Source organism: Halovenus aranensis (genome assembly GCF_900100385.1).
GTDB classification, from domain to species: Archaea; Halobacteriota; Halobacteria; order Halobacteriales; family Haloarculaceae; genus Halovenus; species Halovenus aranensis.
This window is the reverse complement of sequence record NZ_FNFC01000007.1, coordinates 54,731-110,372: the sequence shown is the minus strand read 5'-3', so window position 1 is coordinate 110,372 and position 55,642 is coordinate 54,731. Positions and strand designations below refer to the sequence as shown.

At 62.7% G+C, this 55,642-nt stretch carries 56 protein-coding genes and 2 pseudogenes (2 of these 58 cut by a window edge); 31 read left to right on the top strand and 27 right to left on the bottom strand.

What is annotated here, in order from left to right; translation table 11 throughout:
- The 3 genes in view from BLR34_RS08650 to BLR34_RS08640 are tightly spaced (at most 5 nt apart) and all read left to right on the top strand, a layout consistent with a single transcriptional unit that may run on beyond the window.
- A protein-coding gene (locus BLR34_RS08650) for an SCO family protein (protein ID WP_092702035.1) crosses the window boundary here: on the top strand, window positions 1-56 show its 3' portion. Its footprint begins 661 nt before the window's first position; only the last 56 of its 717 coding nucleotides appear in the window; its start codon lies beyond the left edge, outside the window; its stop codon occupies window positions 54-56.
- A gap of 2 nt (window positions 57-58) precedes the next feature.
- Window positions 59-586 carry a TlpA family protein disulfide reductase gene (locus BLR34_RS08645; RefSeq protein ID WP_092702033.1) on the top strand — a complete coding sequence of 176 codons (528 nt, stop codon included), beginning with the start codon at window positions 59-61 and terminating at the stop codon, window positions 584-586.
- Window positions 587-591: 5 nt separating this feature from the next.
- Window positions 592-1,257, top strand: a complete 666-nt coding sequence (locus tag BLR34_RS08640) for a cytochrome c biogenesis CcdA family protein (RefSeq protein ID WP_092702031.1) — start codon at window positions 592-594, stop codon at window positions 1,255-1,257.
- Here the strand turns inward: BLR34_RS08640 and BLR34_RS08635 are convergent.
- Complete coding sequence (locus tag BLR34_RS08635; protein WP_092702029.1) at window positions 1,254-2,360, bottom strand: TIGR04053 family radical SAM/SPASM domain-containing protein; 1,107 nt, start codon at window positions 2,358-2,360, stop codon at window positions 1,254-1,256. The two genes, BLR34_RS08640 and BLR34_RS08635, sit on opposite strands and share 4 nt — an antisense overlap.
- Before the next feature lie 82 nt (window positions 2,361-2,442).
- Window positions 2,443-2,748, bottom strand: a complete 306-nt coding sequence (locus BLR34_RS08630; RefSeq protein ID WP_092702027.1) for a cupin domain-containing protein — start codon at window positions 2,746-2,748, stop codon at window positions 2,443-2,445.
- 117 nt (window positions 2,749-2,865) lie between these two features.
- On the opposite strand from BLR34_RS08630, the gene BLR34_RS08625 reads away from it, so the two are divergent.
- Window positions 2,866-3,309 carry a hypothetical protein gene (locus tag BLR34_RS08625; protein ID WP_092702025.1) on the top strand — a complete coding sequence of 148 codons (444 nt, stop codon included), beginning with the start codon at window positions 2,866-2,868 and terminating at the stop codon, window positions 3,307-3,309.
- 3 nt (window positions 3,310-3,312) lie between these two features.
- Here BLR34_RS08625 and BLR34_RS17590 read toward each other — a convergent pair whose 3' ends face one another.
- From BLR34_RS17590 to BLR34_RS08605, 4 genes are all read right to left on the bottom strand, one after another.
- Window positions 3,313-3,912, bottom strand: coding sequence for a sensor histidine kinase (locus BLR34_RS17590; RefSeq protein ID WP_092702023.1), 600 nt, complete (start codon window positions 3,910-3,912; stop codon window positions 3,313-3,315).
- Between the two features lie 4 nt (window positions 3,913-3,916).
- Window positions 3,917-4,333: a PAS domain S-box protein gene (locus BLR34_RS17585; RefSeq protein WP_176765274.1), complete on the bottom strand. Its 417-nt coding sequence runs from the start codon at window positions 4,331-4,333 to the stop codon at window positions 3,917-3,919.
- Window positions 4,334-4,448: 115 nt separating this feature from the next.
- The gene (locus BLR34_RS08610) at window positions 4,449-5,228 is read right to left on the bottom strand and encodes an enoyl-CoA hydratase/isomerase family protein (protein WP_092702019.1); all 780 of its coding nucleotides are present in this window, start codon (window positions 5,226-5,228) and stop codon (window positions 4,449-4,451) included.
- A gap of 25 nt (window positions 5,229-5,253) precedes the next feature.
- Window positions 5,254-5,604 carry a VOC family protein gene (locus BLR34_RS08605; protein ID WP_092702017.1) on the bottom strand — a complete coding sequence of 117 codons (351 nt, stop codon included), beginning with the start codon at window positions 5,602-5,604 and terminating at the stop codon, window positions 5,254-5,256.
- A 92-nt stretch (window positions 5,605-5,696) separates the two neighbouring features.
- Between BLR34_RS08605 and BLR34_RS08600 the strand changes: the two genes are divergently transcribed.
- From BLR34_RS08600 to BLR34_RS08580, 5 genes are read left to right on the top strand one after another with little or no spacing between them, the layout of a single operon-like run.
- On the top strand, window positions 5,697-6,047 hold the full coding sequence (locus tag BLR34_RS08600; RefSeq protein ID WP_092702015.1) for an ArsR/SmtB family transcription factor: 351 nt from the start codon (window positions 5,697-5,699) through the stop codon (window positions 6,045-6,047).
- A gap of 56 nt (window positions 6,048-6,103) precedes the next feature.
- Window positions 6,104-6,400: a DUF7521 family protein gene (locus BLR34_RS08595; RefSeq protein WP_092702013.1), complete on the top strand. Its 297-nt coding sequence runs from the start codon at window positions 6,104-6,106 to the stop codon at window positions 6,398-6,400.
- A 53-nt stretch (window positions 6,401-6,453) separates the two neighbouring features.
- Window positions 6,454-8,304: a UvrD-helicase domain-containing protein gene (locus BLR34_RS08590; protein WP_092702011.1), complete on the top strand. Its 1,851-nt coding sequence runs from the start codon at window positions 6,454-6,456 to the stop codon at window positions 8,302-8,304.
- A gap of 40 nt (window positions 8,305-8,344) precedes the next feature.
- Window positions 8,345-9,205: a serine/threonine-protein kinase Rio1 gene (rio1, locus tag BLR34_RS08585; RefSeq protein WP_092702009.1), complete on the top strand. Its 861-nt coding sequence runs from the start codon at window positions 8,345-8,347 to the stop codon at window positions 9,203-9,205.
- Window positions 9,202-10,122, top strand: a complete 921-nt coding sequence (locus BLR34_RS08580; RefSeq protein ID WP_092702007.1) for an ROK family protein — start codon at window positions 9,202-9,204, stop codon at window positions 10,120-10,122. Before rio1 ends, BLR34_RS08580 begins: the two co-directional genes overlap by 4 nt.
- 1 nt (window position 10,123) lies before the next feature.
- Here the strand turns inward: BLR34_RS08580 and BLR34_RS08575 are convergent, their stop codons facing one another.
- Complete coding sequence (locus BLR34_RS08575) at window positions 10,124-11,452, bottom strand: metallophosphoesterase (RefSeq protein WP_092702005.1); 1,329 nt, start codon at window positions 11,450-11,452, stop codon at window positions 10,124-10,126.
- A 114-nt stretch (window positions 11,453-11,566) separates the two neighbouring features.
- Between BLR34_RS08575 and BLR34_RS08570 the strand changes: the two genes are divergently transcribed.
- Window positions 11,567-12,754 carry a redox-regulated ATPase YchF gene (locus BLR34_RS08570; protein ID WP_092702003.1) on the top strand — a complete coding sequence of 396 codons (1,188 nt, stop codon included), beginning with the start codon at window positions 11,567-11,569 and terminating at the stop codon, window positions 12,752-12,754.
- A 5-nt stretch (window positions 12,755-12,759) separates the two neighbouring features.
- On the opposite strand, the gene BLR34_RS08565 is transcribed toward BLR34_RS08570, so the two are convergent.
- The 8 genes and pseudogenes from BLR34_RS08565 to lipA form a co-directional block, all read right to left on the bottom strand.
- Entirely contained in the window at window positions 12,760-13,182 is a 423-nt protein-coding gene (locus BLR34_RS08565) for a hypothetical protein (RefSeq protein WP_143414143.1), read from the bottom strand.
- A 119-nt stretch (window positions 13,183-13,301) separates the two neighbouring features.
- Complete coding sequence (lpdA, locus tag BLR34_RS08560) at window positions 13,302-14,717, bottom strand: dihydrolipoyl dehydrogenase (RefSeq protein WP_092701999.1); 1,416 nt, start codon at window positions 14,715-14,717, stop codon at window positions 13,302-13,304.
- A 2-nt stretch (window positions 14,718-14,719) separates the two neighbouring features.
- Window positions 14,720-16,243 (bottom strand): 2-oxo acid dehydrogenase subunit E2, encoded by a 1,524-nt coding sequence (locus BLR34_RS08555; RefSeq protein ID WP_092701997.1) that lies wholly within the window; start codon window positions 16,241-16,243, stop codon window positions 14,720-14,722.
- A 2-nt stretch (window positions 16,244-16,245) separates the two neighbouring features.
- Complete coding sequence (locus BLR34_RS08550; RefSeq protein ID WP_092701995.1) at window positions 16,246-17,256, bottom strand: alpha-ketoacid dehydrogenase subunit beta; 1,011 nt, start codon at window positions 17,254-17,256, stop codon at window positions 16,246-16,248.
- A complete protein-coding gene (pdhA, locus tag BLR34_RS08545) occupies window positions 17,253-18,377 on the bottom strand; it encodes a pyruvate dehydrogenase (acetyl-transferring) E1 component subunit alpha (RefSeq protein ID WP_092702192.1) in 1,125 nt (374 codons plus the stop codon). Before pdhA ends, BLR34_RS08550 begins: the two co-directional genes overlap by 4 nt.
- 355 nt (window positions 18,378-18,732) lie before the next feature.
- Window positions 18,733-19,329 (bottom strand): LURP-one-related family protein, encoded by a 597-nt coding sequence (locus BLR34_RS08540; RefSeq protein ID WP_092701993.1) that lies wholly within the window; start codon window positions 19,327-19,329, stop codon window positions 18,733-18,735.
- Window positions 19,330-19,395: 66 nt separating this feature from the next.
- Complete coding sequence (locus BLR34_RS08535; protein ID WP_092701991.1) at window positions 19,396-20,769, bottom strand: UDP-N-acetylglucosamine 2-epimerase; 1,374 nt, start codon at window positions 20,767-20,769, stop codon at window positions 19,396-19,398.
- Between the two features lie 42 nt (window positions 20,770-20,811).
- Window positions 20,812-21,747 (bottom strand): annotated as a pseudogene (gene lipA, locus BLR34_RS08530) (lipoyl synthase); the annotation flags it as partial.
- A 157-nt stretch (window positions 21,748-21,904) separates the two neighbouring features.
- Here lipA and BLR34_RS08525 point away from each other — a divergent pair.
- The 3 genes and pseudogenes from BLR34_RS08525 to BLR34_RS17380 form a co-directional block, all read left to right on the top strand.
- Window positions 21,905-24,280 (top strand): DEAD/DEAH box helicase, encoded by a 2,376-nt coding sequence (locus tag BLR34_RS08525; protein WP_092702190.1) that lies wholly within the window; start codon window positions 21,905-21,907, stop codon window positions 24,278-24,280.
- A 244-nt stretch (window positions 24,281-24,524) separates the two neighbouring features.
- Window positions 24,525-24,758 carry a DUF8028 family protein gene (locus tag BLR34_RS08520; RefSeq protein WP_092701987.1) on the top strand — a complete coding sequence of 78 codons (234 nt, stop codon included), beginning with the start codon at window positions 24,525-24,527 and terminating at the stop codon, window positions 24,756-24,758.
- Window positions 24,759-24,936: 178 nt separating this feature from the next.
- A pseudogene (locus BLR34_RS17380) lies at window positions 24,937-25,134 on the top strand (DUF91 domain-containing protein); the annotation flags it as partial.
- 154 nt (window positions 25,135-25,288) lie between these two features.
- Here BLR34_RS17380 and BLR34_RS08510 read toward each other — a convergent pair.
- Window positions 25,289-25,816, bottom strand: a complete 528-nt coding sequence (locus BLR34_RS08510) for a hypothetical protein (RefSeq protein WP_092701983.1) — start codon at window positions 25,814-25,816, stop codon at window positions 25,289-25,291.
- A 205-nt stretch (window positions 25,817-26,021) separates the two neighbouring features.
- Here BLR34_RS08510 and BLR34_RS08505 point away from each other — a divergent pair, with 205 nt between their 5' ends.
- The 6 genes from BLR34_RS08505 (at window position 26,022) to BLR34_RS08480 (ending at window position 32,729) form a co-directional block, all read left to right on the top strand.
- Entirely contained in the window at window positions 26,022-26,711 is a 690-nt protein-coding gene (locus BLR34_RS08505) for a YqjF family protein (protein ID WP_245683198.1), read from the top strand.
- 45 nt (window positions 26,712-26,756) lie between these two features.
- Complete coding sequence (locus BLR34_RS08500) at window positions 26,757-27,677, top strand: cobalamin-binding protein (RefSeq protein ID WP_092701981.1); 921 nt, start codon at window positions 26,757-26,759, stop codon at window positions 27,675-27,677.
- A gap of 48 nt (window positions 27,678-27,725) precedes the next feature.
- A complete protein-coding gene (htpX, locus tag BLR34_RS08495) occupies window positions 27,726-28,592 on the top strand; it encodes a zinc metalloprotease HtpX (RefSeq protein WP_092701979.1) in 867 nt (288 codons plus the stop codon).
- Window positions 28,593-28,680: 88 nt separating this feature from the next.
- The gene (locus tag BLR34_RS08490; RefSeq protein ID WP_092701977.1) at window positions 28,681-30,510 is read left to right on the top strand and encodes a PAS domain S-box protein; all 1,830 of its coding nucleotides are present in this window, start codon (window positions 28,681-28,683) and stop codon (window positions 30,508-30,510) included.
- Between the two features lie 52 nt (window positions 30,511-30,562).
- Window positions 30,563-32,182, top strand: coding sequence for a tryptophan--tRNA ligase (locus BLR34_RS08485; protein ID WP_092701975.1), 1,620 nt, complete (start codon window positions 30,563-30,565; stop codon window positions 32,180-32,182).
- 43 nt (window positions 32,183-32,225) lie between these two features.
- A complete protein-coding gene (locus BLR34_RS08480) occupies window positions 32,226-32,729 on the top strand; it encodes a GNAT family N-acetyltransferase (RefSeq protein WP_092701973.1) in 504 nt (167 codons plus the stop codon).
- Window position 32,730: 1 nt separating this feature from the next.
- Here the strand turns inward: BLR34_RS08480 and endA are convergent, their stop codons facing one another.
- Genes endA through BLR34_RS08465 form a run of 3 tightly spaced genes read right to left on the bottom strand, consistent with a single transcriptional unit; the run spans window position 32,731 to window position 35,268 of the window.
- Entirely contained in the window at window positions 32,731-33,798 is a 1,068-nt protein-coding gene (gene endA / locus BLR34_RS08475) for a tRNA-intron lyase (RefSeq protein ID WP_092701971.1), read from the bottom strand.
- A 45-nt stretch (window positions 33,799-33,843) separates the two neighbouring features.
- Window positions 33,844-34,803, bottom strand: a complete 960-nt coding sequence (locus BLR34_RS08470; protein ID WP_092701969.1) for a nucleotidyltransferase family protein — start codon at window positions 34,801-34,803, stop codon at window positions 33,844-33,846.
- Between the two features lie 48 nt (window positions 34,804-34,851).
- Complete coding sequence (locus tag BLR34_RS08465; RefSeq protein WP_218120872.1) at window positions 34,852-35,268, bottom strand: UPF0146 family protein; 417 nt, start codon at window positions 35,266-35,268, stop codon at window positions 34,852-34,854.
- Between the two features lie 36 nt (window positions 35,269-35,304).
- Here BLR34_RS08465 and BLR34_RS08460 point away from each other — a divergent pair, with 36 nt between their 5' ends.
- The 5 genes from BLR34_RS08460 to BLR34_RS08445 all read left to right on the top strand — a co-directional run bounded on the left by BLR34_RS08460 (window position 35,305) and on the right by BLR34_RS08445 (window position 38,178).
- On the top strand, window positions 35,305-35,826 hold the full coding sequence (locus tag BLR34_RS08460) for an archaemetzincin family Zn-dependent metalloprotease (RefSeq protein ID WP_092701967.1): 522 nt from the start codon (window positions 35,305-35,307) through the stop codon (window positions 35,824-35,826).
- A 143-nt stretch (window positions 35,827-35,969) separates the two neighbouring features.
- Window positions 35,970-36,176 (top strand): hypothetical protein, encoded by a 207-nt coding sequence (locus BLR34_RS08455; protein WP_092701965.1) that lies wholly within the window; start codon window positions 35,970-35,972, stop codon window positions 36,174-36,176.
- 62 nt (window positions 36,177-36,238) lie between these two features.
- Window positions 36,239-37,291: a M42 family metallopeptidase gene (locus BLR34_RS08450; protein WP_092701963.1), complete on the top strand. Its 1,053-nt coding sequence runs from the start codon at window positions 36,239-36,241 to the stop codon at window positions 37,289-37,291.
- Between the two features lie 55 nt (window positions 37,292-37,346).
- Entirely contained in the window at window positions 37,347-37,487 is a 141-nt protein-coding gene (locus BLR34_RS16935) for a hypothetical protein (protein WP_176765273.1), read from the top strand.
- Between the two features lie 157 nt (window positions 37,488-37,644).
- A complete protein-coding gene (locus BLR34_RS08445; protein ID WP_092701961.1) occupies window positions 37,645-38,178 on the top strand; it encodes a hypothetical protein in 534 nt (177 codons plus the stop codon).
- An 80-nt stretch (window positions 38,179-38,258) separates the two neighbouring features.
- Here BLR34_RS08445 and BLR34_RS08440 read toward each other — a convergent pair whose 3' ends face one another.
- On the bottom strand, window positions 38,259-39,824 hold the full coding sequence (locus BLR34_RS08440) for a Cdc6/Cdc18 family protein (RefSeq protein WP_092701959.1): 1,566 nt from the start codon (window positions 39,822-39,824) through the stop codon (window positions 38,259-38,261).
- A gap of 956 nt (window positions 39,825-40,780) precedes the next feature.
- Between BLR34_RS08440 and BLR34_RS08435 the strand changes: the two genes are divergently transcribed.
- The 4 genes from BLR34_RS08435 to BLR34_RS08420 all read left to right on the top strand — a co-directional run bounded on the left by BLR34_RS08435 (window position 40,781) and on the right by BLR34_RS08420 (window position 43,403).
- Window positions 40,781-41,428, top strand: a complete 648-nt coding sequence (locus tag BLR34_RS08435; RefSeq protein WP_092701957.1) for an Era-like GTP-binding protein — start codon at window positions 40,781-40,783, stop codon at window positions 41,426-41,428.
- Between the two features lie 4 nt (window positions 41,429-41,432).
- Entirely contained in the window at window positions 41,433-41,813 is a 381-nt protein-coding gene (locus BLR34_RS08430; protein WP_092701955.1) for a DUF2073 domain-containing protein, read from the top strand.
- A gap of 1 nt (window position 41,814) precedes the next feature.
- The gene (locus tag BLR34_RS08425) at window positions 41,815-42,474 is read left to right on the top strand and encodes an OapC/ArvC family zinc-ribbon domain-containing protein (protein WP_092701953.1); all 660 of its coding nucleotides are present in this window, start codon (window positions 41,815-41,817) and stop codon (window positions 42,472-42,474) included.
- Window positions 42,475-42,578: 104 nt separating this feature from the next.
- Window positions 42,579-43,403, top strand: a complete 825-nt coding sequence (locus tag BLR34_RS08420; protein ID WP_092701951.1) for a hypothetical protein — start codon at window positions 42,579-42,581, stop codon at window positions 43,401-43,403.
- A 57-nt stretch (window positions 43,404-43,460) separates the two neighbouring features.
- Here the strand turns inward: BLR34_RS08420 and mdh are convergent, their stop codons facing one another.
- On the bottom strand, window positions 43,461-44,375 hold the full coding sequence (gene mdh, locus BLR34_RS08415; protein WP_092701949.1) for a malate dehydrogenase: 915 nt from the start codon (window positions 44,373-44,375) through the stop codon (window positions 43,461-43,463).
- A 91-nt stretch (window positions 44,376-44,466) separates the two neighbouring features.
- Here mdh and BLR34_RS08410 point away from each other — a divergent pair, with 91 nt between their 5' ends.
- Window positions 44,467-45,162: an Sjogren's syndrome/scleroderma autoantigen 1 family protein gene (locus BLR34_RS08410; protein WP_092701947.1), complete on the top strand. Its 696-nt coding sequence runs from the start codon at window positions 44,467-44,469 to the stop codon at window positions 45,160-45,162.
- Between the two features lies 1 nt (window position 45,163).
- Here BLR34_RS08410 and BLR34_RS08405 read toward each other — a convergent pair whose 3' ends face one another.
- Window positions 45,164-46,939 (bottom strand): M3 family oligoendopeptidase, encoded by a 1,776-nt coding sequence (locus BLR34_RS08405; protein ID WP_092701945.1) that lies wholly within the window; start codon window positions 46,937-46,939, stop codon window positions 45,164-45,166.
- A 197-nt stretch (window positions 46,940-47,136) separates the two neighbouring features.
- Window positions 47,137-49,584, bottom strand: coding sequence for a DEAD/DEAH box helicase (locus tag BLR34_RS08400; RefSeq protein ID WP_092701943.1), 2,448 nt, complete (start codon window positions 49,582-49,584; stop codon window positions 47,137-47,139).
- Between the two features lie 138 nt (window positions 49,585-49,722).
- Between BLR34_RS08400 and BLR34_RS08395 the strand changes: the two genes are divergently transcribed.
- Window positions 49,723-50,313, top strand: coding sequence for a DJ-1/PfpI family protein (locus BLR34_RS08395; RefSeq protein ID WP_092701941.1), 591 nt, complete (start codon window positions 49,723-49,725; stop codon window positions 50,311-50,313).
- Window positions 50,314-50,414: 101 nt separating this feature from the next.
- On the opposite strand, the gene BLR34_RS08390 is transcribed toward BLR34_RS08395, so the two are convergent.
- Window positions 50,415-51,995 (bottom strand): long-chain-fatty-acid--CoA ligase, encoded by a 1,581-nt coding sequence (locus BLR34_RS08390; protein ID WP_092701939.1) that lies wholly within the window; start codon window positions 51,993-51,995, stop codon window positions 50,415-50,417.
- A 218-nt stretch (window positions 51,996-52,213) separates the two neighbouring features.
- Between BLR34_RS08390 and BLR34_RS08385 the strand changes: the two genes are divergently transcribed.
- The gene (locus BLR34_RS08385) at window positions 52,214-52,501 is read left to right on the top strand and encodes an amphi-Trp domain-containing protein (protein ID WP_092701937.1); all 288 of its coding nucleotides are present in this window, start codon (window positions 52,214-52,216) and stop codon (window positions 52,499-52,501) included.
- Window positions 52,502-52,548: 47 nt separating this feature from the next.
- Here the strand turns inward: BLR34_RS08385 and BLR34_RS08380 are convergent, their stop codons facing one another.
- From BLR34_RS08380 to BLR34_RS08370, 3 genes are all read right to left on the bottom strand, one after another.
- Complete coding sequence (locus BLR34_RS08380) at window positions 52,549-53,343, bottom strand: M14 family metallopeptidase (RefSeq protein ID WP_092701935.1); 795 nt, start codon at window positions 53,341-53,343, stop codon at window positions 52,549-52,551.
- A gap of 172 nt (window positions 53,344-53,515) precedes the next feature.
- Entirely contained in the window at window positions 53,516-54,442 is a 927-nt protein-coding gene (locus BLR34_RS08375; RefSeq protein WP_092701933.1) for a metal-dependent hydrolase, read from the bottom strand.
- A 69-nt stretch (window positions 54,443-54,511) separates the two neighbouring features.
- On the bottom strand, window positions 54,512-55,642 hold the 3' portion of the coding sequence (locus BLR34_RS08370; protein ID WP_092701931.1) for an alkaline phosphatase family protein. The gene runs 243 nt beyond the window's last position; the window shows 1,131 of its 1,374 coding nt (coding positions 244-1,374); the start codon falls outside the window, past its right edge — the gene reads right to left on this strand; it ends in the stop codon at window positions 54,512-54,514.

Genomic DNA, 55,642 nt, shown 5'->3' with positions numbered 1-55,642 from the left:
CGCCCGGGGCCAGCGAGGCTAGAACAGACGCCAGAGCGGTCATCGAGGGGTGGTAGCGATGAAGCGGCGCGAAGTCATCGCCGGCGTCGGCAGTCTCGCGGTCCTCGGCGGAGGTGCGGCGCTCGCGTTCAACAACACCGGGTCGGACGGGTCTAGTTTCGAGTCACTACAGCTGGAGACCATCGACGCCCCCGGTAGCAGTGACGGAGCTGTCACGGTGCCAGAACGCGGTCGGGTCACGGTCCTCGAACTATTCGCCACGTGGTGTGGCGTCTGTGAGTCGATGATGTCCGAGATGGCGACGGCCCACCAGCGCCTCGGCAGGGAGGTCCAGTTCGTCTCAGTGACCAACGAACCCCTTGGCGAGACCGTTACCCGGGAAGACGTGTCGGCGTGGTGGGCCGACCACCAGGGAGCCTGGACGCTCGGGGCTGATACCGACCTCACCCTCACACAGCGCCTCGATGCCAAAGGCGTCCCCTACACGGTGGTCTTCGACGCCGAGAACCGTATCGCGTGGCGCCACCGCGGTCGAACAGACGCGGCGACACTGACGACGGCCATCGGGAACGCACGCACGGAGTGAGTCCAATGTCTGGCACGCTGTACGGCACGGCGACGTTCGCACTGGGCGCGGGAGTCGTGACGTTTTTTTCGCCGTGTGTCTACGCGCTGTTGCCCGGGTACGTCGGCTACTACGTCGCGAATGTCGACGCCGAGTCGGCCCCGCTCTCGGGTGCACTCGCCCGCGGTGGTACGGCCAGTCTCGGCGCGCTCGGGACCTTCACAGTCCTGTCGGCGGTCGCGTTCGCGGCCGGCGAGGTGCTCGAACGATTCCTCCCGGTGTTCGAGTACCTCGTCGGCGCGTTGCTCGTCGTCTTCGGCGTCCTCGTCGTCTACAAGGGCGCGTTCTCGTTGACCGTCACCCTCCCCGAGCGCCAGGAGACGCTGCTCGGCTTCGGGGTCTTTGGCGCGATGTACGCACTCGCGGCGACGGCCTGTGTGTTGCCGCTGTTTCTCTCGGTCAGCCTCGTCTCCGTCGATTTCTCACCGGTCGGCACTGCGCTGGTGTTGGGGGCCTACGCCGGGAGTTTCGCGGCTCTGATGGTCGCGACGACGGTCATGACCGCACTCGGGCAAGAACGCGTCCTCTCGCGGTTTTCGGGACATGCGGGGACGCTGTCGAAAGCGGCGGGCGTGTTGCTCGTCTGTGCCGGCCTCTTGCAGGTCGCTATCGTCGCCGGCGTCGGCCTCTAGTCGCCGACAGCGCTGTTCTCCCACGACGCCGGAAGCGGGCCATCGTATCCGTCGGGAACGAACGCACAGAGCGGGTCGCTTTCGAGCGGGTCGTTCGTGTTGGCATACGCCCGCGAGCGGCTGCCGCCACAGACGTTCCGGTACGGACAGGCCCCGCATTTCCCCTGGAGCGCGTCGGGGTCACGAAGCCCCTCGAAGAGCGCGGAGTTCCGGTAGAGGTCGACGAGACTCTCCTGGCGGACGCTGCCGGCCGATTCGGGGAGAAAGCCAGACGGGAACAGCTCTCCGGTGTGGCTGACAAAGGCGAACCCGTCGCCGGCGGTGATACCCGTCCGCCGACCGATACCGTCGGAGGCTGGCCCGGGCGACTCGCTGTCTGTCTGCTCCTGAAGTGCCACCCGTCGGTAGTGTGGTGCTTCGGTCGTCTTGATGCCGAAGGGGGCGTCGGACTGGACCGAACACAGCCACGCCATCACGCGCTCGGCGTGCTCGGGCGAAATCGGGTCCAGAACCGCCCCACGCCCGACTGGGACCAGAAAGAACACCGACCAGAGGACCGCACCCAGGTCCGCGACCAGGTCGCGAATCGCCGGCAGCTCCTCGACGGTGTCCCGGCAGACTGTCGTGTTTATCTGGAGCGGAAGCCCCGCTCTCTTGGCGTGTCGCGCGGCCTCGATTGTCTGCTGGAAGCTCCCGGTTTCCTGTCGGAACTCGTCGTGGGAGACCGCCGACGCCCCGTCGATGCTGACGGCCATCCGCCGGAGGCCGGCATCAGCGAGTGCCTGAATCCGGTCTGCGGTGAGCGAGTTCGTCCCGCTGGGTGTCATCGTCATCCGTAGCCCCAGGTCGGTGCCGTACTCGACGAGTTCGGGAACGTCCCCGCGAGCAAGCGGGTCGCCTCCCGAGAGAACGACAAGCTGGCCGTCCCCGAACGCCGCGGCCTCCTCCAAGAGCGCCTTGCCTTCCGCGGTCGTTAGCTCGTCGGGATGGCGCCGTGGCTCTGCCTCCGCACGACAGTGTTTACAGGCCAGGTCACACGCCTGTGTCACCTCCCAGATGAGAACGAACGGCCGCTCGTCGGTGTCGATAGTATCGGCGTACATTGGTTCTCTGTGGGCTGTCGTTGTGGCCGGCGTTCCCTCAGAGCTACCCCGAATACGTTCGGCGGTATCGGCCGCCTGGCAGTTACTCCTCGACAGCAGGTGCCAGGACGATGAGCGCGGTGCTCTCGGACGTGGCCGTCGGCGAAATGTCCTGGTCGCCAGCAAACCGCGCAACCTCACCGCCGGTCAGTTCGTGTGTGTCTTCCTCGAGCGCGAGTTCGATCTCGCCGTCGACGACGTACAGGACGATATCGCGGCCGGGATGTGTGTGTTCGGGGACCGTTTCGCCTGCTTCGAGCGACAGTCGGACCGTCTTCGGTTCGGCGCCCGGAAACACGTTCACGTGGGGCTGTCCGTCGAGGTCGTCGAGAGCTGTGATGTCGGTCATAGATAGGGGTCTCGCCGCGTCGGACGTTTCGCCCGGAGGCTCTTGAGGGTTGACTCGAACATCTCCAGTGGCCGCGAACGGAAACCCTCTTTCACGCTCGTTTCTTACACTGTAGCAATGAGAATCGAGCTTCGGGTCTGTAAACACTGTTTCGAAGGGGAACACGAAAACGAGCACAAGACGGCGGTGACGAGAGACCTCGTCGCCTGTGCGCGGGTCATCCGCGACCACCTCGAACGGACGGATTTCGACGACGTGCACATCCGGATGGTCTCGGAAGACCAGAGCGACGACGGCCGCCCGGCAGCACTTCCCGCGGTCGCGGCCACAATACAGGGCGACCAGGTCGCCGTCTCAGACACCCAACTCATCACGATGGGTGAGAACGGCTACATGATGGTCTATCCGAACCCACAGGACGCGTTGAAGGTTCTGGCGGGCAATATCGACGAAATCAGCCGTGTCGAGGACGAGAACATCCTTCCCGACCTCTCCGAGGAGAGCGCCGACATCATCTTCGGCGGTCCCGATGAAGAGACCGACGCCGAGATGTACCAGTAGCCGTTACTCCTGTAGCCTGTCGAACGCGAGCGTGACGACGTTGCCGGCCTCGTCGGCCCGACGGTCGAAGGAGAGGGCCCCACCGACGGGCTCGACAATCCAGCGCACCAGCCACAGTCCGAGCCCGTCACTGTGCTGGAGTGGCTGTTCGCTCCCAGCCGTTATCGTCTCGCGGACCTGTTCTGGAATCGGCTCGCACTCGTCTTCGACAGCCACGACGACCTGTGACTCGTCTGTCTCGATGCGGACAGTGACCGGGCCGTTGCCGGAGGGGTGGTGGACGACGCCGTTCTCGACCAGTTCGGTCAGCGCAACGGTGTACGACGGCGGCGCAACCGCACGAGCACGCTCGGGCAAGGCCGTCTCGACGGTCGCGTCGGGGTAGGTGATTGCAGTTCGCTGGCGGACGAGCTCTGTCTCCGTGACGAGGTCCTGATTGCAGTCCTCGTCGGCCGGGATATCGAGGTGTTGCTGGGCTTTCCGTGCCTTGTCGCTGAGGTTGATGACGCTTTTTCCGCTCTCGACGACTTTCGTTGCCGCGGTGCGACAGGCCTCGTCCTCGGTGTTCTGGAGTGTCTCCGCCCGGGCGATGATGACGTTCATCTTGTTACGGATGTTGTGCCTGAGCGCCCGGTTCAGGATACGGAGCCGCTGTTGGAGTTGTTCGCCGCCCCGGAGGTCGCTGGCGGCGCCGACGACGCGGTCGCCTGCGACGACCGAACACCGCCACTCTACGTCGACGGCCGTCCGGTTTCGCGTCCGCAGACGGCTCTCCCAGCTCTCGGTGGCCGTCGTCTCGTCGTTGCGGAGAATCTCCAGCCGACGCTCCCACTCCCCCCCTGTCGTCCTCGTGGACGAACGTGGCCAGTTTGTCGCCGCGAAGCGTCTCGCGTTCGTATCCCGACAGGTCGACGAACGCGTCGTTGACGACGTCGATGGCGCCGGATTCGTCGAGCGCGAACAACGGCTCTGTGGCCTCCTCGACGAGCGCTTCGTACAGTGTAGGGCGGTGATTCTCGTCCACGGCTGTCCTCGTCCCGGCCACGCGGCGCGGTGAAGATATGTCGACTCCCGGACCGGTTGAACAACGTAGTATAACACACCAATTCTATTATATGTGCCGATAGCCAGCGAGGGACTCACTGGCCGGTAAACTCGGGGTCGTCGTCGCCGAAAAAGGCCGCGTGACCGCGCTCGTAGTCGTCGGTTCGAGTCGCCCTGCCGATTGTGTCGGTTTCAGCGGCCAGTTGGGCCTCGATACCGCGGTCGAAGCTCTCGGTCAGCAACCGGGAGGCCTCACCGAGCGCGGCCGTCGGCCCCTCGGCGAGTTGTGTGGCGAGGTCGTCGAGACGCTCCTCGAACGCTTCTGTCGGCACAGCTTCGGTAGCCAGTCCGAGGTCGACGGCGCGCTCGGGCGTGATAGGTTCATCGAGCAGGACGATTTCCTTGGCCGTCCGCAGGCCGACGAGCCGCGGGAGGAAAAACGTCGAGCCGCCGTCGCCGGTCAGCCCGATGCGGGGATAGGCAAACTCGAGGCGGGCATCCTCGCTGAGTACGAGCAAGTCGGGGACGAGCGCGAGGCCGAAGCTCGCGCCGGCCGCGACGCCGTCGATGCCGCCCAGCACAGGCGTCGGTGCCTGATGGAACTGGACGATAGCCTCGTGGAGACGGCCCGCGAGTTTCCGGATGTCCGGCTCGTCGCCCGCGTCGCCGTCGAGTCGCGTGAGGTCGGCACCCGTGCCATAGAAGTCGCCGGTGTGTGTGAGAACGATACAGCGCACGTCGGGGTCGCTCCCGAGGGTCGCCGCCGCGTCGACAAGCTCGTTTGCGACCGCGAGGTCCAACGCGTTACGCTGGCTCGGGTTGTCGAAGGTGACCGTTGCGATACCATCGGTTCGCTCTATCGTCAGCGCACTCATGGGCGTGGTATCCCGCCGACGGTTCTTAACTCTCGGGGAGGTCGTGGAGGAACGTCTGGAACTCGGCGGTCCGTCCGTCGGGGTCTTCGGCGAAAAATTGGTAAATCTCGTAGGTCTCGTTTTCGTGGGGCGTTTCGGTCGCGGCGTCGCCGACAGCTTCGTGGGCCTCGTCAACGCCGGCTTTGTCGTCGAAGACGAAGGTGAGGATGCCACAATCGTCGGTCGTTTCGCGTTGACAGAAGCCAAACCGGAAGCCGTCGTAGTCGAGAATCGTACAGTCGGGCTGTTCGAGCCAGACCGACGCACCGACAGTCTCGGTGTAGAATTCGACGACGGCCTCGCGCTGTTCCGTACTGAAAAAGACGATGCCTGACATCAGGCGTGGCTACGAGAGCGCGTACCTTAGCTTCCGGTGGTTCGACCGTTCTTACCAAAATACATTCATGCGCGGACCACAATACTACGCTCGTGAGTGACCAGCGCATCGAAGCCGTACTCGATACAATCGGCGACGAGCACGCCCGGCACCTGCTTGCGGCAATCAGCCGAGAGCCGCGGTCGGCGAAAGAACTCGCCGAGGAGTGTGAGCTCTCGCTGCCAACGGTGTACCGTCGCATCGAGATGCTCGAGGAACACGCGCTCGTCACCGACCGAACCTGTGTCACCGAGGACGGCAACGAGTACAACGTCTACGAGTCGAACTTCGAGAGTACAGTCGTTACGCTCAACGACGACGACGAGTATCAGGTCCGTGTCTACCGTGAGAACAATCTTCCCGACCGGTTTAGCCAGCTCTGGGAGGAACTCAGCAGCGAGTAGCCGGCCACCGAGAGCGGACACGTTTATTAAACCGGTTCGTGTATATTCGAGAGTCGATGGTGGATTTCGAGCTACTGGCGCGGGGGGTGTTGACGCTGTTGCGTGTGCTGGTCTTCGGACTGACTCTCGGCATCACACTCATCAGCTTTCAGGCATACCGACAACAGCAGACAGAGCGCCTCCAGTTTGCCTTTGTGGGGTTTGCATTCATCAGTATGGGTGTCGCAGTAAGTACCGTCATCACCCGGGTCGGCTCTGACGCCGAGGCACTGGTGTTGCTCTTTCTCGAAGGCGCGGAGACGGTCCCATTCATAGTCGGCTTCAGCATGCTGTATCTGTCGCTGTACCGGTGAGGAGTGCAGTTGTTTCGTTCTTTTTATGAGTCTCCGCACCCATTAGATGTGCAATGACCGACTCGACTCACGTGACACGTCTGTTCGGCGGCCCGGGAAGCGGGAAGACGACCGCACTTCTCGACCGGGTCGAAACTCTCCTCGAGTCCGAAAACGACGTCGAGATTCGCGACGTGCTAGTGGTTTCCTACACTCGTGCAGCCGCCGCGGAGATTCGCGAACGGCTCGCAGAGCGACTCGATACGACACCGCGGGCGCTCCGAAGAAACGTCTGTACGATGCACGCGAAAGCCTACGACCTGCTCAACCTCTCCAGCAACGATGTCGTGGGCGAATCGGACAAACAGGAGTTCTGTGAGGATTACGGCATCGAGTACGAAGACGAGTACGAGGGGTCACGCCGCCGGTCGGCCCGCTCGACGACGCTCGGGAACAAGGTCATCGCGACCAGCCAGTGGCTCCAGCGCACCGACCGCGACGTGGGCGACTGGTACGACGTTCCCTTCCAGTGGGACGACGAGAACGTCCGCCTCCCGCCGGATATCGACGACAACGCCCAGACCGGCAACAAGTACACGCCGACCTGGCCCAGCGACGACGACAGGCTGGACATTCCCGAGGCGATTCGAGCCTGGCGCTCCTGGAAGGGGAACAACGGCCTCGTGGGCTTTGCCGACATGCTGGAACGAGTCAGACAGCGCTCGCTGCTGCCCAGTGTCGACTATCTGGTTATCGACGAGTTTCAGGACATCACCACGCTCCAGTACGGCGTCTACGAGGAGTGGCGTCACCACATGGAACGGGTCCTGATTGCGGGCGACGACGACCAGGTCGTCTACGCCTGGCAGGGCGCAGACCCCGACCTCCTCCTCGACGAGGGGGTCGACGACGACGTTATCCTGCCAAACTCCTACCGGCTCCCCTCGCGGATTCTCCACGCCGTCAACCAGGAGGTCGACCACATCGAGAAACGCCAGGAGAAAGACCTCGAACCCCGCAAAGAGGGCGGCAACGTCGAGGCACTGCGCAACCGCTCGATGCTCGACCTCGCCCGCGAAGTCGTCCGCACCGTCGAGGAGACCGACGAGACGGTGATGGTCCTCTTCAGGGCTCGCTACCAGATGTTCCAGTTCATCGACGAGTTCATCGACGAGGGGATTCCGTTCCAGTGTCTGACCGACCAGCGGATGTGGACCGACCGGCTTGGCCAGTACGTCGAGGCCATCGAACGGCTCGCCGACGACGAGCCGATTAACTGTCTGCAGGCCCGGCGACTCGCGGACATGCTCGCCGACTCGGCGTTTGGCACCGGCGAGCGCGACGACCTCTTCGAGGTGCTCGACGAGCGCGAGGAAGAAGCCGACGTGGACGACCTCGTCGAACTCGATATCGAGCCAGACGTCATCCGGGACCACGCGCCGTTCGCGCCTGACCCGCCGGCTGCTGCCGACATGCTCCGGAAGGTGACCCAGTTCCAGGAACGCAGCGTCGACGCCTACTTCAACAGCACCTACGAGGGCACCGACCACGACCGCGTCCGGCTGGGCACGATTCACTCCGCGAAGGGTCGCGAGGCCGACCACGTCTTCGTCGGCACCGACCTCACCGAGAAGGTCGTCGAACAGATGGCCGCCACGGCCGAACAGGAGGAAAAGCCGATTCCCGGCGACGTCGAGTTTACCAAACACACCAGTCCCGTGCCGACGATGACGGACAACGAGCGGCGTGTCTTCTACGTCGGCATGTCCCGGGCCCGCGAGCGCCTCGTCTTGCTCGAAGGCCTCGTCGACGGTGCGCCGACGCTTCCCCTGGACGTACTTCTCTACGACGAGCCACGCGAGGAAATGACCCTCGAAGAGATACTCGAAGACGCGACCGAGCCAGAGACGCCGGTCGCCCAATAGAGCGCATACTTTTAGGGCTCGCACTGTTAGCCGGTTCCAGATGGACGAGGAGTTTAGCCTGCTCGACACCGAGGAGACAGCGTCACCGGGCGACGAGTGGGAAGAGATCGACTATTCTGACACCGAGGCCGACCGTATCGCCCGCAAGCGCGACCGGAAATTCAGCCAGTTTCGCGACCGCATCAAGGACGCAGACCAGTTCAAAGTCGAGGACTCTGTCTTCGACGAGGCAACCTACGGCGCCCTCTACAAACTGGTCCAGGACGGTCACATCGACGCTTTCGGCGGCCCAATCTCGACGGGCAAGGAGGCAAACGTCTACTCGGCGCTTGCCGACGACCGCGAGGTCGCAGTCAAAATCTACCGCATCAACGCCTCTGACTTCAGAGAGATGGGGGAGTATCTCGAAGGCGACCCGCGCTTCGAGCAGGTGGCAAACGACAAGAAGGCAATCGTCGTCGGGTGGGTCCGCAAAGAGTTTGCCAACCTCGACCGCGCGCTCGCAGCCGGCGTGCGCGTCCCCGAGCCCGTCGCCGTCGAGCGTAACGTCCTCGTGATGGAGTACCTCGGGACCGCCGAGGGACGGGCCAAGCGACTCTCTGAGGTCCACATCGAAAACCCCGAGACGGCATACGAGGTCGTCCGGGAGTACATGACCAGACTCTACGACGCAGGGATGGTCCACGGCGACCTCTCCGAGTACAACGTCGTCATCCAGGACTCAGAGCTGGTCGTCATCGACGTTGGCCAGGCGGTGACGATCCATCATCCCAACAGCGACGACTTCCTCGACCGCGACTGCGAGAACGTGGCGGCCTTTTTCGCCCGCCAGGGTGTCGAGGCCGACGGCGAGCAGTTGCGGGAGTACATCGAGACCCACGCCAGCCCGCGCTCGGAATGAGCTATCTCGGCCTCGATATCGGCGGCACGACACTCGGGGCAGCGGTCGCGACCGACGGCGTTGACCCGGTCGCAACCGCGACGGCACCGACGCCACAGACGGGCGTCACAAAGCGGCTCTGTGACCTCGTCGACCGGACCTGTGGGGCGGCCGGTCTCGCGCCGACCGACATCGCCGCGGCGTGTATCGGCTCGGTCGGCCCGCTCGACCAGAAACGGGGGGCGGTCGCCGGACCCGCGAACGTCGCAGACGAGACCATCGACCTCGTCGGGCCGCTGTGTGCCCTGCTCGAAACGGACGCCGTCGTCCTGTACAACGACGCGACCTGTGGGGCCATCGCCGAAGCCCACGCTGACCCGACGACGGAGAACCTTGTCTATCTCACCCTCTCGACAGGAGTCGGAGCCGGTATCGTTGTCGATGGGTCGCCGCTGCTCGGCGACAGTCACAACGCGGGCGAAGTCGGTCACCTGCCCGTCGACCCGGCCGGCGCGATGTCGTGTGGCTGTGGCGGTGAGGGCCACTGGGAAGCGTACTGTGGCGGCGCGAACCTACCGCGCTACGCCCGCCACCTCCACGAAGCCGAGGCAGTCGAGACGAGGTTGCACCTGACAGCTCCCGAGTTCACCGCGGCGGACATCTTTGCCGCCGCGGGCGACCCGCTGGCAGACCTCGTCGTCGAACGCGTCGGCTACTGGAACACCCTCGGCATTGCGACTCTGGTCCAGACCGTCGCGCCCGAGTGTGTCGCCGTCGGAGGCGCAATCGCACGGAACAACCCCGAGACGATACTGGAGCCGATTCGCGAGCGACTCCCCGAACAGACGTTTCTCGACGCGCCGGACCTCCGGCTCGCGACCTGCGAGGAGCCGGTACTCACCGGAGCGCTGGTCGCCGCACACGAACACAACGCGTAACTCAGTCGGCCGTGGGCGGGTCTGCCGCCTTCGAGGGTTCGAGAACCGCCCGGTCGGGGAGTGAGGGGTCGGGTTTTCGCCCGAGCGTGAGTAGCCGCTCCGTGAGCGTCAGCTCCTCGGGGCTGGGACTCGGTTTTTCGATTTCCTCGAACTCGACGGCCACGCCATCGGATTCGGCGGCGATGCGGACGGCAGCGAGCTGATAGGACGGGTAAAACACCGGCGGCAACACGCCGACGACGCCGTCACGGCGATGGAGCCGTTTCAGCCAGGTGCCGCTGTTGACCAGCAGGCCGCCCTCGATTTCCCGGAGCGTCGGGCGGTGGGTGTGGCCGTAACAGAAGATGTCCGTCCCAGGGTCGCTGTCGAATATCTCCCGGGCAGCGTCGACGTAAGGCAACTCGGCGTCGACAGTGAGCGCGGTCTCGAAGACGCCAAAGCGGTCGACTGTCTTGCGAACATCGCGACGGAGCAGATACAGCGGCACTGCGACGAGCAAGAGGAGCCCGGCGACGGCGACGTTCGCACCGAGGAACACCCAGGCCGCGGTCCCCGCGAGCCCGAACAGCTGGAAGACGGACTGGACCTGCTCGACTGGGGCCGACCAGATGCCCGCGATGTCGAGCCCGGCGAGGACCGCAAGCAAAGCGCTAATGTTGAACAACAGCAGGAACGGCAACAGCGAGTACCGCAACAGCGCGTTCATCTCCCGGTAGAAGTACTTCGAGATGAGCCAGACGGGCATCCGCTCGGTCGGCGTAACCGCCTGTACGTCTTTCAGCCAGTTGAATTTGCCGCGGTCCGAGAGCTGGCCGGCCCGGCTGATGACCTGTGTCGTGTAGTAGTAGCCAAGCGGGGTGACGTGGGCGTTGCCCCAGTCCTCGATGTGGTTGTTTGGGTCCCGCTGGTGGCCGTGTTCGAAGTGAATCGCGCGGTCACCGACCGGCCGTGAAATCGAGGGCTCCTGGACGAGGTCGACGTTGTAGGCCGCGAACCGTTCGACGAACTCGTCGTAGGCGGCCAGCTCGTAGTCGTGGTTGCCCGGCAGGAGGGTCACGTCGACGTTCTCACCGGTCGCCCGCAACTGCTCGAACAGGTCGGGGTAGGCCTCGACCAGCGCGTCGAACTTCTCGATGCCCTCAAGCGAGGTGAACTCCCAGAGCCCGAAGGCGTCACCGTTAATCACGAGTTCGGCGTCCTCGTCGGTCGTCTCCAGGCGCTTGAGAAAGCCGAGTAGCTCCTCGCGGAACGGAATCTCCTCTAACTGCTCGTCACCCCCGATGTGAAGATCGCTGATGACGTAGTAGACGCGGTCGTCCGAATCGTCCATCGGGCCGAACATCGACGGCCAGCGATATAACAGTACAGCCTTGCCGACCGCACACACACCACAGAGACGAGTCGTGAAGAAACCCGTTTAGGCACCGGCCGACTCACTCCGACAATGAGCTATCGCATCGGTCTGGTCGGCAAGCCGTCGGTCGGCAAGTCGACGCTGTTCAACGCTGCGACGATGAACGACGTGCCCGAAGGCGCGTTCCCGTTTACCACAATCGACCCGAGTATCGGCGAAGCCTACGTCCGGACGGAGTGTGCCGCCCCGGAGTTCGACAACACCTGTGAACCCTCGGTCGGTGACTGCAAGGACGGGAGCCGGTTCGTCCCAATCAAGCTGGTCGATATCGCCGGACTCGTCCCCGGGGCACACGAGGGTAGAGGGCTCGGCAACCAGTTTCTCACCGACCTGAACGAGACGGACGCCCTGATTCACGTCGTCGACTTCTCAGGGACGACTGACAGCGAAGGCGAAACCACGGAGGGCCACGACCCTCGCGAAGACATCGACTTCCTCGAAGACGAACTCGACGCGTGGTATCTCGACATCCTCGAAAAGGGCATCGAGCGCTACGAGAGCAAACAGCTCTCGGACCCCGACCCGGAGGATATTCTCGCCGAACAGCTCTCGGCCTTTGGCATCTCGGCGGCCGAAATCAAGCAGGTCATCCTCACGGAAGGGTACGAGGTGACGCCCACGGCGTGGGAGACAGACGCCAGGGAGACGCTTGCCCGTGCAATCCGCAAGCGGACGAAGCCGATGGTCATCGCGGCGAACAAGATGGACACCCCCGAGGCACAGGCCAACTGGGAGGAGATTACGACCGACCCCGACTACGAGCATCTCGACTTCGTTCCGGTCTCGGCCCACGCCGAGAAAGCGCTCAAAAACGCGAACGAACAGGGCGCAATCGAGTACGTGCCGGGAGAAGACGGCTTCGAGATTACGGCGGAGCTACCCGACGAGAAAGCGGCCGGCCTCGAACAGATTCGGACGTTCGTCGAGGAGTTCGGCGGTGCCGGCGTCCAGCGTGCGCTCGAAACCGCCGTCTTCGACGTGCTCGGGCTGAAGGCCGTCTTCCCCGGCTCGGCCTCGGGCAACTGGTCGGAGGGACCGTTCCGTGACTGTTTCCTGCTTCCCGAGGACGCGACCGCCGAGGAGTTCGCCTACCACCTCCATTCGGATATCGGCGACGGCTTCCTGCACGCCATCGACTGCCGCACGGACCGGCAGGTCGGGGCCGATACCGTCCTCGACCACCGCGATGTCGTCGAGGTCGTCTCGACGAACCAGTGACGGCGTCACTCTTCTGTGAGCGTTTCGAGAAGGTCCAATAGCGGCTGTTTGGCTTCGGTCGGGACGCCCTCGAACACCGAGAACTCTGCGAGCGCTACCGCGACGAACTGGGGTAACACCAGCGCCAGAACGGCCAGGAACGCAACTGTGAACAGTATTTTTGCGATAATAGACGGGAGATACCGGAGCACGAGAAGCGCGAGTCCTCCGAGGACGATAGCAACCAACGCTGTCCCGAGGCTCAATCCGACCAGCGACGCGGTCTCAGCGGTGGTGAGGTCGTTAGTCCCCGCCACCAGCAACACCGTGAGACTCCCGGCAAACAACCCCCAGAATCCCAGACCGACGGCCTGAAGCCGCCGCTTTCGGGTTCGTGTGCGGCTATCTGCCGGAATCTCATCCGGGTCGATATTCCATGGCCCCGTCATAGTGTAACACATTTGTTCCTATTGACATTATTCATCGAGAATAAGATACAATTGCCGGTAAATGCAAGTGACAGGGCCGTACAGAAGACCGCACCTATGGAAAGAAGCCGCCGGAAACGTTAGTAGTGGATGCTCTCGCCTTTCGCGCCCTTGACGGCCTCGTGGACGGCCTCGGAGAGGGTGGGGTGGACGTGGATGGTCTGTGCCACGTCTTCCAGAGTCGCGCCCATCTCGATGGCGAGCGTGAGTTCGGCGACGAGTTCGGAGGCCTCGGGACCGACAATCTGTGCCCCGAGGATGAAGCCGCTCTCCCCGTCGGCGACGACGCGGACGAACCCTTCTTTCTCGTTGAGCGAGAGCGCCCGGCCGGAGGCGCGGAGCGGCATCTGTCCCGTAATCGGGTCGAAGCCGGCCTCCTCGGCCTCGGCTTCGGTCATGCCGACGGTGCCGATTTCGGGGTCGGTGAACACCGCCGCCGGGACCGCCTGGTGATCGAGTGCCGATGGCTCGCCGGCGACGACCTCGGCGGCGACCTCGCCCTCTTTGAACGCCTTGTGAGCGAGCATCGGCTCGCCGGCCACGTCGCCGACCGCGAAGATGGTCTCCTCGGTCGTCCGGGTCTGGCCGTCCGTGACGATGCAGCCGTTGTCGTCGGTTTCCACGTCGACAGCATCGAGATTCAGCGTGTCCGTCACGGGCTCGCGGCCGACCGCGACCAGACACTTCTCGGCGTCGAAGGCCGTGAGGTTGCCGTCCTCGTCCTCGGTGCGGACGACGAGACCGTCGCCGTCTTCCTCCCACTCGGAGGCGCGCTGGCCGAAGTGGAAGTCGATACCCAACTCCTCGGCGCGCTCGTGGACGACATCGGTGATGTCGCTCCCGTACTGGGGGAGCGGGCTGTCGAGCATCTCGACGATGGTCACGTCACAGCCGAGCTTCTGATACACCGTCGCCAGCTCCATCCCGATATAGCCGCCGCCGACGACGACCATGCTCTCGGGGACCGAGTCGAGCGAGAGGGCGTGCTCCGAGGCGAGGATCCGCTCGCCGTCGAACTCGAAGCCGGGCACCTCGATGGGGCGGCTTCCCGTCGCGATGATGGCGTTGTCGAACTCGATCGACTCCGAACCCTGCCCTTCGCCGGAGGCGACGATGCGCGCCCTGCCGGGCGAGGCGAACTCGGCGCGTCCCTCGATGAGATGTGCGCCGGCGCGCTCGCTCAGTGACTCGACGCCTTTGGTCAGGCGGGTCACCAGTTGGTCTTTCCAGTCGACCATCCCCTGGAGGTCGACTGCGGGGTCGGCGTAGATACCCATCTCTTCGGCCTGCGTGGCGTCGTGGGCGATGTCACTCGCCGAAATCATCGCCTTCGAGGGGATACACCCGCGGTTGAGGCAGGTCCCGCCGTAGGCGTCCATCTCGACGAGCGTCACGTCGAGGTCGAGCTGTCCGGCCCTGATGGCGGCCACGTAGCCGCCGGGACCGCCGCCGATTACCAGTACGTCCGTCGATGAGGTGATATCTCCAACTACCATGATTACTCGAGTAACAGCAACGTCGGGTTCTCTAGGTACTCCATGACCGTGTTACAGAACTGTGCAGCCTCGGCACCGTCGATGACCCGGTGGTCGATGGTCAGCGACAGCGGCAGCGTGTGTTTGGCGACCACCTCGCCGTCCTCGACGACCGGGCGCTGTTTGATTTCCCCGAGGCCGAGGATGGCGGTCTCGGGATAGTTGATGATGGGGGTCGCGTACTCGCCGCCGAAGGCCCCGAAGTTCGTAATCGAGAAGGTACTCCCCTGGAGTTCGTCGGGGCTGACCTCCCGGTTTCGCGCCTTCGAGGCGAGTTCGTTCACCTCCGAGGAGAGCTGGAGCATGCCCTTGTCGTCTGCGTCTTTGACGACGGGCACCATCAGTCCCGCGTCGGTGGCGACCGCGATGCCGATGTTGTAGTAGTGTTTGTACTGTATCTCTTCGGCCTCCTCGTCGAGCTCGGAGTTGAGCATCGGGTACTCCTTGAGCGCAGCGACGATTGCCTTGATGACGAAAGGCATGTACGTCATGGTGATGCCCTCCGCCTCGGCCCGAGCCTTGAGCTCGTCTCGGGTCTCGACGAGTTCGGAGACATCCGCTGTGTCGTGGTGCGTGACGTGGGGTGCGGTGTACTTCGACTCCTCCATCTGCTGGCCGATAGTCCGACGAACGCCCCGGTACGGTTCGGTCGTGACCTCCTGGGGCGTCGGCGTCGCCGTCTCGACACCGGCGCTGGTGGTGGCCGTGTCAGCGCCCGCACTCGTCTCTGCGCTCGCCTCCTCAGCTTCGAGGAAGGCACGAATATCTTCCTCCTCGACGAACGCCTTGCCGTCGCGGGTCTTGTCGGTCGGCACCGTGTCGAGATCGATACCCTCCTCCTCGGCGATTTTCCGGGTGGCCGGCGTCGCGAGCGTCTGGTCGCGGTCTGCCGTCTCGACAGTCGTCTGTGTCGTCGCAGTTGTCGTCTCGCTGGTCGACTGCGTGGCCGTGTCGCCGTCGTCTCGCGGTGTTACTGCCGAGGTCGTCGTCTGTTCTTCGCCGTTTGCGGCGGCGCGAACGTCTGACTCGGTAATTCGGCCGCTTGGACCAGTTCCCTCGACGGTCGTGATGTCGACGCCCTCCTCGCGGGCGAGGCGCCGGACGTTCGGCGGTGCGAACACGCGACCATCGCCGGTCGATGCCTCGAGTGCGTCCTGGTCTGGCTCGCTGTCGGCGGCCGTCTCAGTCGCCGCAACCTCCTCGGTCGCAGTGTCCTCGGACGGCGTCTCCTCTGTGACCTCACCGTCGCCGTCGACGTCGATGGTGGCGACAACATCGCCGACAGGTACCATCTCGCCTTCCTCGGCGTGGAGGTCGAGCAGCGTTCCGGTGACCGGTGCAGGGAGGTCGACGACCGCCTTGTCTGTCTCGACGTCTGCCATCACCTGGTCCTCTTCGACCGTGTCGCCCGGGCTGACGTGCCAGGCGACGATTTCTCCTTCCGCGATACCTTCGCCAACGTCTGGTAACTCGAATTCGAATGCCATGGTTAGAACTCGACAGTCTCGCGAATACCGTCCTTGATGCGTGCCGGCTCCGGCAGGTAGTACTCTTCGAGCGCGTACAGCGGGAACGGCACGTCGAAGCCGGTGACGCGGTTAATCGGTGCTTCCTGATACAACAGGATGTCCTCCTGGATGGTCGCGGTAACCTCGCTCGCGACCCCGCCGCTTTTCGGAGCCTCCTGGACGACAACCCCGCGACCTGTCTTTTTGAACGACTCTTTGATTGTCTCCTCGTCGAGGGGTGACAGCGAGCGGAGGTCGACGACTTCGGCGTCGATGCCCTCCTCCTCGGCGAGTTCCTCGGCGGCGTCCATCGTCGCGGGCGTCATCGCGCCCCAGGTGAACACCGACACGTCCGACCCTTCTCGGCGGACCTTCGCCTCGCCGAGGGGAACCGTGTAGTCGGTCTCGGGCACGTCGTCGCGGAAGGCCCGGTAGATGAGCTTCGGTTCGAGGAAGATGACCGGGTCGGGGTCCCGGATGGCCTGGATGAGCATCCCCTTCGTGTCGTAGGGCGTCGAGGGGATTGCGACCTTGAGGCCGGGCTGGTGGACGAAGAAGGCCTCGCTCGACTCCGAGTGGTGTTCGGGGGCGTGGATACCGCCGCCGTAGGGGGCCCGGAACACCGCCGAGCAGCTGAATCGGCCGTTGCTTCGAGTTCGCAGGCGAGCCGCGTGACTCACAATCTGGTCGTAGGCCGGGTAGATGAACCCGAGGAACTGGAACTCGGCGACGGGGCGCATCCCGTAGGCAGCCATGCCGACGGCGGTGCCCGCGATGCCGGCCTCCGAGAGCGGCGTGTCGATGACGCGGTCGTCGCCGAACTCGTCGACGAGGTCCTGGGTCGCACGGAAGACCCCGCCGTTTTCTCCGACATCTTCGCCCATGACGACGACGCTGTCGTCGTTACCCATCTCGGTGTACAGCCCGTCACGGACGGCCTGGACGAGCGTCAGACTCTGCGTGCTCTCCGTATCGCTCAGTTCCTGGCTCATTCGAGTAGCACCTCGTCACCGTGGCGGTCGCGAAGCGCTTCGAGGTAGTCGAGCTGTTCTTGCAGGCGCTGTGGCATGTCTGCGTAGACGTCGTTGAACATCTCCGCGGGGTCGGGGCGGTCGAACTCCTCGGCGCGGTCGATGGCGTCGGCGACCTCCTGTTTGATGTCTGCCTCCATCTCCTCGATGGCCGCGTCGTCGACCAGTCCGCGGTCGCGCAGGAACGTCTCCATGCGCGGGATAGGGTCTTTCTGTTTCCAGCGCTCGACTTCGTCTTCGTCGCGGTAGACACTCGGGTCGTCGGCGGTGGTGTGTGCGCCAAAGCGGTACTGGACCGCCTCGATGAGCGTCGGCTGTGTCGCCCGGCCGACGTCCTCGTCAGCGCCGTCTCCCGTCTTTGCCTTCTCGACTGCCTCCTTGGTGACCTGATAGACCGCAAGCGGGTCCATCCCGTCGACCTGAACGCCCGTGAAGCCGTAGCTGTGAGCTTTCTGAGCGATTGTCTTGCTCGCGGTCTGTTTCTCTCGGGGAACCGAAATCGCCCACTGGTTGTTGTTACAGAAAAAGACGGTGGGCGTGTCGTAGACGCCGGCGAAGTTCAGGCCCTCGTGGAAGTCTCCCTCGCTCGTCGCGCCGTCACCGAAATAACAGAGGAACGCGCGGTCTTCGTTCTGGAGTTTCGAGGCCCACGCGGCTCCCGTCGCGTGGGGAATCTGTGTCGCAATCGGCACCGCGGGCGTGAACATGTTCACGTCGTCCGGGGCGACTTTCCCTTCGGTGTGGCCCATCCACAGCAGCAAGACCTGATACAGGTCCCAGCCCAACACGTAGCCAACACCGTGTTCCCGATAGCTCGGGAACACCCAGTCGTCGTCGGCAATCGCGTGGACGCTGCCAATCTGTGCGGCCTCTTGGCCCGCCAGCGGCGGGTACGTCCCCATTCGTCCCTGTCGCTGGAGGCTGACCGCTCGCTCGTCGAAGTGCCGGGCCACCTTCAGCTGGCGGAACATCTCGACGAGCGTCTCGTCGTCGATATCCGGCACGTCCGCACCGTCGAGTACCTTACCCTCGTCGTCGAGTACCTGTACCATGTCGTCTGGCTCGCGCTGTAACACGCTCATGAGAAAGACCACCTCTCTGGGTGCATACCTGCAATTTTCTATTGCCGATGATTTATTATTTTCGTGATAGAACGTTCCAGCTTCCAAACATATGAGGCAGTCTCCCATCGGTATCACCGACAGACAGTGGAGAAACGGTCACCAAAAACAGTAAATGAGAGAAATAACTGGACATACGTGTATCGAACCAGCAGCAATAAACATTTTACTCCAGACGAAAGAACACGGAGAAACTCGGCTGACAAGCGGTGGGCAGCAACAGAGACGCCAGTCGGGTAGGACCTTTCTGTGCTCGCCCGCGTCACCATCGGTGTCGCTGTCGGTGCAAGCGGGACCGTCCTCGAAGGGTAGTCTCCTAATTTGCCTGAATCCCGTCGATAACGGCGACCCCGACCACGACAGGTACCTGCGGAACCGAACTGGTGTCGGCAATCGTAACCTCGTACTCGTCGAGGATTCCGAACCCGCTCTCGATGGTGCCGGCGGCCTCGCCGTCTCGGTCTGCAATCGTGTACTCGTGGCCGAGCCACCTGCCGAAAGGAAGGAGCGTTCGGGCGACGGTGGCGACACCGCCACGCGAGGTGAGTTCGGCGAGCACGGAGCCGTCGTCGGCGTCGCGAATCCGCCAGGTGTCCCGAAGCAACGAGAAGTCGTTTTCCAGGACGACGAGGTCCTGTCCGGTTTGTGTATCAGTGAGCGTGTAGTCGCCGGCCATATCCAGCGCGCTGGTCGCGGTCACGGTGACGATTTCCTCACCGTCACCGTCGAAGAAGGCAAACGAATCCTTCGTCTGGTACATCTCGTAGGTAGCGCTGAAGACGGTCTCACCGGCCGCGTCCGTGGCCTCGTACTCGGGGCGCATGTTCTCGTCTGTTCCGGTCTGTTCGACAGTGTACTGGCTGCCGCTGAGGGCGAGTGTCTCGGGCTGGTACTGCCGCGTCGTGGCTCCCATCTATGCGCGTACACAGCCACTGACACAGCATAAACAGTCGACCAGAGTTACAGACCCTGCAACAGCTTACAGATACTCGAACTCGGTGCCAGCGGAGTCGAAGCCAGCCCGTCTAGAGGCCCACTCGAACACCGCGTCGTCGCGCCGGTCGTCAAGGAACTCCACGATTTGTCGACCGACGTTCTCGCCGTAGAGAGCCTCGTTGTCGCCGAGGCGGTCGCGGACGCGCTCTGTCTCGTAGACGTACTCGATTGTGTCGCGGACGGCCGTAGCCGACGTCGGCGGGACGAGCAGGTTCGACTCGGCGTCCATGACAGTCTCCGGACGGTCGGTATTGAACCGGGCGGTGAGACACAGCGCCTCGTCGATGACGTTGAGTTCCTCCTGCATGCTTCCGGAGTCGGTGTACTCGGCAAAACACTGCCCGGAGGTGAGGAACTCGTAGACGTGGGCGTGTTTCTTCCAGAGGCCGGTAAACAGGAAGTTCTCGCGGTCGGCATCGAGTTCGAGCAGGCGCTCGCGGTAGCCGTAGTTCTCCAGGGCCTTTTTGGTCGCAGTGAGCTCGACGAAGTTGACGTTGTAGCCGTCTTCGACGAGTCCGATGATACCCTCGACGATGCTCGAAAACCGCTCTGGAAGCAGGTTCGCGCGGCGGTGGATGTCGACGCGAATCCAGTCGTCGCGCGCTTCGAGAACGGGATAGATGTCGAAAATCGACTCCGTCAGGTCGTGGTCGCGTTTCATCGCGATTGCGTCCACGATAGAGTTGCCGACGACGGGGATACGTTCGACGCCGTTTGATTCGGCGGGATACCCCTCCTCGAGGAGGTGCTGGCGGTTGCGTTCGACCGGCGCGAAGTGATATATCGAGGCCGCACTCCCGACGAAGGTGTCGTACTGCTCGGGGAACGGCTCGGCGCGGTTGAGCGTCCACTCGCCCTCGAACTGGTCGGCGACGAAGGCGGCAGGCTCGTCGGCGTTGTCGAAATCGGGCATCATCCCGCGGAGGCCCGCCTCGTTGTGAGCGACGAACTGGTTGGTCGCGAAGGCCCACGCCTGGGGAAAGATGCCCGCGGCGTGGGTGTCGCCGTGGACGATGGGAAGCACAGTCGTCTCGGGAAACTGCTCGTCCAGATGGTCGGCAAACGTCTTCGTGCGGGTCATCAGAGCTGCCGTCTTCTCAGAGAGGCCGCCTCGAACCCCCATATCGACCGCGATGTGCGATTCGAGGTCGTACTCCGAGAGCCCGTGGCCGAGTACGTCGTCGTAGTGTTGGCCGGTGTGGATGATGAAACACGGGAGACCGTACTCGTTGGCCGCAGCGACGACCGGCGCCTGCTTGTAGAAATCCGGCTTGGTCGCCGTGACGACCGCAATCGCGAACTCCTCGCCGTCCAGAGCCTGTCGGAGACGCTCGGAGTGAATGTCGAGTTGCGTCACTGACCGGTCGTACTTCTGGCCGCTAACTAAAGACTTCGAAGCTCAGGCGTCGGTGCGCGCCTGCTTGCGCGCCTCGGAGATGTCACCGTCGCCTTTGAGTACGTTCTCGACAAACAGCTCGCCGGCACGGTACGACGAGCGGACCATCGGGCCGCTGGCGCAGTAGCCAAAGCCCAGCTCCTCCTCGGCGACCCGTTCCCAGGTGTCGAACACGTCGGGGTGGACGAACTCGCTGACCTCCAAGTGCGAGCGCGAGGGCTGGAGGTACTGACCGAGCGTGACAACGTCGACGCCCGCCGACCGCAGGTCCCGCAGCGTCTGGTAGACCTCGTGGTGGTACTCGCCGACGCCGAGCATGATAGAGGTCTTGGCGAAGGCGTCGGACTCGTCGGCGACCTGTTCGAGCACCGCGAGTGACTGCTCGTAGCCCGCCCGGCGGTCCCGAACCGGCCACTGGAGGCGCTCGACGGTCTCGATGTTGTGGGCGATAACGTCGGGTTCGGCGTCGATAATCTTCCCGACCAGCTCCGCGTCCCCCTGGAAGTCAGGAATCAGCACCTCGACGAGAATATCCGAGTCCCGTTTTTTGATCTCTCGAATCGTCTCCGCGAAATGTCCCGCCCCCTGGTCGGGTAGGTCGTCGCGGTCGACGGAGGTCAACACGACGTAATCGAGACCGATTTCGGCGACGGCGCTGGCGACGTTTGCGGGTTCGTCCTCGTCCAGCGGGTCCATCCCGCCGGTTTTCACGTCACAGAAGTTACAGCCACGCGAACACCGGTCGCCCATGAGCATGAACGTCGCCGTTCCGGGGCCGTCCCGGCCGCTCCAGCACTCGCCCATGTTCGGACACGAGGCTTCCTCACAGACCGTATGCAGGTCGTGGTCGCGCAGGGTCTGTTTGATTTCGGTGAAGCGCTCGCCCGACGGCGGCCGCATCTTCAGCCACTCGGGCTTTCGAGCCTTACTCATTGTCTTGGTCTTGGCGCGTGATGACTAAAAACTGCGGCTCTCGGCATCGTTTCGGGAGAGCCACGAGACTGTGCGATTTGGGAGCCAGCGAGTCGACAGAAACGCCTATGTGCGCGGACCCCTCTCTCCCCATGTGACACGGAGCGCCGACACCAGGACGGAAATCGCCGTCGAGGAGGTACTGCCCGGCTTCGCGGACGCGTTTCCGTTCGAGCGCTTCAACGCCATGCAGTCGGCGGTGCTCCCGGCGCTGCTCGACACCGAGGAGAACGTCGTCGTCAGTGCCCCCACCGCGAGCGGCAAGACCGCAATCGCCGAGGTGGCCATCTGTCGCACGCTCGACGCCGGCGGGACGGCGCTCTTTCTCGCCCCGCTGCGGGCGCTCACCGACGAGAAAGAACGCGAGTGGCAGCGTTTCGAGGAGCTGGGATACTCGGTCTATGTCGTCACCGGCGAGCGCGACCTGAACCCCCGGAAGGCACAGCGGGCCGACGTGCTGGTGATGACACCCGAGAAAGCGGATTCCGCGACGCGAAAACACGACTCGCGGCGCTACTCCTTCGTAACTGACGTGGATTGTTGCATCATCGACGAGGTACACCTGCTCGATTCCGACGAGCGGGGCAGTGTTCTCGAAGTGACTATCTCGCGGCTGCGCCGGCTCTGTGACCCGCGGGTGGTGGCGCTGTCGGCGACGATGCCAAATGTCGACGATGTGGCGACATGGCTTGACGCGCCCGACGAGACGAGTTTCTCCTTCGACGACGAGTACCGGCCGGTGCCACTGGACGCGCGGGTGGCGACCTACAGCCACGGCGAGAACGCCTTCGCCGACAAGTACCGTCGCCTCTACCGGGCGCTCGACCTCGCCGAAGACCACATCCGCGAGGAGGGGCAGGCGCTCGTCTTCGTCTCCTCGCGTCAGGACACCGTCCAGGCTGCCGAGAAGGCCCGTGACGAACTCGCCTCCCGAGACATTCCGGTCGAGGCACGCGGGGATTACGACTTTCACACCGCGGCCGAGGAACTCGACGACAACACGCTCCGCAAGTCCGTACTCGACGGCGTCGGCTTCCATCACGCTGGGCTCTCGCGAAGCGACCGGAACCGTATCGAGGAGTGGTTCCGCGAGGGCAAAATCAAGCTCCTCTTCTCGACTTCGACGCTCGCCTGGGGCGTGAATCTGCCAGCCCGGTGTGTCGTCATCCGGGACACCCGGTATCACGACCCACTGGAGGGCGAAGTCGAGATGAGCCCGCTCGATATCCTCCAGATGCTCGGCCGAGCCGGACGGCCCGGCTACGACGACAGGGGGTACGCCTGGGTCGTCTGTGACGGCTCGACGTCCGACCGGTACCGGAAGCTGCTCGACGACGGGAAGACAATCGACTCACAGCTCGCCGACGCCGACGAACAGGGCAGCGAGGGGCCGCCGGCGGCGGATCTGGCGGTCCATCTCACGGCCGAAATCGCGCTCGGCACCGTCAGGGACATCGACGACGCGATGGACTGGCTCGAAACCACGTTCTACTACGCCCGCGCCCAGCGAGCCGACGCCTACGTCACCGGCTCTGACCTGCGCGAGCGCGTCAGCGAGACGCTCTCCTGGCTGGTCGACCGCGGCTTCGTCGAGATGGACGGGCTGTCTGTCGAGCCGACCCCACTGGCCCGGCTCGCCTCCGAGTTCTATCTCCATCTCGGAACCGCCAGAGCGTTCGCCGATCTCGCCGAGTCGACAGAGCTGACGACGACAGACGTACTCGTCGCGGTGGCGACGGCGACCGAATTCGACAGCGTCAGCGCCCGCTCCGACGAGGAAGACGCCATCGACGCCGTGCTCGGAAAGACGGGCGAGAGTCTCACGCCGGGGGCGCGAAAAGTACTCGCCATCCTGCGGGCGGGCATGAACGGCACGACGCCTACGGAACTCCGGAGCGACGCCTGGATTATTCGTCAGAACGCGCTCCGTCTGCTTGCGGCACTGCGCGCAATCGTCGACCGACTCGGCGACGGTCACGCCGCAAACCTCGTTCGACGCATCGAGGCACGCGTCGAGACCGGCATCAGCGAAGACGCGGTCGGGCTGACCGCGATAGACGGCGTCGGGTCGAGCCGGGCCGCGTCGCTGGCCGCCGCGGGATATACCAGTCCGACAGAGATAGCCGCGGCGAGCCCGACCGAACTCGCGGCCGCCGGGCTGACCGACGGCGTCGCCGAACGCGTCCACGAGAGCGCAACCGAGCTGCCGGCACTCGACATCGACTGGGGGTCGTTCCCGGACCGTATCGAGCGAGGTAAGCGCGACATGCGCGAGGTGACCGTCGAGACGACACGGGGAAACGCGCGCGCAGCGCTGGTCGTGACCGTCAACGGCAAAGAAATGACGAGCAAGGCGGCCTATCTCGGGGAGACGAGCCTCCCTGTCGGTGTCTTCGGCGGGACGGCCGACGACCTCACCTTCGCTGTGCGTGTCTCGTTCCCGGACCTGCCGCTTACTCCCGTTGTCGAGACGCGCGAGGTTCGCGTCGTCGACTCCTGAGCACGACGGCGGACGATGTCTCCGTCTGACGACCGTTCGAGATGAGATAACGGGTTTTCGGGTTTAGCAGTTTTCGCATTGTTGTAAACAATCTAAACAAATTTGAGGAGGTATTGAAACGTTCGCGTGAAAGAATAAATAGAGGCATACTCGGACGGAGACAGACAAAACGGGGCGAAATTGCGCTAGCGTTCAGCCCCTTATATGCTGGATACCATTGTATGTACAGTTGAGGAGTCCCACTATGTCAAACGCGTCCCCAACCAAGTCACAGTCACGCCACAGAGTCGAGACGACGTCACGGCGAGTTCTCGGATTGCCAGTAAAGTTCATCGGGTTCTGGACGGCGGTGTTCGTCCCGTTCGTCCTGCTGGCGCTCATCGCCAGCGGCGCGGTGTTGCAGGCCCCACAGCTGTTCGCCGCGCTGCTGGGCGCTAACCTCGTCGGCCTCGTCGTCGGCCGGGACTACAAGCAATAACTGGACTCCTCACCAGTAAGCCCTCCTCCACCCGAATCCGCCACTCCTACTGCGAAACCTGCTCCCGAGGTTTATATCCGATAACGTCACCGCCAGCCGTATGGCCGAGCCAATTCAGGGTATCGCGGGGCGATGTACGACTGTCTTCGAAGAGTCACAGCACGAAGAGTTCAACGGCGTGTGGAACTGTCCGAACTGCGACGGTTCGTTACGGGTGTTGCGCCGCGGCGGTCTCCTGCTTGGGTGTGAGAACTACCCTGCCTGTGAGACAGGATTCTCGCTGCCAGCCGGACGATAGGTTGCTACCTGTGACTGCGGGTTGCCGGTGTTCGACACCGAATCCGGACGGCGGTGTCTCGACCGAGAGTGTAAATAGGTTGTCAAGTGGTGACAGCGCGACGGCAACGTGAGGGTTGTCTCATAGTGATTATTGCGGTAATTTTCGTGACCACGTGACAGGAATCGTCGTGTCACATCCTGTGAACTTCGTCTGCTGTTATCACGGCGGTAACGACTCGCAAGAATCACTATCAGGCCTGAAAGAGATACGCGAAAACTTCGTCGTGACGCGGGGTTGTCGATTCGACGCCAGATGCTGCGTACCCGTTCGTCACCGCGGCGAACTCCTTCATGATGCCCTCCGTGAATCCCTCGGGATACCGCCAGCCACCGTAGTATGCGACGCGGTCGGTCCCGTCGTCTTGTTGTTCGTGTCGGAGTTGTCCGGCGTCTTCGGCCGAGAAATTTTTGTATGCATCTCGCTGTGCCTGTTTTCCAACGTCGATTGTCTCTTCGAGTGACGACATTGCTGACAGCTCCTCGATGACCGTAATCATCTCTCGGCCTGCCTCCATCGTCGTCATTGTTCCGACATCGTCTTCGACCTGGTGCATCGTCTTCGAGAACTTGTCGAGACTGTAAAATGCAGCCGGCTCGACCGATTCGATTCCGTTTTTCTCCAGATATTCTCGCACCTTCCGCTCGAAGACAGGCGAGACTTCACCGGCACTGGCAATAAACGCGCTTACGAACTGTCCGCTGATTTCTTGATTCGACATCGAATAGAGGCATGACCTGACATACTGTAGTACTGTTGCAGGGATAGTAATGCCCTACATTTATATATCAGAAATCTCGCTGCTGCAGTTCGTCTACCAGGACAGGTGTGGCCCGGCGTAGAGATGATTTTCGGCCAGGACGCCGTTCGTCACACCGACAACCGTAGCCACAATCCCTGTCTGTCTCGACAACTAACTCCCGTCAATGCCTGCATTCGAGATGGGGTGGCGAGACACCTTCTTCGCCAGTTGGGCCGTCGACCCCGCGTTGGTCGCACCGCACGTCCCCGAACGCCTCGCTGTCGACACCTTCGACGGCGACGCCTACCTCTCGGTGGTTCCCTTCGCCATCGAGGACATCAGACCCGCGGGACTGCCGGCCGCCGTGGGCCTCTCGACGCCCGAGTTGAACCTCCGGACCTACGTCACCTGCGACGGCGCGCCGGGCATCTACTTTTTCAACCTCGATGCCGACGACATCCTCGGGGTCATCGGAGCACGGCTGTTCAACCGTCTCCCCTACTACGTGGCAGACATCACCTACGACGCCGACCCACCGGTCACGTTCCAGAGCCGACGCACCACGCCGGGAGCGCGGGCCGCACAGTTCGACGCAGAGTACGGCCCTGCCGAAGGGAGCGCGCGGTTCGAGCCCGAGCCTGGCACACGAGAACACTTCCTCACCGAGCGGTACCGCTATTTCACTGAGGTGAGCGACGGGAGTATCCGGTATGCCGATATCGACCACGAGACCTGGACGCTCCGACAGGGGTCGTGGGACCGTCGGGACAACGGGCTGTTTCAGGCCAACGGATTCGACCATCCGGCAGGCGAGCCGTCGTTGCTGTACGGCGACTACGTCGACGTACACGCCTCCAGCAGCCAGCAGTGGTAGCCGGTCTGAACGAGCCCTTAAGAGGATACGGCCCAATAACACGGTATGCGCGTCGTCTCACTGCTCCCGTCGGCGACGGAGATGCTGTATGCCCTCGGCGTCGAGCCAGTCGGTGTCTCACACGAGTGCGACTACCCACCCGAGGCGGCCGAGTTGCCGTCAGTCATCGAGACCCATATCGACGCCAGCGCGTCGAGTGCCGATATCAACGAACAGGTTCTCGAAGCGACCGACAACGGTGGCGTCTACGAAATCGACCGCGAGTTACTGGCCGAGCTCGACCCGGATATCGTCGTCTCTCAGGGCATCTGTGACGTCTGTGCCGTCGACGACTCACGGATTCGCCAGGCGGTCTCGGAGCTCGGTCTCGACGCCGAGGTGGTGACGAGTGACCCGCACAGTCTGTCCGACCTGCTGACCGATATGGAACGACTCGGCGAGGTCTGTGGGCGACAGAAGCGGGCGGCAGAACTGGTCGACCGCTTCGAGGAACGCATCGAGCGCGTCGAGCAGGCGACACCGGACTCGGGACCACGAGTCGGGATGCTCGACTGGCTCGAACCGCCGATGGTCGCCGGCCACTGGGTGCCGGGGATGGTCGAGCGCTGTGGCGCGGAGTACGGCCTCGCAGACACCAGAACGCCCTCGCGGCCCCGCGAGTGGGAAGAGATTGTGGCCTACGACCCCGAGGTGTTGCTGTTTGCCCCCTGTGGATTCGGCATCGACCAGACGCGGGCGAATCTCGACGACGTAACCGACCGCGACGGATACGACGAACTGACCGCCGTCCAGCAGGGCGAGGTGTACGCGATAGACGGCAATCACTACGTGAACCGGCCAGGGCCGCGACTGGTCGAGACGATGGAGCTGCTGGGGTCGGTGCTGTACCCCGAGCGCGTCGACGCTCCGGACACCGAAGAGACTGCGGTGACGCGTCTCCAGCCGGCGACCCCCGTCGACACGTAGCGACCCGAGGCGTGAGGCTTTATGCCGCAGTACCCGTAGAAGTGGGTGATGAAACTGCAAGCAGATTGGGGGCTGCGAGGACGGATGGTCCTCGTCAGCCTGTTGCTTCTGGTGGCGTATCTGGCGCTTGCGGTCGTCCTCGTCGAGGTGCTTGGCGGTGGGTTGCTGTTTACCGTCATGATACTCGGAGGGCTTTCGTTCGCCCAGTACTACTACAGCGGCGCGCTCGCGCTGCGGAGCATGGGCGCACGAGAGGTCTCGGCCGAGGAGTATCCAGAGCTCCACCGAATGGTCACACAGCTCGCACAGCAGACCGACACTCCACAGCCGACAGTCGCCGTCGCCGAGACGGATGTCCCGAACGCGTTCGCCGCGGGTCGGTCGCCCAGTGCGGCGACAATCTGTGTGACGACGGGGCTGCTCTCGACGCTCGACCAAGACGAACTCGAAGGCGTCCTCGCACACGAACTTGCTCACATCAAGAACCGCGACGTTGCCGTGATGACAATCGCCTCGTTTTTCGCCTCGATTGCGTTTCTCGTGGTGCGGTGGGGCTGGCTGCTCGGCGGCGGCCGTGACCGCAACGCTGCACCCATCTGGGTCGCTATCCTCGTCTCGCTCGTGGTCTGGGTTGTCAGTTTTTTCCTCATCCGGGCGCTCTCACGGTATCGCGAGTACGCGGCCGACCGCGGGGCCGCACAGATGACCGGTGAACCCGCCGCACTCGCCTCGGCGCTGCAATCAATCTCCGAGGATATGGAGCGCGTCCCACAGGACGACCTCCGCGAACAGGCCGAGATGAACGCGTTTTTCATCCTGCCGATTCGCTCGGGCTTCATCGGCCGGCTCGCGCGGACCCATCCCTCCACCGAGCGCCGAATCGACCAGCTCCTCGAACTCCAAGGCGAGCTGTAGGTAGCAGCCGCGAGGGAAAATTATTGTTCTCGGAGCGCCTACGGCTACAACAGAGCGCGGTGGGGGTCTCTCGCGCAAGGGGTAACAAATGATTCAGGAGCCAACACAGGGGACGATTCTCTATGTGGGAAGTGATGACAACAGCCAGCGGGTGACAAAGCGACTCGCCGAGGGCGGCCTTGCCGTCGAGACGGTTCGCCGACCGGAACAGGCCCTAACGCAGGTCGAAGAGAGCGCGGTCGACTGTCTCGTCAGCGAGTACGACCTCCCGACCCGAGACGGAGTGGCGCTGTTAGCGGACGTACGCGACCAGTTCGGCGGGCTCCCGTTTGTCCTGTTCACCGACAGCGGGAGCGAAGCCGTCGCGAGCGATGCGATTGCGAACGACGTCACCGCATACATCCGGAAAGACGCCGCCGAAAATCCATACGTTCGGCTGCGAGGACGGATACAGGAGGTACTCGAAGGCCACCCGCGAGTCGCGTGGACCGAACACAGTATCTCTCAGTTCTGGGGTGCCGTTATCGAGAGCGCGAACGTCTGGATAACAGTCCTCGACCGCGACGGAGCAGTGACTGCCTGGAACCGGGCGGCGGCCGAAATAAGCGGGTACCCGGCAGCAGAGGTCGTCGGCGGCGACGATATCTGGCGGCGGCTGTACCCCGACGAAGAGTACAGAGCCGAGATACGCGAACAGAACAGTTTGATTATCGACGGTGAGCCTGTTGAGGAGTTCGAGACGACAATCCAGACCCGTGAGGGGGCCGAACGGATTATGTCCTGGTATGCACATCCGATAACGGACAGGGACGGCACCCTCGCTGGCTCAGTGGCGGTCGGGCGAGATGTCACAGACAGAAAGCAGATGAAACAGCGGTTCCAGACGCTTATCGGCAACCTCCCTGGCGTGGTGTACCGCTGTCGGAACGAGCCAGGCTGGCCGATGGAGTTCGTGGGCGGCGACTGTGAGTCGCTGACCGGCTACACGGCCGAGCAACTCGAATCGGGCGACATACAGTGGGAGGAGAGTCTCACCCATCCCGACGACAAAGAGACGGTGCGGGCCGAGGTAGCGCAGGCGCTCGAAGCCGACGAACCGTTCGAGGTGAGATACCGCATCCAGACCGCCGACGGCGACCAGCGCTGGATGTGGGAGCGAGGGCGCAAGGTCCCCGCGCCGGCCGACTCCGAGTCGGAGTTGCTCGAAGGCTTTGTCACCGAAATCACCGAGCGCAAGCAGTACGAGCGCCGACTCGAAGAACAGCGAAACAATCTGAAACTTCTCAACAAGGTCCTCCGACACGACATCCGGAACGACCTGCAGGTGGTGACGTTGTACGCAGAGTTACTCGAATCCGAAATTGACGATGAGCAGCAAGAATACATTACTCGACTTATCACGAACGCAGAACACGCGACCAATCTGACGGAAACCGCGCGGGTCATGGCTGATGTAATGCTCGAACGCGAGCGGGACAGGGAAGATATAGACCTCAAGCGCGTTCTCGAAAGCGAACTGGAGGAGGCACGTCTCCGTAGTGACGATGCCGCCGTCGCTGTCGAGGGCTCGCTGCCATCGGTCACAGTCAGGGCCGACGAGATGCTCCACTCGGTGTTTGCGAATCTCCTGAAAAACGCCATTCAACACAACGACAAGGAGAGACCCGAGGTGACGGTGTCGCTGACCGAATACAGCGACAGTGCCGTCGTTGAGGTGGCAGACAACGGCCCGGGTATCACGGCCGAACGGAAGACTGCAATCTTTGGAGAAGGTGAGAAAGGACTGGACAGCGAGGGAACCGGAATCGGGCTGTACCTCGTTCGGACCCTCGTCGAAGATTACGGCGGCACAATCCGTGTCGAAGACAACGCTCCGACGGGCGCTGTCTTCGTCGTCGAGTTGCCAAGAGCCGACTGAGGACGGGAAGCGAACGCTTTTTGCGCGTGTCGGTGCGAGATACCGGTATTCGATGACACACGATTCGTTCGCGGGCGATTCCGCCGGGGCGGAGTCGCCACACGGGACAGACGAGACGCGGGACGTGGCGACCGACGGCGGGGCCGACGCCGCCGGGGCCGACTCGGTCACGCTTGACCCGTGGGGGTCCTCGACGGTGTCGGATTACCGCAAGCTGTTCGACCAGTTCGGCATCGAAACCTTCGACGAGGTGCTCGAAGAGGTACCCACGCCGCATTACCTGATGCGCCGAGGCGTCATCTTCGGCCACCGAGAGTACCGCGCCGTCGCTCGGGCGATGCGCGACGACGACCCGTTCGCGGTGCTGTCGGGGTTCATGCCGACGGGCGACCCGCATATCGGGCACAAACTCGTCTTCGACGAAATCATCTGGCACCAACGACAGGGTGGTGACGCCTACGGCCTCATCGCCGACCTCGAAGCCCACAGCGCTCGGGGGCTCTCCTGGGAAGAAATCGACGAGCACGCCCGGAACTACATCCTCTCGTTGCTCGCGCTCGGCTTCGACCCCGAGGAAGGCGACCTCTATCGGCAGTCGACAAACCGTGAAGTCCAGGACCTGGCCTTCGAGCTGGGTATCGAGGCGAACTTCTCAGAGCTGGGCGCAATCTACGACTTCGACGGCGAAACCGACGTTTCGCACATGCAGTCGGTCATCACGCAGATGGCAGACATTCTCTACCCCCAACTGGAGGAGCCAAAGCCGACGGTCATCCCCGTCGGCCCAGACCAGGACCCACACGTCCGGCTGGCCCGGGACCTCGCCGCGCGGGTCCAGTACTTCGGCGTCACGGAAGCCTACGCGAGCTTCGAAACCGGCCCGAAAGAGGGGGCGCTGGTCGCCGAGGCCTACGAGGTGCTGTGTGAGCGCCATCCCGACGAGACGATTCGGTGTGTCGACGCCGCGAACTACCTCGAAGGCGAGCGCGAGGAGGGCGCGACCGACGAGACGGCGACGACACTCGACAGCACCATCACGATGCTTCGTGAGGCTGGCAAGGAACCCCTTCGGCCGCGCGTGCGCATCGTCGACCGCAACGCCACCGAAGACGCCTTCGAAGCGCTCATCGAGGCAGTCGACGGCGAGAAGCGCGTCTACGACGAACACATCGACACGTTCGAGCTTGCACGCGAGGAGGCCGAAGACCTCGCCCGCGAGGTCGAGGTGGCGCACGGCGGCTACGGCTTCTGTGCACCCTCGTCTATCTATCACCGTTTTATGACCGGACTCACCGGCGGGAAGATGTCCTCGTCGGTCCCGGCCTCACACATCAGCCTGCTCGACGACCCCGAGGACGGCTACGACAAGGTGAAAGCGGCGACGACGGGCGGCCGCGAGACCGCGGAAAAACAGCGCGAACTCGGCGGGAAAGCAGACGAGTGTCCGGTCTATGAACTGTACGCCTACCTGCTCGCAGACGCCGACGACGACTTCGCGACCGAGGTCTACGAGGAGTGTGTCGGCGGCGAACGCCTCTGTGGCGGCTGTAAGGAACAGGCAGCCGAGTTGATGGAAGAGTTCCTCGAAGACCACCAGGAGAAACGCGAGGAGTGGGCCGAGAAGCTGGACGACCTCGACATCGAGTTCGACTCGCCGCGAGCCCAAACGTAACGTCGTCGGAAAGGTTTACCCGCGTTTTTGCCAACGGTGTACTATGAGCGTCGAGATACGGGAGGCGACACCGGCGGATGCATCTGAAATCGCGGCCGTCGCCGAGGAAGCGTGGCACGAGGTACACGCGCCGATAATCGGCAAACAGCGCACCGAAGCGTTTCTCACGAGATACTACGACACCGAGTCACTGCGTGAGGTCATCGACAGCGACGGGTGGAGTGCCCACGTCGCAGATGCGGGCGACGAACTCGCCGGTTTCGTCTCCGGCGGCCCCGACGACGAACGGCCCGACCTGTTCTATCTGAACCGGATATACCTCCGCCGGGCGTACTGGGGAAACGGTATCGGGAGCCGCCTGCTGGGAGCGTTCGAGCGCGATGTCGCCACACGTGGCTACGGGGAGATGAGCCTGCGCGTCATGGTCGAGAACGACCGCGCAGTGCAGTTCTACAAGAGAAACGGGTTCGAGCGCCACGAGAAGCTGTACGACGAGGAGGTCGGCACAGACTCATACGTCTACGTCAAGGAACTCGACGGCGCGTAACTCAGGGGGTCAGCCGCTCGGCCGAGAGCCAGTCGATACCCCCCTGGACAGTAAGCGCAAACAGCATTCGTTTGCGGACGCCGTGGGCGAGACGCACGTCAAGCGAGAGGTCCCGCGGCACAAACGAGTGGTCTGCGGGCAGGGCACGGACGAGAAACTCGGAGTGGCCGAGGTCGTCGACGGAGTCCACGTCGGCGTAGGTCCGGAAATCAGCGCCGAACTTAAATCCCGTCTTCGGGACGATGCCGGCCGAGCGAAGCGCGTCGTAGACGCGCAGACGGCGGTCGAACCGCTCGCCTTCGACCTCGCGGCCGCGGTCGACGATTGCGTCCGCGTCGGCAACGTCTTCGACTCCGACCGCGAGGTCGCCGCGGCTGCTCAGGTACGCGGCCTCGACGAGCGAGAGCTGGACGCGGTCGTCGTCGCGGTCGAGGCGCTGGCCGTAGAAGGCCCGGTCGTGTAGCGCCGCCGGCGGTTCCGGAACGAGTACGCGGTCCGAGAGCAAGTCCCCCTCGAACGACGGGATGTCGTGGTAGGTCGACCCCGAGAGCGTCGGCACGTCGAGTTCGAGATACGTGACCTCACTCTCCTCGTCGACGACCGCGAGAACGCCGGTACTCGCTTCGTCTTCCTCGGCGTCTATACCGCGTGCAATCGCCTGTAACGTTCCGGCATCGATTGTGGCACGCTCGCTGAGCGTCGTCACACGGTATGCGACAGCGTCGTCCCACGGTCCCTGTCCCCGTGGGTAGACGATAAAGTCTGTCACGTCGGCGCTGTCGGTCGGCGAGAGATAGAAGCCGCGGTCGCGCAGTTCCTTGTAGACGAAGAAATCGACTTCTGAGACCGCGCGGGAGGCGAGCAGTGATTCGAAACCGATGCCCTCGCCGCTGTCGTCGCGGTCGTCACGAACCGTCGTCACGTCGCCACGAAACAGCAGGTGTCCGGCCTCGACGGGGGCGAGTTCGAGCCCGCCGTCGTGCGGTCGACCGTACCCTCGGGCGTCGTAGAACCGCTCGCGGGCCTCGTTGCCGCCGCGAACGGTTTCCCCATCGAAGGTGAGTTGCATACCTCGAACTCGACGGTGCGAGGGGAAAGCGTCTGCGGTGTCCGGTCAGGGTAGGTGTGTGTGGCCGCCGATGCGCGCCCCAGTGAGGTCGAGATTTCGGACGAGGGCCTCCCTGTCGACGATAGAGTCGACGAGCGAACAGGATTCGAGCGTCGCGTCGGGGAACACGAGCGAGCGTTCGAGCGTCGCGTCGGTAACCGTCGCACCAGGCATGACGTGGACGTTCTCGCCGATCGTGGTGTCCTCGACGGTCGCGTCCTCGGCGACGATAGAGTCACCGTCGAGCGCCCAGGCGACTGCTTCGAGGTAGCTCTCTGGCGTGCCGATATCGAACCACGCCTCCTCGAAGGTGAATGCACTGACGGGACTGCGGGACTGGAGCCACTGGACGAACCAGCCCGGTTCGTCGGGGTTGTTGTCGGCCGCGAGGTACTCGCTGAAGCGCACTTCCTCGGCGGGGAAGGCATAGCAGGCAATCGAGACGAGCGTACTCGGCGGGTCGGCCGGCTTCTCTTGGAAGTCGACGACGCGGGTCCCGTCGAGTTCGACGAGTCCGTACTGGGTCGCTTTCTCCCGGGAGCCGACGTCGTAGGCCGCGAGCGTCGCCGTCTCTTCTTCCTCGAAGAAGTCGACGAACGTCGAGAGGTCGAAGCTGATGAGGTTGTCGCCGGCGACGACGAGCAGGTCTTCGTCGTCGATATCCTCGCGGTCGACGAGCTGTGCGAGCGCCCCGATGACGCCGAGCTTTTCGTCCTCGTCGACGGTCTCCTCGACGCTTAACTGTGGCTTCTCGAACGCCGTCTCGGCGAGATGTGCCTCGAAGTCGTCGGCAAACCGCTCGTTGGTGCTCACGAATACGTCGTCGATACGGTCGTCGTCTTCGAGTTCTGAGAGAACACGGTCGATGACGGTGGTCTCGCCGACCGGCAGGAACATCTTCGGGCGGTTGCGAGTAATCGGCCACAGCCGGGTCGCGTAGCCACCGGCGAGAACGACTGCTTTCATACAGGATGTGACCCAGCGGCCGGTTAAAATCCTTGTGAAGCGGGGTCGTTACGGCGACGAGGGGCTGTGTTCGGGTCGCTCACGAGCGAAATAGATGGTTTCGCCGGGAACTGACACTCGTCTGACGGGCACGGTCGGCTGGTCGCCCCCGAGTGTGGTAAATAGGAGTGTCGCGTCCACCGCCTCGGCGATATCCAGCGCCGGACGGTGGAGTTCCGGCGGCCAGTTCAGCGCGTATATCGCGCCGGCATCGGCGTACACGTCGTGGTCGGGCGCAATCGCGTCGTCGCGAACGAACGTCACACCTCGGGGAACCGACCGCTCCCGGATGTCGGTCGCGGTCACGTTCACACCTTGGGCGGCGAGCGCTCTGGCGAGCGTGACGCGTCTCCCGATTCCAAGTTCGACGACCCTGTCGAACTGAGCGAGGCGAGCCACCAGCGCGCGACGTGTCGAATCAAGCACGCAGATTTTTATTTATCCGGTAGCATAAAGAGGTATATGCACGTCGACATCGTGCCGGTCGGCGACGTCGACCCCGTGGTCAAGCGCGAAGCGTCGAGCGGTCTTCGGTCTGTCTACGACTGTGACGTGACCGTCCACGACGCCGAACGAGTGCCAACTGGGGCCTACGACTCCTCGCGCGAGCAGTACCGCGCCGAGGAGTTTATCGACCTCGCAAAGCGCGTCGGTACCGGCTCGAAAAATATCGCTATCACCCCGGAAGACCTCTTCTATCACCGTCGCAACTACGTGTTCGGACTGGCTTACCTCGGTGGCAGCGGGAGCGTCATCTCGACGTATCGCCTGCGGACAAGTTCCGACGGCGGCTTCTCGAACCGCTCGGCGTCTGATATCTTCACGGACCGCGTCCGTACAGAGGTCGTTCACGAAATTGGCCACACGCTCGGGCTCGAACACTGTGACAACAAACGCTGTGTGATGAACTTCTCGCCGACGGTCCGCGAGGTCGACGTGAAAGAACAGACGCTCTGTGGGTCCTGTCAACGAGATATTCTGTAGGCAGTTTCGGCGATGGCTAACGACGGAAGTGAAAAATAGCCATACGTTTGTCGTATTTTCCTCCAGAAAATACAATATCATAAGTTGCCAAACTGATTAGGCATACTTTCTATGCCCGTAGCGCCGAGAGTAGTAGTTGTCGTATGAGTCAGACACAATCAAATCGGACCGAAGAACTGGGCGACATCTTCGTGTCCGTCACGGGAGACGAAGCAGTGACCGAACAACAGGAAGCAGACAGCAACCGGCGCGACGTTCGTGGTGAGAACCGCATCGACGAGGCCGTCGAGGACGGACTTGGCGACGCGATAGACGGTGCCGAACCCGACCCCGGGGACCCTGGCGGCTGAAACCGGCGGCTGTCAATCGGGAATCAAACAGTTTCTTAACGTTCTCGGGGATATGCCAGCATATGGCAGTCCCGTTCGATTTCGAGCTGTTGTGTGAACTGACAGAGACGAGTGGCGTCCCCGGGTACGAGGACCGCATCCGCGAGGTTGTCACGCGAGAACTCGAACCAGAAGTAGACGAGGTACAGACCGACGCGATGGGGAACGTAGTCGGGACTATCGACGGGGAGAGCGACGACTCGGTCGTCGTCGCGGCTCACATGGACGAGATTGGGTTCATGGTCCGTCACGTCACCGACGACGGCTTCGTCCAGGTCGACGCTCTTGGCGGCTGGGACCCGCGCGTTCTGAAAGCCCAGCGAGTCACCATCCACACTGACGACGAGGACGTCACGGGACTCATCGGGTCGCTCCCGCCACATACGCTGGACGAAGAACAGCGCGAGTCGACACCCGACGTCGAGGACATTCATATCGACACCGGTCTCGACGGCGAGGAGGCAAACGACCGCATCTCGAAAGGCGACCTCGTCACGATGGAGCAGTCGACCGAGCGCGTCGGCGACACTGTCACGGGCAAGGCACTTGACGATCGCATCTGTTTGTTCGCGATGCTCGAAGCCGCCCGAAACATCGAGAACCCTGACCTGACGGTTCACTTCGCCGCGACCGTCCAAGAGGAAGTTGGTATTCGCGGCGCCGAGGCACTCGGCGTCGACCTCGACCCCGACTTGGCTATCGCGCTGGACGTGACCGTCGCGAACGACGTGCCGGGCTTCGAGCCTGCCGACCACGTCACCGAACTCGGCGACGGGACGGCTGTCAAGCTCAAGGATTCGAGTGTCATCGCGAATCCGAAGGTCCACCAGCGACTCCAGTCGGTCGCCGACGAGGAAGACATCGACTTCCAACTCGAAGTTCTGCCCGCGGGTGGTACTGACACCGCTGGCTTCCAGCGTGCTGGTGGCGCGGTCCCGGCGGGCGCGATTTCGATTCCGACCCGGTACCTCCACACTGTTACCGAGAGTGCTCACGTCGACGATGTGAGCGCGACTATCGACCTGTTGACGGCGTTTCTCGAAACCGAGGACGGCGAATATGACTACACCCTGTAATCGCCGACCACAGTCCACACACCAACCTTATCCCCGACGGTAGCGAAGGTCAGCTATGGTACTGAAAGGACTCAAACAGTCGCTCAGGCGACTCGTCGGACTCGTCTCGGCTGGCGGCACGATGGACCATCCGGCAAACGGCGGCATGGTTCGCGAGAGCCACGAAGACGAACGCGACGGCGAAAACACCGAGTAGCCGCCACCCGGCCGAGGCACACTCGTTCGGTCGTACTAGTTATTGCGGCTACTTTCATGTCCTGGTTACAGATATCGCTGCGACTAATCATCATTTAAAATACAATTTGAAGCGGGCCACAAGAGCTAATACTGGATGCGGGATAGGAATAGTGTCAATGAGTAAATTAAATCCGTACGAGGAGGGCGTCGAAGCGAAAGGTGCCGCTGTTCTCTCGTTCATCAACGGCGTTCCGGCACCGTTTCGAGACAAAGCGCGGACGGTACTGGCTTCACACGGAATCGAAGACATCGAGCCAGACAGTTGGTACTCACAGCAGTCGTATTTGAACGCCTTCGAGCATGTCGTCGAAGAGATGGGGGATGCCACGCTCCAGGAAATCGCGAAGTCAACACCCGAAAACGCGGAGTGGCCGCCAGATGTCGAGACGCCAGCAGAAGCTCTTGACTCAATCGACGACGCGTATCATATGAACCACCGGGGTGGCGACATCGGATACTACGAAGTCGAAGAACACGACGACAGAACCGTTATCATGGAATGCAAGACACCGTATCCATGTGACTACGACAAAGCGTTGGTCAAGCGCACTGCAGAGTTGTTCAGTGACGAAGTCATACAACTCACCGAAGTCGGAGATCAGTGCCGAGCCGACGGCGGCGAGCAGTGTCGTTACGAGGTGACGTGGTAGACCAGTACAGCGCTGCTGCCGTGGTCAGCAGTGGCGTTTCTGCGGTGTCGTAGTGATCGATACTGAAAGACGAGAACGTATCAGTTGTCGAAGCGAGCCTGAACGAACGGTTGTGCATCCTCGATGTCACCCAGTCGGGAGTCTGAGACGAGTACACCCTCCGTCTCTTCGACAGGAACCGAGACGCTGATTTCTTTGGTCCGGCCGTACCGGCCTTTCGAGACGACGACGGCGTTGACGATACCGAGCATATCGAGTTCGCTGATGAGGTCGGTGACCCGGCGCTGGGTCAACACGTCGGCGTCGATTTCCTCACAGAGGCGCTTGTAGATGTTGTACACCTCGCCCGTGTTGATGTTGTGGACCCCCTGTTTTTCGAGCAGAATGATGGCAAAGAGGACGAGTTTCGACTGCTGTGGAAGCGTGCGAACGACTTCGATGACCCGGTCGAGTTCGATTTTCTCCTGAGCCTGTCTGACGTGCTCTTCTTCGACGTTGTCGGTCGTGTCCCGCTCGGCGAGTTCGCCAGCGGTTCGAAGGAGATCGAGCGCCCGACGGGCGTCACCGTGTTCCTGTGCCGCAAAGGCCGAACAGAGCGGGATTACGTCGTCTGTGAGTGCGCCGCCTTTGAACGCGACTTCGGCGCGGTGCTGGAGGATGTCACGCAGTTGGTTCGCGTCGTAGGGCGGGAAGACGATTTCCTCCTCACCGAGGCTGGATTTGACACGAGGGTCAAGGAAGTCTGTGAACTTCAGGTCGTTCGAGATGCCCATAATCGAGACGCGGGACCGTTCGAGTTCGGAGTTCATCCGCGAGAGGTTATAGAGAGTGTCGTCGCCGGATTTCTCGACGAGCTTGTCGATTTCGTCGAGCATGATGACGACCACGCGCTCGCGGAAGTCGACCGCCTCGAAAAACGAGTTGTACACCCGGTCTGTCGGCCAGCCCGTCATGGGCACCTCGTCGAAGGAATCCCGTTTCGACTCGAGTTTGTCGATGCGTGTCTGTACCTCGTCGGCGGAGGCAAACTGTGTTTCGTCGAGTGTACTGTCACCGGCGTCGCGCGCGCGGTCACGAAGCGACTGGAGGTCCGCGAGTTCGTCTTCGATTGCGGCCTCGTTCTGTTCGATGAACGTGTTGGCAAGCTGTGCGAGGACTCGGTACTGCGTGTCGGTCACCTCGCAGTTGATGTACTGGACCTCACACGGAACCTCGTACTTCTGTGAGGTCGCTTCGAGTTCCTCGCTGACGAACTTCGCACTCGCAGTCTTTCCCGTCCCGGTTTTACCGTAAATAAGGATATTGGACGGCGTATCCCCCCGAAGCGCCGAGACAAGCACCGTCGCGATGTTGTTGATCTGTTCCTCGCGGTGGGGAAGCTTCCGGGGCGTATACGAGGGGCGTAAGACCTCTTTGTTCTCGAAAATCGGCTCGCCGCTGAGGAGGTCGTCAAACAATCCTGCCGAGGAGTCATCGTCGTCTTCGAGCAGGTCGTCGAGCGACGACGTCCGGTCTTCGGCCGGCGGGGCGACATTTTCGGCGCGCTCGTTGGCCGAAGGCTCTGATGTAGCATCCGCGTTATCAGAGATGACACTCTCGTCGAACGGCGACTCGCTGTCGTCGACCGATTTGTCCCCATCTGTCATGATCGGTAGAACCCCTTTGTTTCTACTGGAAATCTGCGTGCGCGTGTAGAACACCCACCGAGAGTCCCTATACACCGGAAATACGGGATATGTATGTCGTGGGTGTGTCCACTTGAACCAGATGAAATGGCGGTTGTGTTTCTATTAAAGATTTCGATTGTGTATACAGACGATAATTCGAGTATCAGTCCCGAGAACCACCGAGTCGGTTCGAAAGGCCGGATATCGAGGATAACAGCCCAGAACCGCTTGTTTTGATGAGGTGTCGTCACAGTCAGGCCGCGATGAGTGAGAGAGAACTGGACAGGGAGCGACGCGAGCGCGACACAGTGGCCAGAATGTATGTTATGTGGTGTCACGAATTGAACTGGTGGTAGTCGATTGGAGTTGAAACAACGGGCATACCCCCCCACCCCTTCGTTTCAGGTGGAACAGCAACAAGAACGGGTGGGAGAACAGAGCGGAGACGAATTGTCTCTAGAATAGGAAAGATTTAATACAAACACGGTAATACCGAACCCGCACTAGAAAGAAGTAAATTCTATCTAGGTATTACCTTATTTTACCTAGTTATATACTGGACACAACTAGATGTCGCTGTCAACGTCACTCCTGTCGTGGGATTTCCTTAGTTCGAAGGTATATCAATAACTGCTAGTTTCACGCGACATCGTGGCGGGCGGGTTCCGGTCCTTGGTGGTTCCACTTGAAACAAAGGGGTGGGGGGCTGGGAAATCGAGTGAGAGAGGTGAGACTCCTTTGTTGGGCGCCAAGGTGGACGAAGCAACTTCCTCGTAATCAGTATAAGCGACTGGGACATCTCCGCCAATACCCGTCTCTCACACTCTGAGCCCGCCGGATAATATATAATAATTCCAATAATTGTCTGACGTATAGTTAAGTGATTTCCGTTATCTCGTAGGAACAAGCCCTGTTCAGGGGTTCGGGAGTTAAGGATGGGACTGATTACAAACCTCAGATCCAGCATATCACGGGCAGCATCGACACTGTTTGCCGACGCAGAGCCCAAGCGAATCGGCATCTACGGGCCGCCGAACGCTGGGAAGACGACGTTGGCTAACCGCATCGTGAGAGACTGGACGGAACACGGCGACGCCGTCGGTCCAGAGAGCCACATTCCACACGAAACACGGCGTGCCCGGCGGAAAGAGAACGTCGAGATAGAGCGTGACGGGAAGACGGTGACAATCGACGTCGTGGATACGCCGGGTGTGACCACGAAAGTCGACTACACCGAGTTCCTCGAACACGACATGGAGGAAGACGACGCCGTACGTCGGTCTCGGGAAGCGACGGAGGGCGTCGCAGAGGCCATGCACTGGCTCCGGGAAGACGTCGACGGCGTCATCTACGTTCTCGATGCGACACAGGACCCGTTCACGCAGGTGAACACGATGCTCATCGGCATTATCGAGAGTCAGGACCTCCCCGTCCTAATTCTCGCGAACAAGATAGACCTCGAGGACGCGAGCGTCCAGCGCATCCGGAACGCGTTCCCACAACACGAGACGATTCCGTTGTCGGCACTCGAAGGCGACAACATGGACGAGGTTTACGACAAGATAGCGGAGTACTTCGGGTGATACAATGGCAGAAGTGAAACAACCGGACGGCGTTCAGATTGACCTGATTAGTGGCGAGCGCATGGAAGGGCTCGCCAGCATGGAGAAAATTCGCATGATTCTCGACGGTGTCCGTGAGGGCAACATCGTCATCCTCGAAGAGGGACTCTCGCCCGAAGAGGAGTCGCGACTCATCGAGGTGACGATGACCGAAATCAGCCCCGACGAGTTCAACGGCATCGAAATCGAGACCTACCCCAGCTCGGACTCGGGTAAATCAGGACTGTTCGACCGCCTGATGGGCAACGACTCGGACAAGAAACTCACTGTCATCGGGCCGGCAAACCGCATCGAGACGCTCCACAAAGACGAGACGCTCATCCAGACGCTCGTCTCCAGACGGTAAGATGCCACACGAGTGTACCGACTGCGGCCGCGCGTTCGACGACGGCTCCAAGGAGATGCTCTCGGGCTGTCCGGACTGTGGTGGTAACACCTTCCAGTTCCGTCCCGATGGGGACGGTCAGGCCAACGAGGCCGCGACACCGCCAGAACCGCCCGAACCAGAGGGGAACAGCACCGTTGCCCGGACGGTCGGCAGTGCGGCTACGGTCGTCCGCGACCTGGTTGGGGCCGACGACTCGCCGGAGTATCCCACACAGGAGTCGACCCCCACTGCCGCGTCGAGCCGCGACGGTCCACCCGAAACGTCGGGGTCCAGTTCAGACTCGTCTCACATCGCCGCCGAGTCGGCGGCACACGAGGACGCTGCGCAGGCGAGTGCCAGAAGCGAGGTCGTCTCGCCGGAGGACCTGCCCGAGACAGCACCCTCACAGACACGTGAGTCCACAGCGGCCGAGACGGCCGACCAGCAATCGCGGGAGGACCGACCAGACCTCGAAGAGCTCCGCGAACAACTCAACGAGCAGTTCGAGTCCATCCGTGTAGTCGCTCCCGGCCAGTACGAACTCAACCTCATGGAACTGTACGACCGTGAGGAGTACATTATCGCGCTCCAGGAAGACGGCAAATACACGATTCAGGTGCCCGAACGCTGGAGCGAGTGACGAATACAAACAGATAATTAACGCGTTTCCCGTGTCTGGTTATCGGGTGTGGTAATCTGGGATAAATGCTTTTATTCGTTGAATCCAGAAGTATAGATACTTTCATGGTGAATGGTAGCACACCATCCTCCGAGTCAGATGAAACCAAGAGGCGGCCCCATTCACCGTCGCTACAAGCAGAGATTCATCTGCTCGCCCGGCAGGAACTGGGAACGCGGGCGAAGTCGCTGATACCGAACCGAGTTACGGCTCGTGGGTACACCCAGCTGTCGTCGTTTCTCGACGACCTCTCTGGCAAAGTCGCAGTCGTGGTCATCGACGTGACCCTGGCAGAGTCGAACGTCCGGGAGGCCGTTGCCCGGACAGTGAAAAAATCAGAGCACGCACGAGTCGCATTGCTTGCGACGGACGGAGCGCAACTGCTCAGGTCCGAGGTACCGTACGACGAGGCGTTCGTCTTTCCCGACGAGACGGAGACGTTCAAATCGGACATCAAGAATCTGTACATCCGGTCTTACTACGCGGCGACAATGGAGCGCTACTACAAGATTTGCTTCTCGATACAAAACCAGAAGACGACGACAGAAAAACCCGAAGAAAACGAACAGATACGGCGACTCAAGGGCGCACGCGACCGTCTGGAGTCTCATTTGCAGCTGTTCCGACGGGTGCTCACTGAGGAGGACATGGACGCTATCTCCAACCGAGAACACCGCCTCAAGAGCCTCTCGAAAAGCGCAAAGAACAATCCGCCACCTGATGCTGTTGGCCTCCCGGACGCCTGTCCCGACTGTGGACTCGACTGGACGGCCTGGCACGGCAGCAAACTTCGCAACGGGTACGAACGAATCGGTGCGGACACCTGGCGCTGTGTCAACTGTGGGCGGGTTCTGGACGATATGGACCCAGACCACTACAAAATCGCCTAACACACGGTGTCCCGTGTGCTGGGGCGGCCCGTCGCGGCGAGAACCGCGCCTGCAGGCTTAGCTAATCTTGTCGTACTGCTCGCCGAGTTTGTCTGCGGCTTCGGCCATCTGTTCTTGCTCGAACTCGTCGAGGTCCCACTCGATGACCTCTTCGACGCCATTCGAGCCCAGTCGAACGGGCACACCGAAGCCGACGCCGTCGTAGCCGAACTCGCCGTCGAGCGGAATCGAACACGGCAGCACCGCGCCGGTGTCGTTGAGGATGGCGCTGACAGTGTGTGCAACACCCTGTGCTGGACCCCACTCGGTCGCACCCTTCCGTTCGATGACGTTCATCGCGCTTTCCTGCAGGTCTTCGAGAATCTCTGTTCTGTCGTCTTCGGAGAACTCGAGGTCGCGGCCGTCGACGCGGACCTTCGAGAAGACGGGGACCTGTGAGTCGCCGTGTTCGCCGAGAATCGTCGCTTCGACGTTCTGGACGGGCACGTCGAACCGCTGGGAGAGGACGTACCGGAACCGCGCCGAGTCGAGACGGCCGCCGAAGCCGACGACGTGCTCGCGCGGGCGGTCGCCGCTCTCGTAGAGGTGTCGGTTCAGCAGGTCGACCGGGTTCGAGGTAGTGACCGTGATGAACTCGTCGTTGTGTTCGGCCAGCGAAGACTGGATGTCCTCCATGATGGGTGCGTTGTCGTCGGCCAGGTCGAGCCGGGTGTCACCGGGCTGGCGCGGGAGGCCGGCGGTGATGACCACCACGTCAGAGCCCTCGGTCGCGGCGTAGTCGCCCTGTCGGACCTCGGTGTTCGAGTCGTAGGCGATGCCGTGGTTGGCGTCGGCGGCCTGGCCGACGGTCGTATCCTCCTGCTCGGGGATATCAACGAAAACGAGTTCGTCGACGACATCCTGCAGTGCGATGCTGTACCCTGCGGCGGCACCTACGGTGCCCGCGGCACCGACGATGCTTACTTTTGCCATGCCTGAACGTCCCCCCGCGCTCCCGTTAAAAATATCGAATTGGGCTTTCTAGCCCGCAACGCATTTTTGCGCTCGTCGACTCCATTCGCGTATGAGCGACTTCGACGAGGACGCCGAACGCGAACGGCTCCGAGAAAAATACGAACGCGACCAGGAGAAACGAGAGACCACAGAGAAGATGAGCGAACTTCTCCTCCAGGGGGCGACGATGACAAACGCCCACTGCTCGGAGTGTAACGACCCCATCTTCCGCTACGACGGCCAGGAGTTCTGTGCCACCTGCGAGAAGCCGGTCGACCGCGACACGAGCGAGGAAGGTGGCCAGGAGGGCGCAATCGAAGTCACAAGCCCACGCGACGACGCCCGCGTCAAATTCGGCGGCGACAGCGAGCAGGCAAACGGCGACCGGGCCGAACAGCAGGCCCACGAGCAGTCGTCGTCGGAGGACACGCCGCGCCAGCAGCCAGCGTCGGCACAGTCAAACAGCGAACAGACGAGACAGCCTGGCGGCGGGCAGACGAGACAGCAAAACCGCGGCAAGCCAGCCGACGGGCGGGCGACCGACGAGCGCCGACCTGCCGGGGACACAGACCGTCCTCAGCAACGCCAGCCACGACAGCGGTCTCGCGCCGGCGGAGCCGATATCGGGCCAATCCGTGACTCGCTCGTTCGAACGCTCCAGCGGTTCAGCGACCGTGCCGAGGAGTGTCAGGACCCACAGCGCGCCCGCGAGCATCTCGCTGCCGCTCGCGAGGCCGCCGAAACGCTCGAAGCGCTCCGACAGTAGGCTACGCAAAATCGTCGACGTACGAGCCGAACGATTCCGTTGCTCGCTCGAAGGGCTCGGGCGTCTGCACGTCACAGCCGAGCGACGCGAAAGAGTCGACCGCAGGCCGCCGACCGGTCGACCGGAGGAACTCGTGGTAGGACGCCGGCGAGAGGTCGCCCGCTCTGAGTTGCCTGTGGACCGCAAGCGCGCCCGCCGCGCCGAGGACGTACTGGTAGCTACTGTACGGCTCACGAATTCCGCTCACGGGGAGATTTCTCCCGGCCTGGTCCCCAAAGTCGACTGGCGAGTAAAACTCGTCGCGCAACGACGCCGCAACCTCACGGGCGCGGTCGACGGTCACCTCGGTGTCGTTCTCGACGTAGCCGGCGAGCGTGTGGGTGAACTGCGCCGAGCGCGCCGAGCTATAGAGGTTGCCGCCGATGCATTCGAGAAAGCGGTTCCGCGCGGCCTCGGCGAGTGGGCCGCCCGCCTCGAGCAGGTGGTCGACCAACAGGAGCTCGTGTAAAATCGAGGGCACCTCCTCGACCGGGCGGGGCGCGGTTGCATACCGCGCTGGTCCCTCGCGATGGTGGTCGACGTGTACCGCGTGACCGAGTTCGTGACAGAGATAGAACGCCGTCCGCACGTCCTCTTTGAAATTCGCCAGGATGTAGGCACCGTCTGTTGCCGACGAGGGACAGTAGGCGGGGATGTCGGTCCGTTTATTCCGAGTCGGGTAGACATCGACCCGTCGCTCGGTGAAAAATCGCTCGACGCGGTCGACGTACTCCTCTCCCAGCGGTTCGAGTGCAGCGAGAATGTGGCCTTTCACGTCGTCGTAGGACAACTCGGGCGGTTCGCTCTCGGCGATAGAGACCTCGAGGTCCCACGGGCGCAGTCGGTCGACACCGAGCCGTCGCTGCCGGAGGGCAAGCGAGTCGTGAAACGGGTCGAGGTTGTCCCGTACCGTCTCGACCATCAGGTCGTGGACAGCACCGGGCAGGGACGCGCCCAGCCCGGACTCAGGGTAACAGCGCCCGCGCAGCGCCCACTGGCGCGTCGAGTCGTATCCCCGGACCGAGGCCTCCGCCCAGGCGGCCTGGAGCTTCTCGGCGAACGCCCGGGTGAGGGTGTGTTCGTAGCTGTCCATACGGTCGTGATACGCCTCGAAGGCGCGCCGGCGAAACGCTCGGTCGGAATGAGAGAGTACAGCCCGTCGGTTCCCGTAGCGTATCTCGACGGTCTCGCCGTCGGGGCGCTCGACGGTCGGCGGCTCGAAGTCTTCCAGCCGAGCCGACCGGACGATGCGCGAGGAGGCCCCCAGTGGCTGCTCGAACGTCGCAAGTACACCCTCTATTTCCTCACTTCGGACGTACTGGGCCTGCTCGTGGAGATTGCGGGCGTACCAGCGGTCTCGCTCGGGCAAGTCGTCGATGTACTGTGCGGCCTCGTCGACGCGTCGTAACGCGGCGGCGACTGCTGGCTCGAAGCGCTCGGGGACCGCCTCGGCCCGGCGTTTCCGGTCGGCGGCGTCCTCGCTGTCGGTGGCGACGTTCGCGGCGAGTGTCGCGTACAGGTCGAGGCGCTGTCTGCGCTCGAAGCAGTCCGCCACGGCATCGAGCAGCGTTTCGAGCCCGTCGGCCGACGCGACGGGCTCCTCGGCGAGTGATTCGAGGTCGTCGAGACGCTCGTAGAGCGAGTCTACGCCGGCCTCGAACTCGGCTGGTGTCTCGTAGATTCGTGTCAAATCGAAGCGATACTCGGGGTCGATATCGGTGCGTGCTGGTAAACTCATGTGCGTGGTCGTGGTCGGTTGTGACAAACGGGTGATGGCGTCGTGGCTCCGGTATGGAGTCGCCGCTCCCGCTGGGCGATGCGGCAAAAACAGCCAAAAAGTGGATTATCGGAGCATCGGTCGACTTCCGTTACTCGATTACTTTCACGACAGTTGATAAGTATATCGGAATTTGGGCAGTCGCCGGCGCGTGACTGTCACTCCCCGGTGTAGGAACCTGAGACGACTTCGCGGATACGCTCGGCGGTCACCTCGCCGACGCCCTCCGTCTCCAGCAGGTCCTCAGTCTCGGCGGTCATCACCGCCTCGACACTGCCGAACTCTTGGAGGAGCGACCGCGCCGTGACCGGGCCGACCTCGGCGATGGAGGCGACGACGTACTCCTGTTGTTCGGGCAGGGTCTTCGACTGCTTCTCGCCGTGGACGCTGACCGCTCTGTCCTCCTCTTCCTGTTCGCGGGTCGCAATCACTTCGAGCAGGTCGGCGGTTTCTTCCTCGTCTGTCGTCTGCATGACGCTGGCACCGAAATCGACCGCGAGGGAAGCGAGCGCGCCGTGGATGGCCTTCGGGTGGATGTTCCGACGGCCGTAGAGCTCCTCGCCTTCGATGACCACGACCGGACGGCCGTAGTGACGGCTCGCGTCGCCGACCTGCTCGAACATCGAGCGGTCGCCGCCGACCAGCGTCTCCAGGAAGTCCCCGACGGCCTTGCGCTCGACGACGACCCGGTCTGAGAGCACGTAGTCGCCGACTTCCAGTGTCTCCAGCCGGGTCTCGATACCCTCACGGGTCGAGAGGTCTCTGGCGATTGCGGAGTCGAGTTCCCGCTGGTCGATGACGATTTCTGTCGAGCCGTCCGCTGGGTCTGCTTCGGCGACGACGCCCGCATCGGCGGACTCTCTGCCCCCATCGTCTCCCTCGGGCTCCTCGGGGCTGTCGCCGGCGAAGGCGTCGAGACCGGCCTGTCCGCTCCCGTCGCCGTTTGCCGCGTTATCGGTGTCGGCCCCGTCGCCGCTGTCTCCGCTTGCCTCGCGCTCGCCGTCGACCCCCTCCGTTTCATCTGGAACGTCCTCCAGACCGACCTGTGGCCGGAGGCGTGATTCGATGTCGCCGGCGGCGTCTTTCAGCAGGCGGAGTTCGTCTTCCATCTTCTTCTCGTCCTGTCTGGCTTTCCAGAAGTAGGCCTCGTCGCGGGTGTCCTCGGCGAGCAGGACGGCCACGCGACCCTCGGTCTGGCGGCCGGTCCGGCCCTTGCGTTGGATAGAGCGAATCGCCGTCGGCACCGGCTCGTAAAAGAGCACGAGGTCGACCTCGGGCACGTCGAGCCCTTCCTCGGCGACGGAAGTCGAGACGAGCACCTCGAACTCGCCGGCCCGGAACTGGTCGAGGGTGTCCTGTTGCTGGGTCTGTGTCATCCCGTCGCTGCCCTCGGTGTCGCTCTGGCCGACGAACCGCGCGACACTGAAGTGCTCGCCGAGGAAGTCGGTCAGCGCCTCGGCGGTGTCCCGGGACTCGGTGAAGACGATGACGCGCTCGCCGTCGTTGATACCGAGCGTCTCGGCGATGAGCATCCGCGCCCGCCTGAATTTCGGGTGGAGGTCGTCGTGTTCCTCGGCGAGTCGGACCGCCTTCTTGACGTTGGGGTCCGAGACCATGCGCTGGTCGGCCTTGGAGGCTCCCGACGAGCGGGCGGCCTCGCGCTGGCGGTCCATGTATCGCCGGAAAGACTCGACGCTCTGGGTCTCGACGTAGGTCAGGGCCGTCCGCAGCTTGCGGACCTCTGCGAGGAGGCTCATCCCCTCGTAGCCCGCCGAGTCGTCGCTGTTCATCAGCTGCTGGACGCGGCCCTGTATCTTCTGTATCTCGCGTTCGGAGACGCTGGGGTCCGTCGAGTTCGTCACGCCGAGTTCGACGAGCCCTTGCATCCGGTCTTCGACGACGGCTTCGACTGCGTCGCGAATCTCCTCGACGGTTTCTGGAAGTTCGATGCGTTTCCACTCGACGTCGGTCTCGTGGGTGTATCGCGCCACGTCGGCGTCGTCTTCGGTCATCACCTCGACGTTCCCGATGCCGAGGTTCCCACAGACCTGCAGGATTGCCTCCTCGTCGTCACCGGGGGAGGCGCTCATGCCCGTCACGAGGGGGTCGTCGGCGTCCTCGTGGTAGCGCTCGGCGATGTAGTTGTAGGCGTAGTCGCCGGTCGCGCGGTGGCATTCGTCGAACGTGCAGTGGGTCACGTCGGCGAGCGAGACGCGGTTGCCGACGAGGTCGTTCTCGACGACCTGTGGCGTGGCAATCACGATACGGGCGTCGTCCCACAGACTCGCGCGGTCGTCGGGCCGGACCTCGCCGGTGAAGACGACGATTTCCTCGTCAGGAATCTCCAGGGCCTCGCGGTAGAAGTCGGCGTGCTGGGTGACAAGCGGCTTGGTGGGTGCGAGCAGGAGGGATTTACCGCCAGCATGAGAGAGCCGGTGGGCGGTCACCAGTAGCGAGACGGTCGTCTTGCCAAGGCCCGTCGGCAGACAGACCAGCGTATGGGCGTCGAGCGCCCGGTCGGCCAGCGTCGTCTGGTACTCGCGGTCTTCGAGGAAGCCAGCGCTTACCAGCGGGCGGTCGACTGTGTCGGCCTCGGTCGTTGCCATTCGTCTCTGGGTTAGCCGTGCCCGAGGTTAAGGGTTCGTGTGCCGTGGTGGAAGTGGTCGTCGGGGGAGACGGGAGGGTTCGTTGGTCGCAGCCACACTTTAGTACCACGGGAACCGTAGCTGTGCTTGGTGTTACCAATGGGGAAAGACATCCTGATGATCGTCGGCGACTTCGGCGAAGATTACGAAATCATGGTACCGTTCCAGGCCCTGGAGATGGTGGGTCACGACGTCGACGCCGTCTGTCCAGACAAAGAAGCCGGAGAGACAGTCAAGACGGCAATCCACGACTTCCGGGGTGACCAGACCTATCTCGAAGAGCGCGGACACAACTTCGAGCTGACGGCGACGATGGCCGATATCGACCCGACGACCTACGACGCGCTCGTCGTCCCAGGCGGGCGCGCGCCGGAGTATCTCCGGACCTACGACGCGGTCATCGAGGCGGTCCAGCATTTCTTCGAGGCCGAGAAGCCGGTCGCGGCGCTGTGTCACGGCCCGCAGATTCTGGCCGCCGCCGACGTACTGGAGGGGTACGAGATGACGGCCTACCCGGCCTGTCGGGCGGAAGTCGAGGCCGCCGGCTGTTCGTGGGTCGATGGCGTCGTCCGTGACGGCAACCTCGTCACCGGCCAGGCCTGGCCCGACCACCCGGAGTGGCTCGCGGCGTTTCTCGAACTCCTCGGCGACGAGGTCAGCCACGGTGACCCGGTCGCTGCTGACGACTGATACGTAGTACGAAAGCCCACCGCGTCAGCGGTGAGAGAACGTCGACCGTCCTAATTTTTGTGTGTTCTGTCACAGACTGTCGTCTCGGCCAGCAGCCCCTCTCACGTGCCAATCGATTCGGACTTGCCACCGCTGTCCGCAGAACGGAGCTTGAACTTCTGGATTTTCCCGCTGGGATTTTTCGGGAGGCTGTCGACAAAATAGTACGCCCTGGGGCGCTTGAAATCAGCGAGTTGGTCGCTCTCTCTGATGAACTCGTCTAGTGTCTCAGCGGTTGCCTCCTCCTCGCCCACGATGTACGCGACAACCCGTTCACCCCACTCCTCGTCGGACTCGCCGAGGACCGCTGCCTCGTCGACGCTCTCGTGTGCAAACAGCACGTTCTCGACCTCTGCGGGATATATATTCTCGCCGCCGGAGACTATCATGTCGTCTTTCCTGTCGACGTGATAGAGATAGCCGTCGTCGTCGAAATATCCGATATCGCCGGAGTAATACCACTCGGTGCCGCCCGTCTCCCGGAGTGACGCTGCCGTCGCGTCGGGGCGGTTCCAGTATTCGCGCATGGTACATGGACCTGCAATAATGATTTCGCCGACGTCGCCCTGGGCCACCTCTTCGTCCGGCGGCGCATTCGGCTCGACGACACGGACCTCGTGATTTAGCGCCGGCAGCCCGGCACACCCTTGCTTTGAAATCTGGTCTTCGGGGCGCTGAAACACGCCGCACGGACCGATTTCTGTCATCCCGTATGCCTGGACGTAATCCTCACAGAGATGCTCCATCGCCATATTCAGGACCTCCTCGGGCATGGGGGCGGCCCCGTACAATCCACGCTCCAGTGAGCCGACATCCACGTCGGCTTCGGCTGCTGTCTGGGCGAGGGCGTGCCATGCAGTCGGAGCGGCGAAAAAGACGGTAACGCCGTGTTCCTCAATCGCCTCAAGTGCGGCCTGTGGCTCGAACTCGTGGTGGATGACGTTTGTCGCACCGCGATGAACGCGGGTAAACAGCATGGCGTGTAACTCGGCACAGTGATACAGCGGGAGAATCGAGAGACCCACATCGTCCCGCGTGATGTTCATCTCGGCGATTACCAGCAGACTGTGTTCGACCATGTCGCGGTGCTCGTGGACAACCCCTTTTGGCCGACCAGTCGTCCCTGACGTGTAGATGAACGCATAGACGTCGTCTTCCTCGACGACTACGTCGGGGCGTTCCGGTGAGCCGGAGTCGAGAAGACTGTAGAAATCTCGCGTCTCCGAGGGCACCCCGTCGTCGATAAAGACGTACTCTTCGACGCTGTCGAGTTCCGGGCGAGCCGTCTCGACTGCGTCCTGTGTCGCGGATTCGTATATCAGCATCGTCGCCTCGGCGTCGTTGACGATGTACTCAATCTCGCCTGCTGGTAGCCGAAAGTTCAACGGGGTGAAGACGGCCCCGATTTTCGCGCAGGCATACACCGTGAGGGCAATCTCTGAGCCGTTGTAGAGAACAGTGGCGACTCTATCACCTTTCTCGACGCCAAGACGCGTCATCGAATTCGCAAGCTGGTTTACACGTTGGTTGAACTCCTCGTACGTCCACGTTTGATTTCTGTGTGGGTAGACGATGGCGTCGTTCTCGGGGTATCGTGCAACCGTCTGTTCGAGCGTGTCTCCAATTGTGGGGTGTTTTGACATATGACATAGTTATTCTCTGCACTAAATTATATACTTTATGTGCAAAATCTGTCCGTTCGTGACGCCGCTCTGAGCACGCCTCTAGTGTTGTTCTGCAGGTAACCAGACACAAAAATGGCCTTCTCGCGGGAGACACCGACACATCGGCACGTCGAGACACAGCACCGACAGCAGATATCGCAGATTCACTTATGTGTACAGCCGGCGTATCGTCAGGTATGCCAGAAGACGTGCTGTTCAAATCAGAGCGCGACCAGACCCGTAAAGACATCGCAGCCTACCTTCGCAGTGTCGCTGCGAAGCTCGAAGACGGTGACTCAGTCACACTCTCCGCCGGCGCCGATTCCGTGACGATGGAGCCACCGGCCCGGCCGACGTTCGAGGTCAAAGCCGAACGTGAGGGGCCGGCTGATGGCCCAGGCGAACTGAGTATCGAGTTCGAACTCGAGTGGGACGAAGACGGTACCGACGAAGGCGGCGAGAGCGGGCAGTTGGAAATCGAGTGACCGCTTAGGACGCCTGGGACAACTGCGCTGTCACATCCTGCGCCGTGTTACGATGGGGGTTCGATGGTGCCGGTAATCCGCCCGTAGAGGCCGAAAATATCCTCGTAGCCGTGTTCGCTGGCGAGCACTGGCACCGTTCCCGGTGCAGTTACACGGTGGGTGTACTCCTCGTCGCGGGCGAACACCTCGCCCTCGGGAATCTCCTCGAAGTTCTCGTAGAAGACCTCCGGCCTGCCGCTCCCTTTCGGGACCTCTTCGTCGACAGTAGCAACCGTCGTCTCGGTGTAGGTCGGCTCACCGGCCAGGATACCGTGTACCCGGAGGAAATCACGGGTGGCTTCGAGCCCGAACTCGACGGCGTCGGTACTCCCCTGCTTGCCGGTTTCGAGGCTTATCGTGTTTGGCAGTGTCGAGTCGAGTGTCGTGTCCCGGAGGCTGCCCGCGTCGACGACGTACTCGACGGGCATCCCAGTTACACTCCGCCGCACCGTCTCCGTGAGTTCGCTGTAGATGGCAAACGGCGGCGGCGCACTCTGGGAGGTGTGCAGCGCGAGAATCGCGTCTGCACCCTCGAGTACGCTCACCAGCCGCGGAGCGAGTGCGCGCTCGTATTCGTCGGCGTCGATGTCGCCCGGAAACGTTCGATTGAGGTCTGTCTCCGTGTAGCGAGCGCCCGCCGCGAGCGCTGGCTCGTTTGCCACAACCAACTGTAGCGTTCCATCCTCGACCGTCGCGGTGTCAGCCAGCCTGTCGACGATACGCTCGCCGGCCGGCTCGTCGCCGTGAATGCCACCGACGACGGCGATTCGGGGAGACCCCGACCCACGCTCTATCAGCCTCATATGTCTCCCTAGCGGAGTTGCCTGTATATAAGTGTCAACGTCTCGCGCTCGACGGTCCGCTCATAGTGATTATTGCGGTAATTTTCGTGACCACGTGACAGGAATCGTCGTGTCACATCCCGTGAGTTCCGTCTGCTGTTGCCACGGCGGTAACGACTCCCAATAATCACTATCAGGCGACTAGGAGGTAGCCCACGATGTACGTCAGCCAGGCTATCGTGACCGCGGCCAGACCTGTCACGGCGACGCCACGGCGTGACTTCGGCGAGCGCAAATCCGGCACAGGCAGGTCGACGACACCCACGAGACCGACCGCAAGCACGCTGAACACGAAGTGATACGAGACCGACAGCGTCGGTGGCGGGAGCGCGAGCACCGCCCCGACGTAGCCGGCACCGAGCACCGCCCGGCGGTGGACGTATCCCAGTACGTGACGCCCGTTCAGATGCAGGTAGACCGCCGCCGCGAGCCATATCGCGGTCAGTTCGAGGCCGAACGTCCCAAGCAGGTGTAGCGTCGGGTCACTCGACAGCAACAGCCGCTGGGGGAGGAGATGAACATCGAGTGGGTACAGCAGTTCGGGTGCGGTGCCGGTAAACATATCACCGAACGGGTGACTGAGAACGCCGACAAGCGCCGCTGCAAGCGTCGCTCGCGGCGATAGCCCCATCCACCGGCTGGTGAGTGCGACCGCGAGGCCGGCGGCGACGAAGATGACCATCACTGTGGCTTCGAGCCAACCCAACACGGGAATCGCCCCGACGACGAGACTACAGAGACCGACCACGCCAGCGAGGCGAAGACGGCCGCGGTAGGCGACCAGCCCGAACAGCGTCGCGGTGACGCCGCCGACGAGCAGCGAGTGAGTCACCCCACGGTGAACGACGTTTCCGGTCTCCCAGAACACCTCCGGAAAGCTGCCGCCGTCCTGAAATGCGCGTGCGAGGCCGACGACGGCATAGCCCATATCTACGTCGGGCACGGCCGCGAACGCGCCAGCGGCGACGCCAACAGCGAGCGCCCGCTCACGCGAGAGGCCGAGGATAGCGGCTGCCCAGGCCGCCAGTGCAAACGCCAGTGCCGCGTGCCCGACCATCATATCTTTCTGTATTTCACGGCGAGCACGCTTAAGCCGTTCGTGACTGGCGGTGTCACGGCTAACTGCCGTTCACTCGAACAGGGCAGACACCTCGAACGACAGCGAGATATCGTCGGCGACGCCGAGCGACGCCGCGACCGTCGGCGCAACAGCGCGTGCGTCGACGCTGTCGAGGTCTCCCTCGGGTGCGGCCGGGCCGCCGACGCCGTAGACGCCCGGCACGTCGTTGCGACCGTGTGAGCCACTGACCTTCGAGGCGTCGAGAGTGACGAGGCCGTCGCCGCCGAAAAACAGCGCACACGGGTCGTACCCTGGTTTCTCGTGGATGTCCATCTCCGTCGCGTAGTACGGCGCGTCGCTGTCGTCGGACCACCAGTAGTACTGGAACCAGGCGGACTGTGCCGGAATTAACACGATGTCGCCGCTGTTTGGATGGTCGAGACCGTACTCCGCTCGCGACTCGCCAGCGAGCGCTACCTCGACGCCGTCGAGCTCGGCCAGCACCTCGCGTGCTCGGTCAGTCGCGCTGTCGTCGGTGTAGACGTGGGCGACCTGGTGGTCGACCATCGCAAACGCATCCGAATCGGGAAGGTCGACAGCGTCGCCGCCCTCCCGTCCCGCTGTGACTGACAGCAGGCCCGCCTCGCGGAGCGCGCGGTTCGGGAATATCGGGGTGTCGACGGCGTGAAAGCCGTACTCGCTGACGATGTGGACCGCCGTCTCGGCCCACCGCTGTCGGTCCCGAAGCCAGTCCAGAAACTCGCCGACGAGTTCGTCGACGACGCCGATTGCCTCGCGCAACTCTGGCGAATCCGGGCCGTGACGCTGACCGTCGTAGTCGAGATGTGGGAGATACACCCACAGCAGGTCCGGGTCGTGTCGCTCGATGGACTCGCGTGCGGCCGAGAGAATCCACTCGCTGCTTTGCTCGTTTGCCGTCGGCCCCCAGTAGTTGTGTAACGGGAAGTGGCCGTACTCGTCCTCCAGCGTCTCGTAGAAGTCGTCGGGGTTCGTCCAGCAGTTCATCTCGAGCAGATTGTTGTCCTCGTCCTCGATTGGCGAGGGGGTCACCGCAACGTCGGCGGAACTGCCGATGAGGTGCTGGAAGAACAGCGCCCCCGTGGTCAGTGCCGTCTCGTCGCTGACGGCCTCCCAGAGACGGTTCCGGTCGGCGCGGTCGCGCTCCCAGAGTGCCACGGT

Coding starts and splice junctions, on each gene's coding strand:
- BLR34_RS08490 (WP_092701977.1), top strand. CDS start 28,681: ATGATTCAGGAGCCAACACAGGGGACGATTCTCTATGTGGGAAGTGAT.
- BLR34_RS08625 (WP_092702025.1), top strand. CDS start 2,866: ATGAGAATCGAGCTTCGGGTCTGTAAACACTGTTTCGAAGGGGAACAC.
- BLR34_RS08485 (WP_092701975.1), top strand. CDS start 30,563: ATGACACACGATTCGTTCGCGGGCGATTCCGCCGGGGCGGAGTCGCCA.
- BLR34_RS08605 (WP_092702017.1), bottom strand. CDS start 5,604: ATGTCAGGCATCGTCTTTTTCAGTACGGAACAGCGCGAGGCCGTCGTC.
- BLR34_RS08435 (WP_092701957.1), top strand. CDS start 40,781: ATGGGACTGATTACAAACCTCAGATCCAGCATATCACGGGCAGCATCG.
- BLR34_RS08395 (WP_092701941.1), top strand. CDS start 49,723: ATGGGGAAAGACATCCTGATGATCGTCGGCGACTTCGGCGAAGATTAC.
- BLR34_RS08445 (WP_092701961.1), top strand. CDS start 37,645: ATGAGTAAATTAAATCCGTACGAGGAGGGCGTCGAAGCGAAAGGTGCC.
- BLR34_RS08595 (WP_092702013.1), top strand. CDS start 6,104: ATGGTGGATTTCGAGCTACTGGCGCGGGGGGTGTTGACGCTGTTGCGT.
- BLR34_RS08610 (WP_092702019.1), bottom strand. CDS start 5,228: ATGAGTGCGCTGACGATAGAGCGAACCGATGGTATCGCAACGGTCACC.
- BLR34_RS08580 (WP_092702007.1), top strand. CDS start 9,202: ATGAGCTATCTCGGCCTCGATATCGGCGGCACGACACTCGGGGCAGCG.
- BLR34_RS08375 (WP_092701933.1), bottom strand. CDS start 54,442: ATGATGGTCGGGCACGCGGCACTGGCGTTTGCACTGGCGGCCTGGGCA.
- BLR34_RS08480 (WP_092701973.1), top strand. CDS start 32,226: ATGAGCGTCGAGATACGGGAGGCGACACCGGCGGATGCATCTGAAATC.
- BLR34_RS08570 (WP_092702003.1), top strand. CDS start 11,567: ATGAGCTATCGCATCGGTCTGGTCGGCAAGCCGTCGGTCGGCAAGTCG.
- BLR34_RS08645 (WP_092702033.1), top strand. CDS start 59: ATGAAGCGGCGCGAAGTCATCGCCGGCGTCGGCAGTCTCGCGGTCCTC.
- BLR34_RS08505 (WP_245683198.1), top strand. CDS start 26,022: ATGCCTGCATTCGAGATGGGGTGGCGAGACACCTTCTTCGCCAGTTGG.
- BLR34_RS08405 (WP_092701945.1), bottom strand. CDS start 46,939: ATGAGTTTACCAGCACGCACCGATATCGACCCCGAGTATCGCTTCGAT.
- BLR34_RS08460 (WP_092701967.1), top strand. CDS start 35,305: ATGCACGTCGACATCGTGCCGGTCGGCGACGTCGACCCCGTGGTCAAG.
- mdh (WP_092701949.1), bottom strand. CDS start 44,375: ATGGCAAAAGTAAGCATCGTCGGTGCCGCGGGCACCGTAGGTGCCGCC.
- BLR34_RS08390 (WP_092701939.1), bottom strand. CDS start 51,995: ATGTCAAAACACCCCACAATTGGAGACACGCTCGAACAGACGGTTGCA.
- BLR34_RS08425 (WP_092701953.1), top strand. CDS start 41,815: ATGCCACACGAGTGTACCGACTGCGGCCGCGCGTTCGACGACGGCTCC.
- pdhA (WP_092702192.1), bottom strand. CDS start 18,377: ATGAGCGTGTTACAGCGCGAGCCAGACGACATGGTACAGGTACTCGAC.
- BLR34_RS08380 (WP_092701935.1), bottom strand. CDS start 53,343: ATGAGGCTGATAGAGCGTGGGTCGGGGTCTCCCCGAATCGCCGTCGTC.
- BLR34_RS08575 (WP_092702005.1), bottom strand. CDS start 11,452: ATGGACGATTCGGACGACCGCGTCTACTACGTCATCAGCGATCTTCAC.
- BLR34_RS08500 (WP_092701981.1), top strand. CDS start 26,757: ATGCGCGTCGTCTCACTGCTCCCGTCGGCGACGGAGATGCTGTATGCC.
- rio1 (WP_092702009.1), top strand. CDS start 8,345: ATGGACGAGGAGTTTAGCCTGCTCGACACCGAGGAGACAGCGTCACCG.
- BLR34_RS08420 (WP_092701951.1), top strand. CDS start 42,579: ATGGTGAATGGTAGCACACCATCCTCCGAGTCAGATGAAACCAAGAGG.
- BLR34_RS08400 (WP_092701943.1), bottom strand. CDS start 49,584: ATGGCAACGACCGAGGCCGACACAGTCGACCGCCCGCTGGTAAGCGCT.
- BLR34_RS08590 (WP_092702011.1), top strand. CDS start 6,454: ATGACCGACTCGACTCACGTGACACGTCTGTTCGGCGGCCCGGGAAGC.
- BLR34_RS08540 (WP_092701993.1), bottom strand. CDS start 19,329: ATGGGAGCCACGACGCGGCAGTACCAGCCCGAGACACTCGCCCTCAGC.
- BLR34_RS08520 (WP_092701987.1), top strand. CDS start 24,525: ATGTCAAACGCGTCCCCAACCAAGTCACAGTCACGCCACAGAGTCGAG.
- BLR34_RS08640 (WP_092702031.1), top strand. CDS start 592: ATGTCTGGCACGCTGTACGGCACGGCGACGTTCGCACTGGGCGCGGGA.
- BLR34_RS08455 (WP_092701965.1), top strand. CDS start 35,970: ATGAGTCAGACACAATCAAATCGGACCGAAGAACTGGGCGACATCTTC.
- BLR34_RS08450 (WP_092701963.1), top strand. CDS start 36,239: ATGGCAGTCCCGTTCGATTTCGAGCTGTTGTGTGAACTGACAGAGACG.
- BLR34_RS08470 (WP_092701969.1), bottom strand. CDS start 34,803: ATGAAAGCAGTCGTTCTCGCCGGTGGCTACGCGACCCGGCTGTGGCCG.
- BLR34_RS17590 (WP_092702023.1), bottom strand. CDS start 3,912: ATGAACGTCATCATCGCCCGGGCGGAGACACTCCAGAACACCGAGGAC.
- htpX (WP_092701979.1), top strand. CDS start 27,726: ATGAAACTGCAAGCAGATTGGGGGCTGCGAGGACGGATGGTCCTCGTC.
- BLR34_RS08440 (WP_092701959.1), bottom strand. CDS start 39,824: ATGACAGATGGGGACAAATCGGTCGACGACAGCGAGTCGCCGTTCGAC.
- BLR34_RS08385 (WP_092701937.1), top strand. CDS start 52,214: ATGCCAGAAGACGTGCTGTTCAAATCAGAGCGCGACCAGACCCGTAAA.
- BLR34_RS08550 (WP_092701995.1), bottom strand. CDS start 17,256: ATGAGCCAGGAACTGAGCGATACGGAGAGCACGCAGAGTCTGACGCTC.
- BLR34_RS08410 (WP_092701947.1), top strand. CDS start 44,467: ATGAGCGACTTCGACGAGGACGCCGAACGCGAACGGCTCCGAGAAAAA.
- BLR34_RS08565 (WP_143414143.1), bottom strand. CDS start 13,182: ATGACGGGGCCATGGAATATCGACCCGGATGAGATTCCGGCAGATAGC.
- BLR34_RS08510 (WP_092701983.1), bottom strand. CDS start 25,816: ATGTCGAATCAAGAAATCAGCGGACAGTTCGTAAGCGCGTTTATTGCC.
- endA (WP_092701971.1), bottom strand. CDS start 33,798: ATGCAACTCACCTTCGATGGGGAAACCGTTCGCGGCGGCAACGAGGCC.
- BLR34_RS08555 (WP_092701997.1), bottom strand. CDS start 16,243: ATGGCATTCGAATTCGAGTTACCAGACGTTGGCGAAGGTATCGCGGAA.
- BLR34_RS08630 (WP_092702027.1), bottom strand. CDS start 2,748: ATGACCGACATCACAGCTCTCGACGACCTCGACGGACAGCCCCACGTG.
- BLR34_RS08635 (WP_092702029.1), bottom strand. CDS start 2,360: ATGTACGCCGATACTATCGACACCGACGAGCGGCCGTTCGTTCTCATC.
- lpdA (WP_092701999.1), bottom strand. CDS start 14,717: ATGGTAGTTGGAGATATCACCTCATCGACGGACGTACTGGTAATCGGC.
- BLR34_RS16935 (WP_176765273.1), top strand. CDS start 37,347: ATGGTACTGAAAGGACTCAAACAGTCGCTCAGGCGACTCGTCGGACTC.
- BLR34_RS08430 (WP_092701955.1), top strand. CDS start 41,433: ATGGCAGAAGTGAAACAACCGGACGGCGTTCAGATTGACCTGATTAGT.